Raw genomic sequence first — 57,671 nt, 5'->3', positions numbered from 1 at the left:
TTACTATGTTTAAACTAGATAGAGCAAAACCAAAAATTCTGACCAACCAAAAATTTGGACAAGCTGAAAAATATTTGGGAAATGAAAAATTGATTATTGTAAATAACTCTGACTTTTTAAGAATAGAGTACACAAATATTTTTGGACAGCAAATCGACACGACTTTCACAAACGCAAAGGAACTGACTGAAATAAAAATCTGTGTAAATAAATACAAAGATTATGAGAAGAAACCTTTAATTAAAGAATCAATTAATAACAATGACAGTTGGGTTTTAATTTCATCTTGGGGACATCAGACCTTTGAATCTGACAAATTGATTTTAAAGCCTAAAAATGGATTTTTAAAATTTAAATATTACAAAAACGGAAAAGTTATAAAACGCGGAAAAATAAAAATAACGGAATCCATAATTGACGTAATATCTCTGTTTGAACGCAAACTGACTTTAATGCAAAATGCTGACAATTCATGTAATTTCGGAGTGAGTTATAATCTTGAAAACGGAACTGAAAAAATAAGATTTCAAGACGACAGTTGTTCTGGATTTTCGAATGAACAATTACTAACTGAATTAAAAATAATAAAATAAAAAACGTGTGGTAACAACGTGTATAGCTCATTGCGGCTGAATTCCTGATCGGAATTCATTGCAATTTGCTATCTTTCTGTTACGGCGGAAAATCATAGCTGATTTTCCGCAACGAAACCATAGCCCAAACCGTTGCTGGACGATACCTACGGTCGTTCAGGCCATTTCGCTAGCGCTCAATTCTCTCCTGAACTTACCGTCCAGCAACACGCACAGCATACGCTGTAATTTGCTTTTATCTAACTATATTTATAACCCAAACAAATAAACACTAACCAGCGTTACTGGTACCGTCAACAACTACGGTTATAGCAAATTGGTGCATTCCTCTCACGCCGCTTTCGCGAAAGCGCACTCGTCGGATGCAAGAATGGCTACCGTACACTCTAGAATGCTGCGCATTCTGCGTGAACTCGCCATAACCTGTGCGTGTTGTGCATAATATAGAAGAACATCCCGAATATGATAGAAATCCTGAATAATCACTGTAACAAAGAAAACGGATTATTATTATTTAACCCACCTACTGGTTCTGGAAAAACTCACACAGTTTTAACTTGGATTTTTGAAAATTATAAAAGCTATTGCAAAGAAAATAGAAAGATATTTTTTGTGACAAATCTTAAAAAGAATCTTCCTTTTGATGAATTGAGAGATGATTTTTTTATACCTAAAAAGAAACTTCAAGATTTTGAGAAAGATATTACTTTTTTAGACTCAAACTCTGACTGTCTAGTTAAGCGTTTTCAAGATGTAGAAAACTCTATAAACGACTATTTCAAAAACCACAAAGTTTTTTATTCTATTAAAAGTAATGTTAGCGAAATAAAAAACAACGAAAAGAACAATTCGTTAAAAGTATATGTTTCAAAACTTAAAGATGAACTTCGAACCGATTTTGAACCAAAGTTTAGGAGAATCATTGAAAAGTATTTAAAAGACAATTTTAATAATAGACAAGAACGAATTAAAGCAATACAAACCAATGATGACCTAAAATGGATTGGCGAACTTTATCCTGCTGTTTTTACATCAAAAAGAAAAGTATTCTTCTTAAGTATTGATAAATTCTATCATAAAAATAGTACGTTAGTAGAACCATCTTATTCTTTCTTAGAAAATGACTTGACAAAAGATGCAATTATTTTCATAGATGAATTTGATGCTACAAAAGACAACATTCTCAAAAATATTATTGAGAAAGGAAAAAAACAACGAATTGATTTCATTCATCTTTTTACAGAAATTTATTGGGCATTATCAAAAAATGTTTTCCCTCAAAAATTCATAACACACTCAGAAAAAAGACAAGAATTAATTGATAATAATTATGGTTTACCACTTCACGACATTCAAGAAGTCTTATTAAAAAAATCAGAAGAAATTGTAACCAAATATCAACTTAACTACAGCTTTAAAACCCAAAATAACGAAAATGAAAATATAAATCAAAGAAATTTATTGTTTCACGATTTTCAATATCATTCTGTTTATCGAAACGATAAAAGATTTATTCGTTTGAATAAAAACAAATCATCTAAAACAAATGAAATAATTTTTGAAGACACAAAACCCAAAGGCGAAAGTATGGTTCATTTATTGAACCAAATAAAAGGCTTTGTAAATTATTTTAGTGGAGTGTTAAAAAGTATTGCAGAAAATTATCAGCAACTTGAAACACAAGAAAGAGAAAGCAACCCAAGAAGGGCTGAATTTACGTTTGATTTAGCATTAAGTACTGTTATTGAAGAGTTTGGTTTAGATACTAAATACAAAAACTTTTTAATCGATAATATTTTAAGTGCTAGAGAAAAACCAACAAAAAACAAAAACGGAAAAGCCGAACTTAATTATGATTTGAGTGTTTATGAAAATGGTTTTAGGTATTATGATTTTGTAGATGATGATTCTCATCAATCAAAAACTAAAACATTCATTTACAGTTTCCAAAATACACCTGAAAAGTTTTTATTAAAACTTGCTGAAAAATCAAAAGTTATAGGGATTTCTGCAACTGCACTAGTAAAAACGGTTACAGGTAATTACGACATTACCTATTTTAAAAGACAACTTGGTTCAAAATTTATAGAATTAAATAATGAAGAAAATAAAATTCTAACTGATTTATTTAATGAGCAGAATAAATACTATTCTAAAACAAAGATTCAAACAGAGTGGTTAGGGTATCTAAAACCCAATGATGTTGAATTTGAAAAATATCAAGCGGATTTTTCCAAATTATTCAATAGTAAAGAATTAGCTAATGATATCTTAGGAAAGATTAAAATAAAAAATATAAAAATTAATGGCTATCTACTTAATCGATACTTTAAGATTTCATTTTCTTTTAAGCAATTTTTAATTCAAGATGATATTAAAGGGTTTCTTTGCTTATTAAACAAAGAACCAAAATGGAACGATAAAGCTCTTGACTTATCTATGTTGGAAGAAATATTTAAAATCCTAATTGAAGAAAACAACCTTGTTAACGAATTCATAATCAATGATAAATTTAAGGTTAGAAATGCCTATACAGTCATAAACAGTAACGACTTTGATAACAAAAAACAAAACTTTATAAAACGTCTTGAGGAAGGAAAAAAAGTCTTTATCATCTCTATGTATCAGACAATGGGAGCAGGACAAAATTTACAGTTTATAGCACCAAATCCCCAAAATCTAATAAATGTTAGAAGCAAAAAACTATTTAACTGGAACACTAAAGGAAAGACTGATATTAATGCTATTTATTTAGACAAGCCAACACATATTATACAGCAAATTAATAAAGATTTAAATGAGGAAGGTTTTATTAAATACCTTTTTCAATTAGAATTTTTAACACAAGTTGGAATCATTTCCATACACCAATTAAACACAGAAGTTACTAGAGCATTTAAACACTTATTAGCATCTTTTAATACTAAAGAAGACTTAGGTAAACCAAAAGTCAACCTTTATCAAGATGATAATATTAAACAGCATTACGCTAAATACATCATTCAAGCAATTGGAAGAATTTGTAGGACAAATTTAAAAGCACCAAATATCTACATTTATGCAGATAAAGAATTAGACAAACTGATTTGCAATTTTGACACAGAAAACAACTTAGTACTAAATGAATTTAAAACTTTGGTTAATTCAAGTAAACAACAAATCAAAATGCATCAGCAGACAGATTTTACGTTTAAAAATTTAGCAACTGCGACTAACAAAAAAGTTCATTCCTTGATTCAAAAATTTATATCAAACGAAGATTGGGGGTGGAATGAAAAGCGAGTAAAAGAATGGGAAAAGTTAAGAGAAATGTGCTTGCGTTTTCCAACGATATCAGAGCAAGATATAATTACATTGAATTTAAATCGCATTTTAGATTTATATGTTGAATTGCCAAATCCATCTAACAAATATCACTATGAACTAAAAAAATCTGATTTCTTCAATGATTTCAAGAATGTTATTGTTGATTTTAAATCTAATAATGGAAGTGAAATTTCTTCTGAAACTGCAAGGCTAAATGAACTTTTGGAAATAGATGGGGTAAAAGACCTTTTTAATGAAAAGAAATGGGCAAAATCGTTCAAAACCAATAAGTATATTATACCACCTGTTATGTTCAATAACATTTACAAAGGAACTTTAGGTGAAGAAATTGGCAAATTTATTTTTGAAAAACATTTTGGAATTCAACTTGAAGAACTGTCAACAGAGAATTATGAAATTTTTGATTTCAAAATAAAAGATTCAAATATTTATGTAGATTTTAAACACTGGAAGGAAACTACCGAAATTGGATTTGAAAATCAAGAATCAAAAATCAGAAAGAAATTGGAAAAAGCACAAGCTGATAAAGTGTTTATAATAAATATTCTTTCTACCAACAATTGGCAAATAGTTAAATCTACTGACGGAAAAATAGTTGAAGTTCCGTTTTTATGGAATTCAGAAACAAAAGAGTTAAATCATTCAATTTTAAAAGAGATTAACACTTATGCAAGCCTGTAAGACAAATCAATTAAACATACGATTTAACTTTCAGCAATTAGTGAAAGAATATACAATTGTTAAGTTTTCTACTTCTGAAAATTTCATAAAATATGGGCGTTGATACTTGACAAAATTGAACTTGAGTTAAACGCTAATAGTGTAATTTTTGAAAGAGGTAAATCTTTTTATGCGTTGTTTGATAAAAATTATATTTCTAATGTTGATTTATCAAAACAACTTGAAAAAATTGAAGATGGCGACAAACTATCTTTTAAGATTTTAAATAAAACTGAACTTGAGTTGTTAGAAACTCATACACTCTCTCAATTATTAATTAACTCAATAGCAACGCCAAACCATAAAAGACTAACATTTAACAATCTGACTGGAAAACTTTATTTATTCACTCCAAATCATTTAAAAATTAGTAAATCAAAAGATAAAGAGCAGATTTTTAAAATTGTAGGCTTAGAGTTTTATATTGCCCCTAATTGTTGTTTACAATTAAACGTAAAAACATTTTCAAGTGTTTTACTTAGTAAACAAATGGATTTTTCAAAAAAGAAACTCAAAGAATATCCAAAGTATACTTTTGTTCATTCAACTAACACACTCAAACGTGTTTTACCTAGCGAAAGTATTAAAGGAGAAAATCTATACATTTTAAAACAGACTTCAAAAAAGGGTTCATTAGAAAAAAATAATATTCCATTTTTAGATTTTAGTAATCTAAATGAATTTAAAAATAGTAAAATAGGAATGCTATCAGATGTTTTTGATAGCATTAAAGATAAACTATCCAACTATTTAAGTATTGAATTTAAAAGTACTGTAACTAATAATGTAATTCGACATTCAAATACTTTTGATTATTCTAAAATAAACGAAAGCATTTTTTTAATTGATGGTATCAAAGATGAAAACTCTAACGAACATCTTGAAAGTATTAAAGAAGAAATTGAAACTCATATTCCAAATTCAAAAATTGAATTATCTAAAAAAGAGAACAAAATGGGTTATAATGTTAAGCTAATCCATAATAAGAATTTTTATCAAAAATACGAACAGAAAGACCCATATAAAACTTCTTATAATATCCAACATATAACTTTTGAAGATTTCAAACTAAACTCAAAAGCAAGTATCAAAGCAATTCTTAAAGAATTAGTAATTAAAAATGATATTGAGAACAAAAAAATATCAATAATTGATTGGTCTAGATATAACTACAAGAACAAATGGATTTTTGGCATTAAAAGTAATAACGATTTCTACTTCTTGACCATTGAACCTAATGGACTTTTGAGCTATGAAAAATTCGAATCAGATTTATTTAATCAAAATGAATATTATGAATTATGTTCAATTTATGATAATGACAATAATATTGAATTTATTGTAAAAGACGATATTGGAAACATTAATATTACAAAGCGAACCAACAACTTTACACTTCCAGAATATGAAAAAATAAATGATACTTTAATAAAAGAAAACTCTAAAATAAGTATCAAAAAAGATTTAGCATTATCTATAGTGAATGAAGTGTTTGAAAATGAAAAAGTTATAGAATTCGAAAACGAAATTAAACAAATTGAGAACTGGAATAAGGAAAACCTACTGAATTGTTTCAAAAACAGAAATGATAAAAAATCTTTGTCAAAAAAGTTAAGAAGGAAACAGGAGAAGTATTAAAGTCTTATTTTAGAGATAAGTCAAGGTATGAAATTTTAGATAGTCAGTTAGATATTCATTCTTTTAAGGAAAACGAAAGAAATTTTTATTTTGTTGGTATAAAAGGAAAGGGAATTCAACAATCTATATCAAGAGCTTCAGTCATTAGAGAAATTGAAACTTACGGAAATTCTGAATATGTTTTTGACAAAATACTTCCTCTTATGAATGTAGACTTTGTTAAGAATGGAGATTTGACAGTATTACCATTTCCAATAAAGTATCTAAGAGAATGGAAAAATACTAGGCACAACAATGTATAAAAATAATAGCGGTTTAATCGCTAAAACGAAATAAAGTAAATTAAAAAAGGTCTGCGTTTAACCGAAAAGTTAGCGGTTCAAAATCCGCTACTATTCTTATACTAGACCGTTGCTGGACGATACCTACGGTCGTTCAGACCATTTCGCTAGCGCTCAATTCTCTCCTGAACTTATAAGTTAGATCCACGCGTGTCTTCCTCTCGCAAATTGCGTTTGCTCGTCGGAGACAAGTCGCTGTAATTTGCTTTTATCTAACTATATTTATAACCTAAACAACTAAACACTAACCAGCGTTACTGGTACCGTCAACAACTACGGTTATAGCAAATTTGTGCATTCCTCTCATGCCGCTTTCGCGAAAGCGCAATCGTCGGATGCAAGAATGGCTACCGTACACTCTAGAATGCTGCGCATTCTGTGTGAACTCGCCATAACCTGTGCGTGTTGTACTTAATTAAAGTATGAGAGCAAAAGAGATTCTAATCAATATTATAGCAATATGTACTATTGTCATTTTGCCACATGCTGAGCTTATTCCATTATTCGGATATAGCATTCCCATTTTATTTTTTGTCTGGATGGTTTTGAAATATTCTAAAGAGACTTTTTCTGACATTGGCTTCAGCTTTAAGCGATTTAAAAATAAACTCAATTTTAATCGGAACCCTTGTTGCAGTTGTCTCATTAAGCTTTATGCAATTGGTCTTTTTTCCAATTCTAGAGTATTTTATAACCTTTGAAGATCCAGATATTGGGCTTTATGACTTCATAAGAGAAAATAAATGGCAATACTTTTTCACATTAATAATGGGATGGTTAATAGGTGGATTATATGAGGAAATTGTTTTTCATGGATTCATCTTTACACGTTTAGAAAAAATTTTTCAGAGCGCATATTCCACGCATATAAGTTTCGCTCTGACTGCCTGCATATTTGGCGCTTATCATTTCCAACTAGGTACTTTGGGGCTTATTAATGCATTAATAATAGGATCTGTATACCTTATACTATTCCTATTATTCAAAAGAAATTTATGGTACTCAATTATTTGCCATGGTGTTTATAATTCAATTGTAATGACAATGATTTATCATGAATATTTATAGACAAAACAACTAAGTACAACAATATATATAAGCCATTAAAACGGCTCATATACTAACCGTTGTGTATAATTAAAAAATCACGTGTCATAAGATTATCCAGATTAAATTATTATATCTTTGATACTATCAAATGATAGTATCACAAATGAAACCACCTTACGAAATAACATCTTCCATTTTAAAATTAATAACTTCTATTTCAGAGAAAATAGGAGAAGTAAATGCTAATTTATTAAACAGACCTTCACCTAAATTGAGAAAACAGAATAGAATCAAAACTATTCATTCTTCGTTAAAAATAGAAGGAAACACACTTACAGAGGAACAAATTACTGCACTTCTTGAAAACAAACGAGTTATTGGACCTAAAAAAGATGTTATTGAAGTTTTAAATGCAATCAAAATCTATGAAAATTTAGAAGATTACGATCCTTCTAATGAAAAATCTTTTTTAAAAGCACACCAAAACCTAATGCAAGGTTTAATCGAAAATTCTGGAAAATATAGAAATCAAAGTGTCGGAATTGTAAAAGGCTCTAAAATTGAGCATTTAGCACCATCATTTGAAAATGTGCCATACTTAATGAAAGACCTTTTTGAATATTTGAAAAAATCTGATGAAATTGAGTTAATTAAAAGTTGTGTCTTCCATTACGAAATGGAGTTTATACATCCTTTTTTGGATGGAAATGGTAGAATGGGAAGATTATGGCAAACTTTAATTTTAATGGAAAAATATCCAATATTTGAATTTTTACCTTTTGAAACTTTAATCAGTAATGACCAGGAAAAATATTATCAAGCTTTGGCTGAAAGTGATAAATCTGGAAAATCAACTAAGTTTATTGAATATATGCTTAATGTAATTGACATTTCAATAAGTCAGCTATTAGATTTTAATAATCGGACGTTAAATGAAAAAGATAGATTGGAATATTATGTTTCATTAAATAATATAGAATTTACAAGAAAAGACTATATGGATATTTTTAAACACATTTCTTCAGCAACTGCGAGTAGAGATTTAAAAAAAGGAGTTGAATTAAGTTTATTTGAAAAAATAGGAGAAAAAAACAAGACAATCTACCGTTTAAAATAACTAGGTACTACAACGTATATAGTTTATTGCTAGTTCTCGCCTCCTTCTGAAAATCCTCACGGATTTTCTATTCGGTATTTACTTGCTAGATTTAGTGCTTAAACCACGCAACTACTCATAGCATAGACCGTTGCTGGACGATACCTACGGTCGTTCAGGCCATTTCGCTAGCGCTCAATTCTCTCCTGAACTTGTAGGTTAGATCCACGCGTGTCTTCCTCTCGCAAACTGCGTTTGCTCGTCGGAGACAAGTCGCTGTAATTTGCTTTTATCTAACTATATTTATAACCTAAACAATTAAACACTAACCAGCGTTACTGGTACCGTCAACAACTACGGTTATAGCAAATTTGTGCATTCCTCTCATGCCGCTTTCGCGAAAGCGCACTCGTCGGATGCAAGAGTGGCTACCGTACACTCTAGAATGCTGCGCATTCTGCGTGAACTCGCCATAACCTGTGCGTGTTGTGTGTCATTTGAAAAATGATTGAGAAAGCTAAAAACATATTGAATAAAAAACACCTTTTGATTACTGGAAAATCGGAAACTGAAAGGCGGAAATTTATTAATGACTTGATTATAGGAGTGAATTTTGAGGTGTTTCGCTTTCCTTCAAATATGAAATTATTTGATGAATATTATGATTTCATAAAAAAGGAAAAACTATATGAACCTTGGTATGATGCAAAAAGCTATAATGGAAATCAAATTTTAGATTTTCATTGGGATTGGATATCTGAAAATAATTCGCTGATTATTATAGAGGAGTTTGGACAGATGGAAGAAGGATGGCGGATTGAATTATTAAGAATCTATTTAAATGAGATTGAAAATCGAAAAAAAGGCGAAAAGAAAATCCATTTAATTATATCGCAAGAAACTGAAAATGGTCTGACGGAAAAGCTTGCTAAAGTTATTGATATTAGAGAAAATGAAAGACGGACTGAAAAACAAGTTGTCCAGCAAAATTTAGAAATTATAAATATTTAAGAATAAAAAACGAACACACAACAACAGCTATAGTTCATTACGGCTGAAATTCCTAATCGGAATTTCAAGCCTTTTTGCTAAATTTATGGTTACGGCGGAATGATACTCGCGTACCATTCCGTAACGAAACCATAGCCAAAACCGCTTTAATAAAATACTCAAACCGATAAATGAATTTTATTTTAAAAATATGGATTTGGATAACGTTCATTAGGAATAAAGAAACACTACCAACAGAATCTAGAATTGATAGCCCAAAAATGGAATATGAAACGATGTCTGATGCGTTTATTTGGGAAGATGAAGGATTATGGGAAAGTCGAAATCATCATTTACAAGACGCATTTAAATATGTTTTAAATCATAGAATGAATTTAATTGTAGGACCTGATAATAATGTCGGATTTATGCGCTCTAAAAAATTTGATAAATCGATTTTTAGAATGGCGAAAAAGTTCTTTCCAACCTGGATTGGATTTAATAACTCAAGATGTTCATATAATTCTGAGCTTGCGGACAGAATATTGAGAATTAAAAAAGTTGAGAAATGGAGATTTGACAAACTACTCAATGAATGAAAATTAAAGTGCTAAAACTAACACCGTATAACCGCAATTACGGCGGATTCGACTACGTACAAATCCACTCGGAATTGCTAACGTCTGTGCCTAACCGAAAATTAACGCATATAAACCCGTAACTGACGGTTATATTAGACCGTTAGCAACAACCTAAAATGACATTACGCAAAGGAAAAATAATCGGAATATTAATTGGAATAGCAATATTGATACTATTCGTTATTAAAATTCTTCCTGGTTTAATGTTTGCCTCTGCAATTCCTGAACCTCATAGTGTTGATTTAAATAAAGGAACGGCTTCAAAATTTATAGCCGATTTAGAAAATTATGAGAAGATTTTTGAACTAGATGACTGCCAAAGGTATACTAAACGGATTAATGGAATTTCAGTCCGAATGAATGAAAAAGAAACCGATGACGAATATGGAACTTACTACAAACTCATTCTGCAAGACCAAAGCATTGACGAAGAAGTTTTTGAAAATTTCAGAAAATATCTAGAAGAGTCTGAATTGAGAAGTTACCAAAAGATTGATGATTATTCTCTTTTTGTAGTTGATGGGTTTTTAGATAGCATTTGGGGATATTTATATCTTCATTCTGATAGAAAACTAGGAACTGAATATTTTAATGTTGACCATTATACAATTAAAGTAATCGAAGATTTAGGAGATAATTGGTATAGAATTGCGGGAAGTTAAAAGGCAGTTGCTAACAATGTGTATAATTCATTGCTAGTTCTAGCCTACTTACGAAAATCCTCGCGGATTTTCAGTTTAGTGTGTACTGGCAAAGTTAAGTGCTTAAACCACGCAACTACTCATAACCCAACCGATGTAGCACATTAAAAAAACAATGAGACAAAAATTTCTGATAATATTTATTCTCTTCTTGACTTTGGGTTCTTGCGACTGTCAATACCATTTATCGGGAGTTGTTTTGGACAAATTGACAAAGAAACCTATTGAAAATGTTGCTATAGGGAAAATGGACACAAGCGACCTGAACAACTCATTCAATAGAAAAACAATGACAGGTGAAAATGGAGACTACGAAATTTATGGGTTTGCAGGAAGGTGTAATGAAATAACAATGTTCTTTTCTAAAGACGGTTACGAAACACAAAAAATCATTTTCCCAAATAACTCAACTGATACGATTTTACTGCAACCTACGACCAAACTAGAAACTGCATTATTTGACTACAAGAAAGGCTTTGAAATATTGGAACTTGAAAAATCGAATGACTATCCTTCCTCTGACAAGGACACAACAGCTTGCAATAATTGGACTTTAAATAAATTCGAGATAGAAAGTATAATTCAGCAATCAAAACCAATTAGTGGACCGGAATGGCACCATTTATTTGGACATTATCCGTGCAGAATTCACGGGAAATTACTGCAAGGTTCAATTAAATTTGAGTATTCAATTAATAGTGGAGCTTGGTTTACAGTAAGTTCACCAGACACGACTTTGATGTTTGGAAGTTTTAAAGAAGAGAATAATAAATATTTCCTTGACTCTACATGGACAGAGGATGAAATGGAAGAATAAAAAAGCTATGCATAACAATAAACCTAGCTGAGAACCAAGTGTTTTTTTCAATTGGCTTCTAGCATAATTTGGATCATGACATAATTCCTATTTCATTATTCAATAGGCTCATTTTCTCAATCCTCACTCCTACTTTATAAGTATGGAATTCAATATATTTGAGAAAACTAATTACTAACCAAACCAATAGCTACCGTACACTACTGAACACTACGCATTCTGCGTAAACTCGCCATAACCTGTGCGTGTTGTGTGTCATTTGAAAAATGAAAACTAAAACTGCGATATTAATTTCATTCTTTATCATTTTAATTAATTTGATAAATGGACACTTCTTTGCTCCAAATGGAATTACATATACACCCATTGCATTATCCGCTATGACACTCGTTATGACTTTGGGAGCAAAGACTTTGAAACCAATAAGTTTAAGTGGAATTATAACAGGATTTATAATTCTGCATGACGTTGGAATTAAACTTTATTCAGGTGGAACGCATGACAGAGAAGGACTCGGATGGATTCACACATTATTATTTATAGGATTGGTTCTTTCCTATTCGATACTTCTGTTCGGAATCTTTAAAAGAAAAGAAGCTGAATTGAAAGAAAAAATAATTGCAGCTTTGATTTTACCCGTAGCAATTTCAATCCACTTATACTTCTTCACTGACCTAGGACTAGGACGACATTATTGGTATGAATGGAATAATTAAAATAAAAAACGACACGCCAACAATGAACTAAGCTAAGAACCAAGCGTTTTTTCGACTAGTTTCTAGTATAATTTGGATCATGACATAATCCTAATTTCAATATAAAAAATACCTGTTTTCTCAATCCTCACTACTACGTTATTAGTATGGAATTCAATATATTTGAGAAAACTAATTACTAACCAAACCAACAGCTACCGTACACTCTAGAATGCTGCGCATTCTGCGTGAACTTGATATAAACTGTGTGTGTTAGCCACAAGCTATGAAAAGCCAACCGCACAAACAGCACATTTGGTTTTTGCCGACACAAAAGCCAACGCTCAAAAAACCAAAAGTGTTGTTTTCTGCCTTTGCGCTAAATTGAAAATGAGAAAAACCGTAATGGAATAACAATTATTCTTTTTATTTTGACAACCTGAAAGAAATGAAAATATAAATGATAAAACCAGAAAATATAGATGAGATTTATTGACTTGTTCGCAGGTCTTGGAGGCTTTCACAAAGCGCTTCACGAACTTGGACACGAATGTGTATTTGCCAGCGAACTTGATTATAATCTTAGACAAGTTTATCAAGACAACTGGAATATCGAAGTTCACGGCGATATAAAAAAAATAGTGGAGGAAGAAATTGATACTATACCACCGCACGACATACTTTGTGCTGGATTCCCTTGTCAACCATTTTCGAAAGCTGGAAAACAACTTGGTCGCTCTGATGACCGTGGAACTTTGTTCGACGAAATCGCAAGAATTTTAGAGCATAGAGAGCCGACTTATTTCATTCTTGAAAATGTTCCTTTTATAGCAAAGCACGATAATGAGGAAACTTGGGAATATATGAAATCAAAATTGGAGGAATTAGGATATGAAGTAAGCCACGAAATATACTCACCTCAGGACTTTGGAATTCCGCAACATAGACAACGTATCTTCATAGTTGGGTCTTTAAACGGACTTGAGCACTTTAGTTTTGAATCAATTGATGCCCAAAAGGCTGATGAAATTAATATATCGAATTTCATAGATAATAATTCAAATAAAGCTAAACGACTTCCGAAAGTCAAAATCGAATGTCTTGATATATGGCAAGAATTTCTATCCGATATTCCGACTGAAATAAAAATTCCAGGATTCCCTATTTGGAGTATGGAATTTGGCGCAACTTATCCTTTCGAAGACACCTATCCTCATCGAATGACAAAAAAAGAACTTGCACAATACAAAGGAAACTTTGGTGTCTCATTGGATAATATGCCTGTTAAAGAACAAATGCAAAATCTACCAAGTTATGCAAGAGTGACCAAAAAATTCCCTGAATGGAAAAAGAAATACATAAGAAAGAACAGAGATTTCTACAAAGAGAATAAAAAGTTTATCGATAAGTCTATTCGCAAAATTTCAAGTCTACCTTCACAAAGTTGGCAAAAACTGGAATGGAATGTGGGAGATAGTGAACGAAATATCTACAATTATTTTCTTCAATTTAGAGCGTCTGGAATAAGAATAAAACATCCTAATTTTTTTCCATCATTGGTTTGTACAAATACACAAAAACCGATAATAGGGTGGGAAAAAAGATATATTTCACAAAATGAGGCTCTAAGATTACAATCTTTGGAAGGTATCAGATTACCTGAAAACGATAATGCAGCTTTCAAAGCTTTAGGAAATGCTGTCAATTCATTAATTGTTAGACTTATTGCTACTGAACTGATTCAAGAGGTTTTAGATGAAAGAGATGAAAACAATATCATTGAAAGACAAAGACCTCAATGCGTAACCACTACTTCCCAAATCCAAATATGAGCAACAAAGTAAACATACGACCAAACGTATCCATGCTATCAGTTCTCAGATACCTTGAATACGAAACTTGGTTTGCCTTAGCTGAATTCGTGGACAATTCGATTGCAAGTTGCCTCAAAAACGAAATTGAATTAAAAAAACTTCACGGAGATGGATACCAACTCGAAGTTTATATTGAAATCGACGACCCAAACAATAAAATCACAATAAGAGATAACGCAGCTGGAATTGAAGAGGAAAACTATTCAAGAGCCTTTCGAGCTGCTGAAATTCCTGCTGACACTTCTGGTTTGTCTGAATTTGGTATGGGAATGAAGTCCGCTTCGTGCTGGTTTTCTGACTACTGGACAGTAAGAACAACTGCGATTGGAGAGAAAACTGAGAAAACTATCAGTTTTGATATGGACAAAATTTTTGAGGATAAAATAGAGGAACTTGAATTTTCTTCCAAGCCAGTTAACTCAAATCATCATTATACAGTTATTGAATTAACTAATGTCAATAAAATTCCGAGAAGAAAAGGCATAGGAAAAGTCAAATCACATTTGACAAGCATTTACAGAGAATTTATTCGCAACGGAACTCTGAAGTTATTTATTAACAATGAAGAACAAAAATTTCGTGAGCCAAAGATTCTAAAAGTACCGATTTATACAGAACCAGAGAGCAAGCCAATACTTTGGAAAAGAGAAATCGATTTCCCCATAGAAGATGGCTTAAGTGTTAGAGGTTTTGTAGCCATTCGAGATAAAGGGTCAACCAAAGAAGCTGGCTTTGCATTATTCCGAAGAGGAAGAGTTATTGAGGGAAGTTTTGATAATGGCTTTAGACCGCAATTTATTTTTGGCGCACCAAACAGTTATCGTTATCAAAGAGTATTTGGCGAATTGCATTTAGAAGGCTTCGATGTATCCTTTACCAAAAAAGGTATTCAATGGGACGAAAATCTTGATATTTTTCTTCAACTTTTAAAAGACGAACTCAGTACCGACGAATTTCCATTGCTCAAACAAGCCGAAGAGTATCGTGTTCGAGCAAAAGATAAAGACTATGAAAAGTCTGGAACAAAAGCTCTTGATAACACCGTAAAAGATTTTGAAGAGAAAGCACCAAAAGCAATTCAAGAAACATTTGATAGTGAGAAGGAAGATGAAGACGCAGATGAAGAATTAATTGAAACCGAAAAGGCAATTCAAAAGGAGTTTGAGGTAAACTTCAACAATGCGAACTGGAAAATTTATATTGAACTCTCTTATGACCCATCATTAAATGAAATGATACAAGTTGGTCGTCATTTGATTCCAGAAAATAAGATAGTTGCAGATTCAAGAAATATTGGAATAAGATTGTCTTTAACACATACCTTTATGGTACAGTTTGCTGGAACTGATAATCAAAAAATTGAACCTATTTTGAGAATGGCAGCTGCATTAGGTTTGGCAGAATTGATTGCGAAAGAGAGCAGAGCAACGACACCAGGAGAAATCCGCAGAAATTTCAACGAATTAATTACGAAATTATCAAGTTAACGAAGTATGGCTGAGACTATAGAAATAACTGGCAATCAAGAAAGCAATAATAATGCGAAATGGAATCCTTTTGTAGGCACAGAAGTGCACAAATTAATAGAGTTAAAAGGGTTTACAGACGCAAAGAATCAAATTGATGAAGCAGGAAACCAAATCATCGATGAAACACATAAAATTCTTGAAATGTGTGGAAATCCTGATGAAAGTAATGTCATTGAAACAGGTTTAGTTCTTGGGTATGTGCAAAGCGGTAAAACCTTGTCTTTTACAACGCTTACTGCGATGGCAAGAGACAACAATTATCAGATAGTCATTATTATTGCTGGTACTTCAACACCTTTGTCTGAGCAATCATATAAAAGAATGCTTAAAGACCTACGAATTGAAGAGCGAAGAGACAGAAAATGGAAAATTATAAAAAATCCAGAAAATCCTAACCACATAAATTCTATACAGCAAAGTCTTGAAAAATGGCAAGACCCTACCCTACCTCGTGAAAGATGTTCTACGGTATTGATTACTGTTATGAAACAGACACATCGCCTTCAAAATTTAATCAATGTGATGCGTAATCTTAACTTGACGGACGTACCAACATTAATTATCGATGATGAAAGCGACCAAGCGAGTTTAAACACAAGAGCAAGAGCAAATGCAAGAGCTGGCGAAAATGTTAATGAAGGCGATGCTTCAACAATTTATAGGCGAATAAACAGTCTTAGAGAAGTTTTCCCTCATCATACTTTACTACAATATACAGCAACGCCTCAAGCCAATTTGTTCATTAATATATGGGATAGACTTTCGCCCAATTTCATTAAACTATTAACACCAGGTTCTGGATATACTGGTGGTAGAACTTTTTTTATTGACAATACTGAGTTAGTACAGGAAATTCCAACAAATGAAATTCCAACTAATCAAAACCAAGTAAGTCAAATCCCAAACAGCTTACTCAGCGCTTTAAGAATTTTCTTTTTAGGTGTAGTTGTCGGAAGAATAAAAGACGACCAATTCAACCGAACAATGCTTGTACACCCATCAAGACTAACTGCTGACCATACGGATTATTATAATTGGATAAATGATGTTATTGGTAGTTGGACACGATTACTGGAAAGCAATGATGATGAAGAAAAAGAACATTTGCACACAAGTTTTAGAGGTGCTTATGACAATCTAAATTTGACAGTTCAAGATTTGCCAAGGTTTGAAGATTTACTTGAAGATAATCAATTACTTCACGCAATAAAATATACGCGGTCTATGTTGGTTAATGCTTCACGAGGGAAAACACCACAAATTCCTTGGCGTGAAGAGTATTCGTGGATTCTTGTTGGTGGTCAGGCAATGGATAGAGGTTTTACTGTGGAAGGTCTCACAGTTACCTATATGCCACGTAGCTTGGCAACTGGCCAAATTGATACAACATTACAACGAGCTCGCTTTTTTGGTTACAAGGGTGATTATATTGGATTTTGCAGAGTTTGGCTTGACTCACAGAACATTTCTGCCTTTCAAGAAATAATCGAACACGAGGAAGACGTTAGGCGAAGATTAACCGAATACGCAGAAAACAATAGGCATCTTAACGATTGGGAACGCCAAGTAGTAAAGCACAGAATGCTTCGATTGACCAGACCCAATATTATCTTTGATGATTTAGACCGTGACTATCTTGGTGCGGAGTGGTTTTACATCAAAGCACCACACGATACCGATAGATATATTGAAGAGAACAAAACTGTTATCTCTGAATTCAAAAGCAGAAACATCCACGAATTTCAAATTAATGATGGACACGAAAATAGAACACCAAACCAGAAACATCTGTATGCAGAATTGCCTATCGAATTAACTTTGGAACACCTATTAAATAAACTAAAATTCACAAAAGAAACAGACAGTCAGACATTTTCAAGTTTGCAAGGACTGTTAACCGCTTATTGCAATGAAAATTCTAATGAGAACTGTCTGGTTTATGTTATGAGTGCAGAAAAAGTTGGAGACGAAATTTTTCAACCTATCAGAAAACGTAGATTGAAAGCAAATGATGAAGTACAGCAATATTTCCAAGGTCCAAATCCCGCAAGACAAGGATTTGCTCGTGGAGAAATATATGCTGGCGATAGAAGCATCAGAGATACCGAACGTCTCACAATACAAATTCATAGATTGGAATTGACCGATGAAAACGATAATCCGATTACAGATTCAGATGGTCAAATTGTGTATCAAGATGTGCCAAGTATTACAATTTGGATTCCAGAGAGTATTGGAAAAGACATTATTAGACAACCAGCCAATTCTCTTTAGTAACGATGATTAAAGAATTTACTACGCTTGAAATACCTTCAAAAAATGGTTCTATCTTTAATGCTAAGAGATTAGAGAGATACCCTTTTGCCAAAATTGGAATCAATCAATCTGGATTTCCTTCTATTCTTATCGATTCCACAAGTGATAAAACATTTCTGAACCAAAAGAATATTCGTCTTGAATATCTTGAGCTTTTACACAATCTGGAATGCAAAGTAACAGAAGAGGACAAAACTCAATACCAGAACTACACAATCATTTTATTTAAAAGTAAGGAGTTTACATTACAAAAGTATTTTTTGGGTATCGTGGATAATTTACTTAGTGAACTTTCTAAAAACCCAAGCCAAAAAGAGATTTACAATATTTTCAATGACTTTATTGAAATTTTTAAAGCTATATCAAGTCCACCGAAAACGACTGTTCAAGGTTTGTGGTGTGAATTATTGCTTATTGAAACAAGCTTGAAACCTCAAATACTTTTGGAATATTGGCACAATAAGCCCGAAGAGAAGTTTGACTTCAATGCTGACCAAGAAAAAATTGAAGTAAAAAGTTCAAGTACGCTGGAACGTAAACACATATTTACATCTGAACAACTCAATGCAGAAGATAGAACGACGATTATTATCTCTTCTATATTCGCAAGACAATCGTCAAATGGAAAAAGCATAGCAGACTTAATTGAATCAATCAAAGATAGAGTTGGAAGTGAGACGCTCATTCAAAAACTGTTGAGAATCGTAGGTGGAACTTTGGGAAATGTACTCGAACAAGGTTTAGCAGTAAGTTTCGATTACGAATTAGGAAAAGATTCAATCAATTTCTATGATAGCTCAACAGTTTCGAAGATTGAAAGAATAAACATTCCAAGTAAAGTAAGTGAAGTGAAATTTAAATCTGATTTATCTGAAATTGAGACGGTAAATCCCAAATCAATTTCGAATGGGATACTATTTTCTGGATTATAATGCCAACGCTTGAAAAACGGAATGAAAAAAGCCAGTGCACAACAATCTAGAAAATAATAGCGGTTTAATCGCTAAAACGAAAGTAAATAAATATAATAAAGGTCTGTGTTCAACCGAAAAGTTAGTGTCTTTTTAGACGCTACTTTTCATAAACAAACACGTTGCTGGACGATACTTACGGTCGTTCAGGCCATTTCGCTAGCGCTCAATGCTCTCCTATTCCTAGCGTTGCTCGAATTCCAATTAGTGGTTACTTTTCCACGTTTTCGCGAAAGCGAAAAGAATAGGAAGAAACTAATAGGTTTTGGTATTTGAATGCATGACCTATACTCGCTTTACTTGCTTACACAATAAGCAGACAACGGTTTTAGGATTGTATTTTTAAGCGGTTTGATCAAGAGCAATGTGCAAGGGAATACGCAGTGTAATTACGGTACCGGTTTCTACCAGTGTATCTATCGTAAAGGTGGCTCCTATCTTACTGGCGCGATGCTTCATATTGGATATTCCATTACCGCTGGATACTGCTTCTACTTGAAATCCTGGTCCGTGATCCTTGATAGTAAAGATTAATTGATCTTGTTCAATCACCGAGTGTATCTCAATAGCAGTGTGCGCGTATTTTACGGCATTGTTTAGGGCTTCTTGTATTATTCTGAATACGTGCATGCCCATCTCTGAGGTAAAGGTGACATTGGCGTCATTGACTAATTGTGTGGTAATGACTGGCTCGTGCTCCTCTAAGGAATTGAAATTTACGACAACGGCATGAATGCGTTCATTTATTTTATCCAGACTAATGTCGTTTAAATTCATGGCCCAAATGGTGTCTCTAAGCTCGGCAATGGTGGATCGGGTAAAGGTTCCTAAACCGCTTAATTTATCTTGTATGATAGGTTGGGTGTTTTTAAGGGCATAGGCTAGATTGTCTATGGTACTGATGATATAGGTGAGTTGGGAACCTATGTTATCATGCAGATCTCTGGAAATACGTAAACGTTGTGTTTGTAGTTTGTTTTGGGTTTCTATTTTGGCAAGAGCTAGTTCTAGTTCTTTTTCTTTTTTTAATTGGTGGTTTTTAAGTTGTTGTTGTCTGTAAATCACAAATCCTATTAATCCCAGTATAAACAGGGCTGCAATACTGAGGTAAAGCATTTGATTTTGCTTTTGGATTTTCAATTGATTTTCGGCAATTACGGCGCGTTGCAAGGTGATTTCTTGCTCTTTTTCGGCGGTTTTGTATTTTTCAAAATAGTCTTGGGCTTGGTCTGACCTGCGTTCGTAATCGAAACTGTCTCTAGCTTGCAAAACTTGTGCATAGGAACGAGCGCTTGCTCTATAGTCTTTTAAGCCGGCCTCAATACGTGCTTTGATTTTGTAGGCTTCGGCTGTGTTTTTATAATCGGCTGAGTCTTGTAGAGCGATAGATTCATTGATGGTCGTAAGGCCTTTCTTGTATTGCTTGTCCAGAAAATACAACTCGGCCAAGACTTGTAAATTGTTTGAGGACAATCTTTTAAATCCAGAAGCTTTGTACATTTCATTGGCCTTAATGGAGTAATGCAAGGCGCTATCTAGTACATTTTTTCTTCTGTAATCAATGGCTAGGTTTTGATAGGCGATGGCTAGTCCTCGTTTGTCACCAGATTTGAGCTTGGCATCAATGGCTTTATAGGTGTAATAGCGCACGCTATCGGGCTGATTTAATTTTGAAAACGCCGTGGCAATATTAGAATAACTCGCTCCTATTCCATAGGAATCCTGACGTTGTATCCTAGATTTTAATGATCTTTTATGGTATTCTAGCGCCTCGTCATAGCGGCCTAGGTCGTATAAAATTAAACCTATGTTGTTTTGAGCACTGGCCAATCCATAGGTGTTTCCTAATTGTTTGAACAAGGTAGAACTTTGAATAAAGTCTTGCATAGCAGCCTCGAGCTCGGTACGGTTCCATTTGACTAATCCTATATTGTTGTAAGCTCCTGCCAGTGAAACCGTATCTTTATTAATACTGGCGATTTTGAGCACTTGGTTATAGAGTTGCAACGCACTGTCTGTTTTACTGATCACGTCGTAGTAAATTCCCTTGCGCATTAAGGATTGAGCATGCAAGTAATCATGCGGTGGTTGTGCCGTTCTATTGATAGTGGTATCGGCTAGTGCCTTGGCAATTTGCGGTTCTCTATAAACGTACACAAAAAACTGTTTGTGCAAATGAATAATGGCTAAACTATCGTTGGGCTTTGCTGCTGCTAGTTGCAACAAGCTGTCTAGTTTAGTTGGGTTAGATTGTTGTGCGGTGGTTACTCCGGTACTGGTAAGCAACAGGATTATAAAAAGATAGAGCAGTCTTTTCATGTGCTATATGATATTGTGTTTACGAGCTTTACTTACTGCTTCTAACTTACTGTGTACTTGTAGTTTTTTGTAGATATTTTCAATATGCTTGCGCACTGTACTGGGTGAAAGTATCAGGTTTTTTGCAATTACAGTATAGGATAAACCGCTAGCTAATTGTTCTAGTACTTGTTGTTCTCTTTCGCTTAAAGCGAAATCCTCCTTGTGCTCACTTAGATTATTAAGTTGTTCTGGTGAACGTAATAGTTTTAAGGTTTTTAAGGCTATCGCTGGATTCATTGCTGCGCCACCGTTTAAGGTTTGAAGGATTCCTGCATGTAATTTATCGGGATCAACATCCTTGAGCAGGTAACCGTCGGCGCCAGCTCTTATCGCATTGAATATATTGCTGTCGTTGTCAAAGACCGTAAGCATTACTATTTTTATGTGAGGATAACGCTGTTTTACGAGTTGTGTAGCTTCAATGCCATCCATTACGGGCATTTCTATATCCATAAGGATAAGGTCTATCCGACTATTTTGTTCGAGTTTTTCTAATAAATCCTTACCGTTTGTCGCGGTTAACCGCACCTGTATGTCCTCAAAAAAGCTGAGCTTTTCCTTTACAGCGTGAATTAAAAAGCTGTTATCATCTACTATGGCGGTTCTTATTTTCACTACAGTTTAAATATACTAATTTTTACCAGCGGTTATACGCATCCTTACACAAGGCAATTAAAAAATTATTTTGCAACCTGGCTTGATCCAGCAACTTAGACTTTGCTTTCAATTGTTTGTAAAGGGATTTACGCCATGCGTTTTCCAATAAAAACAAAGCGATTACTAGGATACTCACGCAACAAACAAGACAGATTAAACTCATAGGAATGTACCTGGCTTTACCGGCTATCAAAACTATTTTTACAATCATAGCATCAAATAAATGTTGAATATCCTAGGTAGTTCACTCCAATTGCAATGATTAACAGGAACCAAACCAACTTGTCTAAATACTTATTTTGCTTCCTCCTATCTTTTGACTTCGCTTTGTATAAATACGATGTGATTAAAAGTAGGAATCCCAAAATTAGAAAAGGAATACTGGTTATTAACGCTAGATAAAACAACCATACATAACCCATAACTGCACTCCAAATTACCATACCTAAACTAATCGTTCTTAAAAGCAATACTTTATCCTTGGGCTGGCTGGTCGTTGTATAAATAAATACAGGAATAGACAACGAGCTTATCAGGCCCAGAACGATTAAAACAGATATCAAACTATTCGTTTTTAATTACTTCTAAAGAACGCTTTACATTAAAAGTTTCATCACAAATATGGAACTGCACACTTTCGTCTTTAAATATTTCAATTTGTGAAATAATACTCATTGCATTCAAGGCATAATCCATGGAAGTATCAGAATAATAAGTGGGATCAGTAACCATTTTAAGATTAATGATGCTGTCTTTTATAACTTGAAAACTCACAGTGCCATTCTTGCCATACTCCAGGCTATCTAACAACACCGACAAGCTTAGAGCTTGATTCTCTAATTCATTGGGCTTGTAGTATACTTCTACTCCACCGGTTTGCACCTTGGGACCATAACCGTTCAAGTCACATGAAGTAGTGAGTACAACTAGAAAAATAACGAGTATATAATTTCTCATGACATCAAATTCAATGAATCAAAATTGACTTAATACCTGTGATTATTCAATAAGGCAATTGACTTATTCAAGTTTAAGGATGTGACACACGAGCTTGTAAAAATTCATACAGTACTCTGGATTGAGGCTCGGCCTTTTTCTTACCCAACCTACCTAAAACGTAAAAGGCAATCCATAATAACACTATTACAACCATGCCTATCACAGGAAGTCTCTTAGAGGCACCGACAACGACATTGGTATAACACCATATAGCAGCAGCCAGAAAACAACCAGCTAGTACAAAATGTAGGAACATAAAAAATGTCCAGGCAGTAGGATTGGGACCAAAGGTTCCCTTTAGCAAGGTTTGATTATCGTCAGTTTCTTCTGATTCAATATGAAGATGCGGTGACCAAAAGTGTCTTTCTTCTTTATTGATCTTGATAAAGATATGACCGTCTAAAATGGAAGTATAGATGGTAGATGCTGTTCCTGGTGTAGTTTGTAATCGCTTTATAACTTCAGTTACAGGCATGGGAACAACAAGTTTAAACCTGGGACGTAAAACAACCTCATTTTGTAATTTCATTGTATTGATACTGAATAGCCTAACTAAGTTACGCAATTTTACATCATCAAAACCCAAAATGGAATTTATCCGCCTAAAGGCATACTTTTTGTATCTTTGTAACCATGAAATTGATCTATCAAATAAAAGCTGTTTTTTTAGCTTTACTTGTCCTTGCTTCTACGCAAGGATTAGTGATTGATCAACATTTTTGTGGTAGTTTTCTAGTCGATACTGCCGTTAATCATCAGGCTGACTCATGTGGAATGGATTCCATGGAAAAGTCAGGTTGTTGTTCTAACGAACAAATCGTAGTTGAAGGTCAGGATGAATTACAGCTGCAAGTGGCAGCATCCTTGGACTTTCAATTTATTCTGCCTAGTCTAGAACATTCCTATGACTTCATCTATCAAGCACCCTTAGTTGAACAAAAGACAGCGCTAGGTTTTCTAGAGGAATCACCGCCATGGAAACGGCACGACCTCATCATACTTCACGATCAATTTTTAATTTAAAGTATCGGTTTTTAAAACTAAAATTTTAAAAATCAACACATTACTTTAAATTAATCATATAATGAAAAACATCATTTTAGGAGGTTTTATCTTGTTGTCTAGTTATCTAGCTACAGCACAAGGACCACCTATAACTGCCGATAAACCTATCATGTTAGGCGGCAAAAGCTTTACAACAAAAACACTAATTGAATACCGACAAACTGAGCGTGGATCTGTTCTATACGCTCCAGTCATGTTGCATTATTTACCTACAGCAAACTCACTGGTAGCGCTGCATGTACCCTTTACCATTTATGATCTACAAGATCAATCGGGCAATGGTCTAGCAGATTTAAAGATCATGGGGAAATATCAATTCTATCGTAAGGATGGAACTGGTAAAACCTGGCGTATGGTTGCCAAAACATTGCAAACGCTTCCTACAGGTAAGGAAATTGATGTAATGGATATAAGCACAGGTAAATATGCTGGATATTACGGTATCGTTTCTGGAATCGAGACCTTAAAATACGGTATCAGTACTGAGATTGGTTACAACTGGATGCCAGATGGTACTCTAGATGAAATGCGAGCAAAACTAGGTTTTGGTTTGCCCTTATTAAAGCCACAGTATCCCAATAAACAACTCAATCTATATTTTGAATACAGCAGCCATTGGTTGCACGAGCGCAATTGGTACCAGCTACTCTATGCGCAAGGTATTCAATACGCTCGCAAGAACATCACTTTTGACCTAGCAGTACAGCTGCCATTGGTTCAGGAAATTGATGATAATCGAGCCCTTAATTACTCTGTGTTTTTAGGAACACGTTACACTTTTTAAAAAAATAATATGAAAAATAGCATTTATATACTTAGCATTTTAATTGGTTTGTTCGCTTTCGCGAAAGCGGAATCACAAAACAACCAAGAACGAGATACTTTTGAAATTCAAGTCGACGGACTGGGATGTCCTTTCTGTGCCTATGGCCTAGAGAAAAAGTTCAAGGAATTCAAAGGGATAAAAGATGTCGCCATCGATATTGAAACAGGAGATTTTAGTTTCACCTATCCAGCAGAAAAATCACTAAGCATGCAAGCCGTGATCAAACAAGTTGAAAAAGCAGGTTATACACCCAATCTTGCCACTATTACAAGAGCAAATGGCGATGTAGAAACCAATGCAAGCAACCATAATGAAGTCGCCAGCACATCATTACAAGAAAGCACATTGTGGGTAAACGGAAAATGCGGTATGTGTAAGGCCAGAATTGAAAAAGCAGTGTCTAACCTACCTGGTGTTGCAAGCGCTACTTGGGACGTGGACAGTAAACAACTTACTTATTCTCACGATGGTAGTACTACCGTCAATCAGGTGGAACAAAAGGTAGCCCAAGTAGGTCATGATACGAAAAACACCAAAGCCAGTGATCAAGTATATGATCAACTACCTGGATGTTGTCATTATAAAAGAGTTCAATAATGAAATTGATATACGTTTTACTTTCGGTAGTATTACTAGGCTGTTCACAACAACCTGTAGAGACGGAATGGACTTATGAAAAAAGCATAAGTCTAGATGGAATTAACCCTATTGGACTAGTTAGCGACGATGATCAATACATATTGAGTGATGGCGACCACAATCGAGTGGTTAAGGTTGACTACACAGGTGAAATTACCCAAACAATAGGTGAGTTTGAACGTCCCATGCACTTGGACTATATCAAAGACAAATCAACTCAACGATTGTTTATACCAGAGTACGGGAAAGATTCTATTGCTGTGATAGAAGGAACAAATAAAAGTTACCTATCAATTACCGATTCCCTAGATGCACCGGCATCAATAAGTATGTTTAAGGATGAAATTGCCATTGCCGATTTTTACAACCATCGCGTTTTGTACTTTTCAAACGGTACGTGGCAATCATTAGGTAGTGAAGGGAAAAAGCTAGGACAATTCTACTATCCTACAGATGTTCAAATAATGAAAAACCACCTGTACATCGCCGATGCTTATAACGATCGCGCCCAAGTGTGGACTAAAAATGGGGAACCGGTGATGGAAATAGGTATGAACGACAATCTAAAAGCAGCAACGGGTATTCACGTTACCGCAACCGAGTTATTTTTAACAGACTTTGAAAACGATAGAATCCTTATTTATGATAGAATGGGTGATCTAAAACAGATTATTGAAAAAGGTATTGACAAACCTACTGATGTAATTCAAAACGATGACGAACTTATCATTGCCAATTATCGCAAGGGAGAACTCGTTTTTTACAAAAAAACAGCTATCAAAAGAAAACAATAATGAAACAAATCATTCATATTGAAGGTATGACCTGCAATGGTTGTCGCAGCGATGTTGAACAACAATTGCAGGGAATTCCTGCTGTAAAAACAGCAAGCGTATCACTATCAGAAAAAGAAGGTACTCTTGAGGTAGAAAACTACATCGAGATTGAGGAGTTGCAACAACACCTTACTGAAAAATATACGATAAGCAAAAAGTCAGATCGTATCGCTCAAGAATTGCCTAGCGACGAACCCAGCAAACTACAGCAATTAAAACCCTTGTTTCTCATTCTTTTTTATATCACCACCGCAAGCCTGCTGTTGCATAAAGAAACTTGTGATATAAAAGCAATCATGCTAGATTTCATGGGGCTTTTCCTTATAGTTTTCAGCTTTTTTAAATTGCTAGATTTAAAAGGATTTCCAGTTAGTTTTAGCATGTACGATCCACTTGCACGAGTAATTCCTGCTTACGGTTGGATTTATCCTTTTATTGAAACTGCACTCGGTCTCATGTTCTTATTAAGGTTTAATACAAACATCGCTATTTTAATAACTCTGGTTATTTTGTCCATAACCACAGGTGGAGTGGTTCAAACATTGCTCAACAAAAGAAAAATTCAATGTGCTTGTTTGGGAACTGCCTTAAAACTACCTATGACTGAAGCTACTTTTATTGAAAACGCCATAATGATCGTCATGGGAACTGCAATGCTTTTATTATAGCCTTAACGACTATACTAGGTTTCATGTGTACCTTTATCCCACTATAAGACATGAAACAAATCCTTTTTATCCTATTACTTTTTAGCGTATTAATAAGTATAGCTCAAGTAAATCAAGCACAGGTTCAACCTTTAGATACGGTCGCTCTTAAGGTGACTAGAATTGATAAAAATCCAGATCAAGTAACTGCTAGTTTTTCTAGAGTTCGCTTTCGCGAAAGCGCCCTAAATCAACAGCAATTATCATTGCAAGAATATCTTAATCAATTAAATGGGGTTTTTAGTCTAAACGCCAATAATTATGCACAAGATTTAAGGATAAGCATACGAGGCTTTGGCGCGAGAAGTGCGTTTGGAATACGCGGTATAAAATTGGTAGTTGATGGCATCCCTGAAACTACTCCTGATGGTCAAGGGCAAATTGATAATTTACCTCTAGGAATTATAGATAATATAGCTGTTTTAAGAGGATCATCTAGTGCCTTGTACGGTAATGCTAGCGGTGGAGTTATAAGCGTAAATACGATAGACGACTTTAAAAAAGATTTTGTAGAAATAGGACTTACGGCAGGATCCTATAACATGCTACAATCTCAAGTTACTGCTGGTTTTAAAACAGAAACTTCACGTTATGTAATACACGCTAATCAAATCACAACCGATGGATATCGGGATCAAAGTGGTTTTGAGAATTACTTGTTCAACTATAGATCGTTTCATGATCTTTCAAAAAATACCCAGCTTAATTTTCAATTGAACTATGCAAATAGTCCCGAAGCAGAAGATCCAGGTAGTCTTAATGCAGAAGCTATCTCAACAGACCGCAGGCAGGCACGTGACCCTAACCTATTATTTGAAACTCAGGAAGCAGTCCAGCAAGTTAAACTAGGGACAAGTTTGAAGCATCAAACAGGTAATTGGACTTTCAACGGTTATGGGTTTTACAGCTATAGAGACTTTGAAGCTAGATTGCCTTTTGAATTTGGTGGAGCGATTGATTTAAACAGAAACTATTTTGGAGTTGGAGTTAATACGACTAGAGTTTCCAAAAAAGAACATCTTTCATTCAAACAGCAATTAGGAATAGACTACGGTTATCAAAATGATGCCCGACGCCGTTTTGAAAATCTGGAAGGTGAACGCGGCACCGAAACACTTAATCAAAACGAAAAATTTAGCGGTTTAGGATTTTTCTATTTGCAAGATTATGAATGGAAAAAATGGACGGTAAATGCTGGCGTGCGCTACGACATAAATGAATTAAGTGTGAGCGATGAATTTGAATCTGATGGAATCAATAATGATGACATTACAATCAATCAATTCAGTTTAAATGCAGGTGCAGCTTATAAATTAAATGACAAGAATCAATTCTATGCTACTGTATCCAACAGTTATGAAACACCAGTATTAAGTGAGTTGAGTGCAAACCCAGAGGATGATGGTGGCTTTAATCAAAATCTAGAGGCTCAACAGGCATTAAATTTTGAAATAGGCTATCGTGGTAAATTCGAAAAATTAAATTTGACTTCTACTCTATTCTACACCTTTACAACCGATGATATTGTTCCTTTTGAATTGCAGGACTTTCCAGATAGAACATTCTTTAGAAATGCCGGTAGCAGTAAAAGGTTAGGAACTGAAATTGCTACTCAATACCGTTTTAACCCTACTTGGAGTGCTGGACTTACTTACAATTTCTCCTACTTCACCTATCAAGACTATGAGCTACCTAATGGTGATTTTTCAGGAAATAATTTACCTGCCATTCCCAGACATCTGGCTCAACTCATGATTACTTATACCAAAAACAGTTTCAATCTTACTATGAGCGCTCAATATCGTGATCAAATGTTTACTGACGATGCCAACAGCACTGTAGAACCAGAAGTAATCATAGGTCAACTACGTGGATCTTACACGTTTCAATTATCCGGAGTAAGTCTTACTCCATTTGCAGGAATAAATAATTTATTTGACCAAAAGTACAACGATAACATTCGTATCAACGCCTTTGGAGGCAGGTACTTTGAACCAGCTCCAGGCATTAATATTTATGCAGGATTGAGAGTTAGGTTTTAATTTTGTGAAGAATCTAGTATTCGTTACTAGCAGCATTTAGTAATCAGACCTGAAGATTTCCTTATTTATTACTTTAATCTTATGTATACTATCCAAAGTCTAGCCTTGTCGAAATACTGTATTAAAAAAAGCCCATGAAACATAAGTATCATGGGCTTTGTTCTTAAAAATTTACTATTCTATAAAAACTTCAGAATAAATAAGTCTATTACTTCTATAACGATGAGTATGATGATGATCCACTCTAACCTACTGCTTTCATTATGGAACATAATCTCTTTAAAAAGATCCAGGTTTTCCTTGACAATATCCAACTGTTGCTTGATGATTCTATAGCGTTCTTGTACGTCAAATGCTTTTTTAAGAGCATTATTGATGTCGTTTAAATTTTCATCGTCCCAAACCTCATCTGGTGAGTCAAAAATATAAAGGTGCTCACTGATATCATTTTTAATATTAAGCACTCCACCTATATACTTCTTGAGCTTCTTCCCTTTTATTTGAAGTCTTCCATCACGTTCTAGCAAGGACGTGTGTTTTTTAGTCTCCATTAAAAGATCCTCAGCCTTACTGGCGTAGGTTGAAAGCGCTACAGATTGTGACAAATGCAACATGACCATTCTTATCTTTTGAGGATCATCGTCAATTAAATCCAACTGATTGTAGTGCAATTGTAATCGCTCCTTAAAAAGCTCAAGTTGAAAAGAATCACTGTTTTCTTCCTGGTATCCATACCAATTACTAGCCTGTTTCTTGACTAATTGTAATTGTTCTGTTATACTATAAAAATCACTGGTTGAACATACTACTCCATAACTTAATAATTGTAAATATTCACCAGATTCTGTTTTTATAAACAGCTCATCCTTTACAGAATTGAGCTGTCTACCACTTAAACTAAGACTTAATTCCTTTAAGTCTATTTGATCTGCTACATGACAGGCAGTAATTTTCATTCTAAATTAGAAGTCAACTTCTGGTTGAAAATCAGCATCTTCATTTTCTGGAAGCATGCTGTCCTCACTGTCATCAAGTTCATTAGTAATGTCTTCCTCTTCAACATCACTCTCATAGGCTTCCATCGCTGTTTGAAGCCTTTTACTGATTTTAACTAGATAAATGGTATCGTGCGTGCGCACCTCAACACAATCTACCCATTCATAATCCTTATTTCTAAAACTTATAATATCCCTATCATCATACCCATCTGGATATCTATCTACAAGTAATTGTAATACTTGATCATTGAGTTTTTTATAATCTATAATAACTCGTTTGAAAGAAATAGCGTCTTGTTTCATGACTACATGTTAAGTAAATAAGCAAAAATCAAAGGAGCTACGATAGTAGCATCACTTTCTATTATAAATTTAGGAGTATCAATATCTAGCTTACCCCAAGTAATTTTTTCATTAGGCACGGCACCGGAATAAGATCCATAACTAGTAGTACTATCACTTATTTGACAGAAATAACTCCAGAATGGCGTATTGGTTCTTTCCATATCTTGATAAAGCATGGGAACCACACAAATAGGGAAATCACCAGCTATTCCACCACCTATTTGAAAGAATCCTATACCATTATCACTAGTATTCTCGGTGTACCAGTCTGCTAGCATTGTCATATACTCAATACCTGATTTAACTGTGCTTGCTTTTAATTCACCTTTCATCACATAACTAGCAAAAATGTTACCCATGGTGCTATCTTCCCATCCAGGTACCACGATAGGTAAATTAGCTTGTGCCGCAGCATACATCCAGCTATTTTTCAAATCGATTTCATAATACTCTTCTAGAACACCAGATAACAACATTTTGTACATGAATTCATGTGGGAAATAACGTTCGCCTGCATCCTCTGCTTCTTTCCACAATTTGTAGATATGCTTTTGTAACCGTCTGAATGCCTCTTCTTCAGGAATGCAGGTATCGGTAACGCGATTAAGGCCTTTTTCTAGTAAATCCCATTCATCTTGCGGTGTTAGGTCTCTATAATTAGGAACTCTTTTATAATGACTGTGCGCTACAAGATTCATGATATCTTCTTCTAGGTTTGCACCTGTACAAGAAATTATATGAACTTTATCTTGCCTGATCATTTCAGCAAAAATTTTACCTAATTCGGCAGTACTCATAGCTCCTGCTAGTGATACCAACATTTTGTTGCCTGCTGCCAGTTGATCTTCATAACCTTTTGCAGCATCAACTAGTGCAGCTGCGTTAAAATGCAAGTAATAGTTTTCTATGAATTGAGAAATAGCTCCTTTAGTATTCATCGTCGTCAATTTTTTCAGATTTTACATTGTTTTTTTCCGCTTTCGCGAAAGCGTAATCACCATCATGGTCTTGCTCATCGCTAGCAAATTTGTAGCTCAACATTTTGTAATAAAGTTTTGCCGCAGCAAATGCCGATGCTTTGTAATCGCCAGTTGCACACAGTTCTACTATATCAAATCCTACCACATTACGCTCCTCAAAAACACGTCGTAAAAACTCTAGAGTCTCGTACCACTGAAGTCCTCCAGGTTCTGGAGTTCCAGTCGCTGGTAAAATAGATGGATCAAATGCGTCTAAATCAAACGTGATATACACATCATCTGTAAGTGCATCTATAGCGCTATCCATCCAATAATCATCGGTAATCATTTCATGTGCAAAATATACTTGGTCTTTATTCATTACAGTAGTTTCTGCAACATCCATACTGCGTATTCCTACTTGAACCAAGTTCATATTTTCATTTGCTTCATACATAGCGCAAGCATGATTGTATGGCGACCCCATATATTCTTTTCTCAAATCGGCATGAGCGTCCAATTGTAATACACTTAAATCTTGATACTGCTCATTCATAGCACGCATGGCGCCTATAGAAATGCTGTGTTCACCACCAAATAAGGTAACAAATTTGTTACGGTTTACGTGACCTTTGACTGCATTGTAAACTGCATTTACCATAGCATCTGGACTTGAATTTTCATCAATAGTTGGTGCTAGATAAATACCTTGTTTGTAAACTTCAGTATTTGTTTCAATATCGTACAACTCCATATTTTCTGAGGCTTCTAGAAAAGCATCAGGACCTTTATCGGCTCCTTTTCCCCAGGTACTTGTACCATCGTAAGGAACTGGAATTAATACTGTTTTTGCGTTATTCAGGTTTCCAAATTCATCTGGAATTCCTGCATAAGTCGATGAAAGTTTCATTTTTATGAAAGGATTAAATAGAGTAATTGATTGTTTCAGGCAACTCGACATCCTCTTCACTTGTTACTGTAAGTGGTGACTCACTGTAACCTAAAAGAGACAAAAGCTGCTCTGATTTTTGTTGTTCAGAAAAAAGTGAAGTAGTTAAATTGCCTTCTTCATCTCTATCTATAAGAATATGTTTAGGTTGTGGTATCAAGCAGTGTTGTAAACCACCAAAACCACCAATGGTTTCTTGATAAGCACCTGTATTAAAAAATCCTAGGAACAACGGTCTATCCTTATTGTATTTAGGCAAATAAATAGCATTCATGTGTTGTTCACTGTTGTAATAGTCATCACTATCACAAGTAAGACCACCTAGTAATACGCGCTCATACTCATTATTCCACCCGTTAAGAGGTAACATAATGAATCGCTTATTTATGGCCCAAGTATCTGGTAATGTTGTGATAAAAGAACTGTTAATCATGTTCCATTTTTCACGATCATTTTGTTGTTTTTGATACAGTACTTGGAAAATAGCACCACCACTTTCTCCCACGGTATAGCTTCCAAACTCAGTAAAAATATTAGGCTCATCTACTCCTGCCTGAACACAATACTGTTTAATTTGACCTACAATCTCATGAATCATATAGGCATAGTCGTATTCAAAGGCAAGTGAGTTTTTAATAGGAAATCCACCACCTATATTCAGACTGTCTAATTCTGGACATATTTTTTTGAGCTGTACATAAACATTCAAACATTTATTGAGCTCGTTCCAGTAGTAAGCAGTATCTCTAATTCCTGTATTAATGAAAAAGTGTAACATTTTGAGTGATACTTTTTCATCGTTTTGTATTTGTTTTTTATAGAAAGGAACAATATCCTTATACCCAATCCCTAGTCTTGAAGTATAGAACTCAAACTTAGGTTCTTCTTCACTAGCAATGCGTATTCCTACATTAAACGGACGGTTAATTGCACCACGCAGTAACCCTAATTCTTCATAATTATCAATGACACTTATTGAGTTATCATGTCCTTGATTAACTAATTGTGCAATGTTGTCAATGTACTGGTCACGTTTAAAACCATTACTCACTATGTAAGTATCTGGTTTTATTTTTCCGCTTTTTTTAAGCTGTTGAACTATGTCCAAATCAAAAGCACTTGAAGTTTCAATATGAATATTATTCTTCAAAGCTTCATCTAGCACATGTTTAAAGTGCGAGCTTTTTGTACAATAACAATAATGGTACTCTCCTTTATAATCATGTGCTTTTATTGCATCCTGAAACCATCCTTGCGCCGCTTTTATGTTTTGCGAAATTTTAGGTAAGTAGGTAAATTTTAAAGGTGATCCATAATCAGCTACTAATTGTTTAAGGTCAATGCCGTGAAATTGTAGCCAATTGTTTTTTAATTCAAATTCCTCTTGAGGAAAATAGAAGGTTTGATCAATAAGATCAATATACTTGTTCTTCATTATATAAAGCTATATGTTGATTCTTAGTTAGCTTAAAGCTACTAATTATTAAAGTTTAAAAAATGAAGAGAAGGTTGATTAACAATTAAATAAGAGTTAATTCTACCTGTTAGATAAGATTGAATTTCAGAAGTCAGCCATAAAATTCGGTTCTCTATACCTAGAGCAGCTGTGAGGATAGACTTCTTTATGTCCTCCAGCCCGAATCTGAAAACAATTTTCATTTTAAAAGGCGATGCGCAGTTTAAAAAAAATGATTGCTGCTCATCATGGGGTCAAATGTATTCAAAAGTTTAAATAAAAAACTTTTTTTAATTTTTTATATATTGAATATCAATACATTATGCTTAAAATAAAAAATCCGCAGAGATTATTTCTGCGGATTTTGATCTAAATTATGCTAGAATTATTCTTTATCCAACATTAAGTAATCTAATTTAATCTCGTTAAACTTATTATTGAACTGCTTAATATCTGATTGGAGTACCTTGTCAAACTCCTGAAGCTGTAATTCAATCGCACTAGTTAACTCATTTTTTACTTGAATCGCTTGATCAGTAGGTGCAAAATCACTCATTCCTGTTAGGCTATTTAAATGAGCCAACTTATTCGTCAAACGAATCGGAAAGTTTAATGGATCCTGACCACTGCGGTTTTGGGTTTGATACAGCGCTTTTTCTACCTCATTGAATTTCTTTTGCATTTGAGTGGCCATTTCCACCATTTCTTTCACTTCTTCTCTCTCATTCTCCTTATAAAGGTTTTTAAATGAAGTAAGTTTCTTATTAAACTCTCGTATATTTTTAATACTCTTATGCGCTTTGTCAACCGTTGCGTTTACCTCGGTTATGAAATCAAACTGTTTTTGCATGTCTGCCACAGTTGCCTCACTATTTGGTGGTGCTATAATGGTAATAGGTTGACTTAACTTCTCATCATTAATCTCTAATTCTACCTTATAATTACCAGGAACAGCTTTTGGCCCAGAAAGGTTTGCCCACCATAGAATCATACCTTTTAGCTGTTCAGCACCGTCGTATTGAGTATTCCAATTAAATAGATTTGCACCGGTTTTTGCCTTGAGCGGACTTTTTTTATCATAAGTAGCATACTTTTTAATCAACTTATTTTTATCGTCATAAAAACTAAGTGCCACACTGTCCTTCTCATTTAATTTCGGTAAATAAAAGTGAATTTGAACACCTGCTGGATGGTTTGTCCCTGCAGTTAAAGATCCTGGCCTACCATTTCCTGCCATCCTGTAGGCAGTTTTTGGTTTGAAAAGAATGTTTTCATTCTGCTTTCGCGAAAGCGTGTGCTGCACTCCTTGTCTAACTAAATCTAAGTCATCGTGAATCCACAAACTTCTTCCTTGAGTTGCGATGATTAGGTTACTATTCTTCACAGCAAGATCTGTTACTGGAACTATAGGGAGATTAAGTTGAAAACTCTCCCAATTTTTACCATCGTTGAAGGAGATGTACAATCCAGTCTCGGTTCCTGCGTATAACATACCTTGAGTTTTGTCATCTTCACGGATAACACGGGTAAAATGCTCGTCTGGTATACCGGTGGTTATTTTTTTCCAGGTTTTCCCGTAATCGTCTGTCTTAAATAGGTACGGTTCAAAGTCTCCAAGTTTGTATCGTGTTGCTGCCACGTAGCATGTGGCTGCGTCGTAACGACTAGGTTCAATACTATTTATTTGAGCCCATTCTGGAAGTCCTTTAGGAGTTATATTTTGCCAGTTTTTCCCGCCGTCGCGAGTAAGGTGTACTAGTCCATCATCACTTCCTACCCATAACTCACCAGCTTTCACAGGAGATTCGGCAGCGGCAAAAATGGTACAATAGTATTCTACACCTGTATTATCTTTTGTAATAGGTCCACCACTAGGACCTAATTTTGTAGGGTCATTACGTGTAAGATCTTTACTTAGTAGTTCCCAACTTTGACCTTCGTCAGTAGTTACGTGAACGTGATTTGAGAACGCGTATAATTTATTAGGTTCATGTTTTGAAAACATAATAGGGAAGTTCCATTGAAAACGGTATTTCATTCCTTCTGCACCATGACCCATTGGATTATCTGGCCAAACGTTTACCGCACGTACCGATTTAGTTTGATGATTTACCCTAGTAAGATAACCACCATAGCTACCACCATAAACGATATCGTTATTTTTAGGATCCACTGCAATGTGAGCACTTTCTCCACCAGCAGTTCCTTCCCAGTCTTTATCTGTTATACTACGACCAGTAGTTCTATGAGGGATTCTAATAGTTCCATTATCTTGTTGTGCCACATAAATTCGATAAGGAAAGCTATCATCTGTGGTTACTCTATAATATTGAGCAGTAGGTTGATTGTGATAGGTGCTCCAAGTTTGACCACCATCGTAGGTTACTTGTGCGCCACCGTCATCGGCCATGATCATTCTATTTGAATCCTCTGGTGCAATCCATAAATCGTGATGATCACCATGAGGCGCTCTGGCACTTTCAAAGGTTTTACCGCCATCAACGCTTTTATGATAGCTTACATTAACTACATAAAGTTTATCCACGTCTTCAGTATCGGCATAAATACGCGTGTAATACCAAGCTCTTTGTCTTAAACTACGGTCACTATTGGTGCGTCGCCATGTAAGGCCAGCGTCATTACTACGATAAACACCACCTTTGTCTTTATGTTCAACTATGGCATATAACCTGTCACTACTTACTGGTGATACGGTAATACCCATTATTCCTAAAGTACCTTGAGGGAAACCTTCATTGGAAGAGATTTCCTTCCATGTTTCACCGTAATCTGTACTTTTCCATAAAGCACTGCCATCACCACCACTGCTTAAACTATAAGGTGTGCGTTGAAGTCTCCAAGTACTGGCATACAAAACACGTGGATTGTTAGGGTCTATAATTAAATCAACAGCTCCTGCCATATCATTGGCATAAAGTTTTTTACTCCATGTTTTACCACCATCGGTAGATTTATAGACGCCGCGATCTGTTGTGGGTTTGTAAATATTACCTAGTACAGCTGCGTAAACAATATTGTGGTCATTGGGATCGATAGCGATACGAGGTACGTGTCTACTATTAGGTAATCCTGCAGACTTCCATGTTTTACCTGCATCTTCACTTTTATACACACCATATCCGCTAGATACATTTCCTCTCACTGTTTTTTCTCCACCACCAACATAGATTACATTATGATCACTTGGCGCAACGCTTACAGCACCAATAGATCCTCCAAAAAATCCATCAGAGATATTCTTCCAGGTTCTACCACCATCTTGTGTTTTCCACACTCCACCACCGGTGCTTCCGAAATAAAACAAATTAGGTTTACCTGGAACACCCGTAACAGCGGCACTACGGCCACCTCTAAACGGACCTAATAGTCTAAAGTTTTGAGATTCGTAAAGTTTTTGGGATTCTGGTGGTTCTGGTAGTTGTTGTGAATTTGTTTTGGCGCAAGCTAAAACAACCAATAAAATCAAGAGTAATTTTAAACATTTCATGCATTCAAATTTTCCTTAAATATAAGTCTAAGAGCACAAAATTTAAGTATCGGGAATTATTGATAACGTATAAGGAAATAACCACATTTCTAAAGGTCTTTTCTCATCGGATATTTGTACCAACAAAACAAACAAGTACAATTAAATAGATACAATATGGCAACTTTTAATGTCCCAACAAGAGATCAAGTTAACAATACAAATCAAGGAATTTTTGACAACCTTGAGAAACAATTAGGGTTTGTACCTAATCTATACGCGACCTATGCGCTTTCCAATAATGCATTGAGTAATTATTTGAATTTCTCAAGCGCCAAAACTTCTTTAAATAATAAAGAAAAAGAAATCGTAAACCTTGCGGTAAGCCAGGTAAATGAATGTCAATATTGCTTGAGCGCTCATACTGCGATAGGAAAAATGAATGGATTTACTGACGAGGAGATCCTGGAGTTCCGATCAGGAAAGTCTAGTAATAATGAGAGTTACAACGCTCTTGCAGCGCTGGCCAAAAATATTACTGAAAATAGAGGTCGCGCAGATAATGACAAAATAGAGGCTTTTTTTGACGCTGGATATTCGCAAGAAAATCTAGTAGATACTATCGTTTTAATAGGTGATAAAACCATTTCAAATTACCTACACAATACTACACAAGTGCCGGTAGATTTTCCAGAAGCACAAGCTTTGGAAGCCGCTACTGTATAAATTGTATTTTTTTCATAGTTAGTTGGTTGATTGAAAACAGGCAGGTTCATAAAGAACTGCCTGTTTTTGTTTTAAAGATTGTATTTTTAATAAACCAAAATTTCAACATGAAAAACCTAGCCTTATTTACACTTTTTATCTTGATGACGAGCTGCAATAGTACTAAAACTGCTCTTGAAAAAAGTAATTCAAAAACTGAAGATACAAGTGTAGAGAAAACTCAAATTCTTCAAAACTCTTATGCCTTTCTTATAACTGCCAAGGCAACTGATAAGGATTATGGATATTCACCTGACAAGCCTGCCATGGTAGGTGGCGTTAATTCTAACGAAGGTCCAACTAATGAACGACGCTTTCTAAATGCACTAGCTGGTCCTAATGGAGAAGAGCTTGAATATTACAGAGCTGGAAGCTGTTGCCCTATGAAATCAAAAAATGGTTTTAAAGGTGTCGCTTTATTAGATAAGTACCGCGTTTATTACAAAGGAAGTAAAGACACTCTAGATGTGTATATCAATATGTATGACAGTCGCCAGTTATATATCCCTAGTGGTTTAACAGCTAGAAAGTTCTAGTGATCCTTGCGATACTGCAAGGGTGATATTCCTACATGTTTTTTAAAAAACTTAGAGAAATGACTAGCCTCGTTGTATCCTAATTCAAAAGCTATTTCCTCAGCGCTATGTTGAGAATTTCTCAACAAGCGTTTTGCTTCTACAACAATGCGCTCGTTTATAATCTGTAAGGGCGATTTTAAATTGTTTTTTTTGAACAAATTGGATAAGGTTTTGGGTGATTTGTATAACATGGCTGCATAATCACTTACTTGATGGTTTTCCTTAAAATGTTGCTCTACTAAAATGTTATACTGTCTAAATAAATCAAGCTGTTTAATGGATAGTTCCTCAGACAAACCATTTTCTTTGAGTAATCGAGTGCTGGTAATCAACATTCTTTTAAGCAACGTTCTTAACATTTCACCTTGAATACGATCCTTAGTCTCAAACTCTTCTTGAAAAAGTAAAAGCATAGCCTCAAAACTACGAGATTGTTTATCTGACAATGAGATTACCGGCGCGGTAGACGAGCCATAGAATAACAGCCCATTACAACTTACTTCTTCATCATTATGTTGAATACAATAAAACTCGCGATTAAACACAAAGGCAATTAAACCTTGATTGTTCTTTGGAACCTCAACTATATTATTTGGCGTACAAAACAGTACTTGATTTTGTTTGAGCAATAAGTCATACCCATCAACCATCATTTCTTGCTCTCCTTTATTACACCATATAATTTTATACATACCATCTTCCTTTAGCAAGTTTAAGGAAGGACCACATTGAAAGTTGGTAATGGTAAATTTACCTTCGGCCTTGATGTTATGATAATCCAATTTCATAGGGTAAAAATAGGAAAAATCTACTTTAATTCTTTTTGATATGTTTTTTAACGGAACCTATTCCACCAGCATCAATAACTTTAAATCCCTTAGACTTAAGTTTTGCAGTAGCCATAGTACTACGACCACCCATTTTACAATATGCGATTATGGGTTTTTCCTTATCCAATTTATCCAATTGACTCTCTAAAGAAGACAATGGTATGTTTAATGATCCAGGGATATTATTACCATTAAATTCTGATGATGTGCGCACATCAAGAAGCAATGCATCCTGATTAAGGTATTCCTGTATTCTTTGTTTCTTTTTATTTTTAAATAGTCCGAACATATTTATTTACTAATTTTTAAAGTCCTAAATGTAGCTTTTATACCTTAGTCGTATGGAATACATAAACTATATAATTATAGGTTTTGGTCTTGGGATACTTATTGTTCAATTCTTTAAGCAAGAAGAAAAAGCCGCCAAAAAAGCTACAGTAAAAGCTAGAGCAGCACATAGAACTCGCTTAAAAAAACAACACGACTTAATAAAATCCCTTGCTGCTAAACATACAGAAGAACCTTCAGTTAAAAACGAAGCTATCCATATTATTACCGATTACTCCCTTAAAAGTATAGAATTTTCTCTCGATGACCTTACTAAGCTTATCACAAATCTACATGACCATTACAAGAAAACTTCCAGTAAAACGACTTTTAAAACCAGTTTTCCGACCTATTTAAACCAAAAGTTAGAACCTATACATTTCTGGAAATTACTAATACTAACAAACGAAGCACTGCACAACGCAGTTCAACACTCCGCAGCGACTTACATCACAAATATTGTTTCTATAGAAAACAAAGAACTTGTGATAATTACGCATGACACTGGCGTAGGCTTTACTAAAAAAGAACTCTTCTATTCCGATGGCTTAAAATTGCTCCATCAGTTAGTTGATGAATTGAACGGTATTACCACATTAACGAGCACACTTGGCAATGGAACTATTGTGCGTACTTCATTCCCACTTATAACTTTTTTAAGTAAGTAACTCATTAATCTCATCTGTCAACAACCATTGATCAGGAAATTCTTTTTCCACTTGATTCAAGATACCTGTAAGCTCATTGATTTGATCATTGTTTAGGACAGTGTTATTTGTTTTTACGCTTTCGCGAAAGCGTCGTACCTTTTCATACCATCCATGAACAACAAGTTGTTTTTCAGTGTAAACAGGTTTCACAGTTTTTGTATCACTCTCGTGGTACACCAGGTCAAAACTGTGATAATCGGCCGGACCAGCATAGGCACTAACTATTTCCTTTCCAACTGCTAAATGCAGCATACCATCTTGAGGTGTAAAAAGCACCTCATCCTTGTAAGTAACCGTGCAGTCCACGAATTGAATAAGCATAAGTTTACCATTCAAATTACGCATACCAGTTACATTTAGACCTTCTACGTGAATACCACTTTCATAGGTAAACTCTATACGTTCATTGTCATAAAAATTATAGGCTTGTAAGTCACGAGGCCCCATATCCTCAATGGCTAGCGAAATGCCTTTCAATTTTCCTAGCGGACTCAAAAAGCCTTTTTTATGCGTAGAAATTCCATGCCCGATAAGTTCCTTCTCCCTATATGCTAGTGCAGATTCACCTGTTGTCTCAAAAAATACAACCTCATTGTCCTCATTAGTAATCATACGAGTAAATACTCCTGATACTTGTAATCCGGTGCTCAATTCTATAGTTCCTAAACTCTTAGAATCTATTAATTTACGTAAGCCTCGATGACCACCTTTACGTACAGCCATAGTATTGGCAAACTCTTCAAGAACCTCGCTCAATCGGGCAAAATCTGGTGTAACATATAAATGCGGTTGTTTGCGAGTTATATCAAAGTCTTGATAAGCGGCATCAATAGAATAAGGTCTTTTTTCCACTTCTGGCTCCAGACAACTTTTACTCTCACCTATACTAGAAAGCAATCCTGCTCCATAAATCTTAGGATCGTCTAGAGTTCCTACTAATCCGTATTCTACTGTCCACCAGTGCAAGTTGCGAATGAGAGACATCTCGCTAGGTTCCACCTTTTTGTTTTGTAAACGTTCCACTTCTTCCTCGGCATTGGAGATTTGTTGATCCAGTTGTGCATCGGGAACAGCCGTGCGTGTTTCTTTAAGTATGGAAAGCTGCCTAACAGCCTCGTACATTTGATGATCGTGTGCACTTGAAATTGCTTTACTGCCTATTTCTCCAAATCGTCTTAAATATTCTGCATAGTCTGGGCTGGCAATTATAGGAGCATGTCCTGCAGCCTCGTGGATAATATCTGGAGCAGGCGTGTATTCAATATTCTCTAGCTTTCTTATATCGGCAGCAATTACCAATATTTTATAGGCTTGAAATTCCATGAAGGCAGCTGGTGGAATAAATCCATCAACCGCAACTGCTGCCCAGCCTATTTCCTTTAAAATACGATTCATTCCATACATAGAAGGAATCTCTTCAATAGAAATACCTGTTTTTTCCAATCCTTTTAAGTACGATCCATGAGCGACTTTACTTAAAAACTCAACATTACGTTGCATGACATGACGCCACACCGCTTGATCTTGCGCTGTGTACAATTCATAGTTTTGTGGTTTTATGAATTGTTTTAAATGAGGTGGTAAACGGTCAATTAAAGGATTAGATTCTATGTTTTGTAGCATGTCTGCATATTTACACGCAAATCTAAAGTCTAATTATCACATGGATGGTATAAACTTTTGTGAATAATTTGTTTTAGAGGTATACTTGCAATCCCATGACCCAGCGCAAATCTCAAATTCTAACTACTGCAGCTCGACTTTTTAAAGAACGTGGATATTCTGCCGTTACCATGCGAGATCTAGCTGCGGCGCTAGATATGAAGGCTGCAAGCTTGTATAATCATATATCTGGTAAACAAGAAATACTTACGATTTTAATTCTTGAGGTTGCTCACGAATTTACCAATGGAATGAAGCAAGTTGAAAGTGACGATAGCACTGCCTTTGTAAAGGCTCAAAATCTTATCGCTTTACATATAAAAATTGCTTTATCACTTACTGATTCACTAGCTGTTCTTAATAACGACTGGATGCATTTAGAAGGAGTTTCCTATGAAGAATATATACGATTGCGTAAGAATTATGAGGCTGATTTTAAACAAATCATACTAGAAGGAATCGATAAAGGTGAGTTCAAAAACATGAGTGTTGAAACTATCTTATTCAATCTTTTGAGCACACTAAGATCCATCTATTTATGGATTCCAAAGAAATCTCCCAGTGAGATTGAAACTCTTAAAGTAGAACTGCCAGATTTACTTTTACTTGGACTTAAAAAATAAGTCCTTTTAAACTTTCTACAATTTTAAGGGTCTCATGATCGTTAAACATTAAAACCATTTATTATGAGAAAATTATTGATTTTACCTTTCATGACAGTATTACTTTCAATAGGCACCTCATGTTCTAGTGATGAAGAAAACACAAACCAATCTGATACAGAACTAGCAAAGGAAAGCGCAGCTATTGAAGTAGCAGAATCGTTTGATTTTGACCTAGTTCTAGATGTCGAGGACCTTAATTTCTCAAGAGATTTTACAGAAGAGGATAGCATTTCTAAAAATGGTTGTGTGGTTGTTACCACTCAAACTACAAACGGTGGTTTTCCTAAAACGTATACACTAGATTTTGGGACTGGCTGCACATCTCCTAGAGGTATTACCCGAACCGGGATAATCGAAATTACTTTAACTGACATGTTACGTAATCCAGGAGCAGTAGCAACTGTAGAAAGACGCAATTACACTATAAATGGAAGAGGTTTATCTGGTCTAGTGACTTATACAAATACTTCAACATCAACCAGTATTCAATGGAATAGAAATGTTTCAAATGGAAGTTTTACTAGTCTAAACGGATCGGTATTTAACTTTAATAGCGACGTTGACACTCGACTTATTCAAGGAGCTGGAACATTAATAAGAACTGATGATGTAGTGGAATTATTTATGGGTAATAGAACGGTAAGTAGACCAAATGGTTCTAGTCTAACAATTACCATCTCACAACCTTTACTAAAACCTTATACCTGTGCAAATATCACTGAAGGTGTTCTTGATTTTAATGGCACAGTTCTACAAGGAAGCTTGGATTATGGCTCTGGTGCTTGTGACAATCAAGCAGTGTATACAACAGTAAATGGTAATACTATCAATATTACTTTATAAGATTTTTAAACAAAAAAGAAGAAAAGCCTTTTCATTTTACGAAAAGGCTTTTTTTATTGAATCCATTGATACAATTCCTTTGGTGATAAATACTCAAAAGAACGTTTGATAACATTGAATTGTTCATCAAATAGTACAATTACAGGCGCTACAAAAGGTTTGTCTTTTCGACTTCCTAATAATTCGGCGAGCTCATGAGTCGGGTTTCTAGTTTTTTTAAGGTTTTTATTGATAAATTGATCATTGCCTATTTGGATAGTATCAGCTGTTTCAGCGTTTAATTTAATGGTATAATAATCCTTTTTTAATTTCTCTATTACCTGCTGATCTTTAAATGCAGATTGCTCCATTTTTTTACAATACACACACCAATCCGTATAAAAATATAGGATTGTTTTTTTACGCTTTCGCGAAAGCGAGTCCTCAACATTCTCAATTGTGGTCCATTCTATTGAATTGCCTTGTGCGTTTATTGGTAATACCACAAAGGCCACTATAACAAAAACGAGTGTAGTATACAGTTTCATAATCAATGCATTTTACCAATTTTGATTCCTAAAAATACAGTTCTAGGAGCCATAGGTCCATAAACATAATCCGAATCTCTGGTAGCGCCCGTATCAAAATCGTCTTGAAAACTATCAAACATATTGCGCACACCACCAGAAATGGTAATCATAAAATCATCACTGTAATCAAAATGAGTTTCAACTTTGAGATTCATGTCAAAAAAAGGATTAGATCGATTTATTTGAAGAAATCCGCTGTCACTTATTACTCTAGGAACATTCATGCGACCTGTATAGGTACTGGTAAGATCGACATTAAACTTTTCTGACGGTAACCAGGTAGCATTTAAAAACCCATACCAATTAGGATTACGTACAAACTCATCTATAAAGATATCAGACTCTCCTAAAGTACCATCGCTTTCAAAGAGTAATTGTTCATCATCATACCTAGATTCTTGATAAGTAGCGCCTATTTGAAACCTCCAATCGGATGATGGCGAAACACCAATTTCAATATTACTACCAAAGACAGTTGCACCAGAACCATTGCGCACCTCTTCTAATATAGAACCATTATTCAAGGTAGCACCTGTGCTCACTTGAGTAAATGGATCCTGAATAGTTGTGTAAAATCCTTCTACTAGAAAATCTAATTGAAGTAAGTTTTTTGAGAGAGAGTAATTAAAAGAACTGGTAAACGCATTAGAGTATTCTGTTTTTAAATCTTCAGATAAGATAACAAAGAGCTGTTCTCCTCCTACACTAGATATATGTAAATCTTCATTAAAAGCTTGTGGAGCTCTAAAACCTCGAGCATAACCTGCTCGTAATTTAATTTGTTTTGTCAGGTCATAACTCATAGTTAATCTGGGAGAAATAGCTGTTTGATCAATTGACACCTCTCGCAAAACTGTCCCTACTGAATATTTCCCATCCACGTTTACATGGTCTAATCTTGCTCCTAATAAAGCAGTAACTTTTTCGGTAGGTTTCCACTCGTATTGTGAATAAAACCCAATAGTATTTACCTGTTGATCAATAGAACGATTATAACCAGGAATTTCATCTTCTGTATTGGTTGTTACGTATTCCAATCCTGAAGTAATTACATCTCTTGTGAACGATTTAGTATGTTGAACTCCTGTTACCCAAGCCAAGTCCTTAGTAGTACCAAATGCATTATTGGCAATTAAACTATCCTGCCTAGTTCTTGATCCTCCTAAACCACCGTAATAGCTGTCTCGATTTGTATAAGATGTACTTGTATAAGCTTGTAGCTTGTGAGAGTAATCGGTGCTTTCCCATTCATAATCGGCACCACCTATGAATGTATCGTGTTGAAGCTCTTCCGTGATATCGGTAAATTGAGGTGCAAGATCCAGTCGGTCACCACCACGTCTATATTCCTTTATTGCATTTAAATTCAATGAGATTCTACTACGCTCATGAGGTTTTAAGAAAGCTTTTGCCCCAACCGTAGTGTTATCAATTTCTACTATTTCAGTAAAGCCATCATCATTAGCATCATAGGCATCACGATTGCGGTATGAGCCGTAAAAGGTAACTCCTGTCTGTAAATCATCAGCTACAATAGATGAATTGAAATTTAAATTTCTATCTAATGCGTCTCCTTTTATGCTTGATATGGTACTACCTATTTCCCAAGTATTTAAAACAGGATCTTTAGTGATTACGTTTACCGTACCTGCAATAGCATTTGACCCATATAGAGCACTACCACCACTGCGCACCACTTCAATACGCTCAATGGTATTAACGGGTATTTGCGCTAGACCATAAACGCCCAATAGCGAAGTGAATACTGGTCTACTATTCAAAAGAACCTGAGTATAGGCTCCTTGTAATCCATTTAATCTTACTTGAGTAAATCCACAATTTTGACAATTATTTTCTACTCTTACTCCAGGAGCGTAACCTAATCCATCGGCCAGTGTCGTAGATTGGGTTGCATTGAGCAATCTTGTACGTATAGAAGATATTACCACCGGTGCTTTTTTACGTTCTACTCGATTACGAGTAGCACTAACTACAACTTGGTCTAATCCTAAAGCATCTTTTACCAATGTGAATTCAAACGAGTTTTCTTCTTGAGATACATCAATGGTTTGGGTTGAATTGCGGTATCCGGATGCTGAAATATAAAGAGTATACTCACCTTTCTCATCTAAGGTTATAGAAAATTCACCATCAATATTAGTGAATGCTCGTGTGTGTGTTTCTTTAACTACAACAGTAGCCAGAACTACAGGATCTTTATCACTTAAAACTTTACCTTTTATTGTTAAAGAAGGTGATTGAGCGAGTGAAATAATAGGCATTACAAAAGCCATTACTATACACAATTCTAATTTACGAAGCATCAAAATTTATTTTTAGACAAAACTAAATAATTAATTAGCTGCAAAAAAATAATATTAAATAATTTAAAAAACCTCTAACTTTTTTTATGAGTTAGAGGTTTTAAATACAGTAAGTATTTATGTTATACTATGTGTTTTTTAATGTGAGCTGTGACCAAATAATCAGACCAAATAACCGCTTGTTCAATTTTATCAAATGCTTGAAAAGGAACTTTTGAAAATTTTTTTCAATCTTAATATTTTGAATAGTAATAGGTGAGTATGCAACCACACCAATACCCAAAAGATTGGGAATCTCGGGAAAATGGTGATAGACGAGTGGATTTACGCTATACGAGTTAATCCTATTACTCAAATAAACCATCGGATTTGATCCGTAGGTTTTTTCTATAAACATCTTCAAATAACGAAGATGACCTTCGCCAACTACAATCCCTTCCGCTATTTGGGTGATTAAAAAATTTTTAAAAACAAATACTTCTGCATAACCGAAATCTTTATACGTAATTCTATCCATAGCAGAAATTTTGACCAAAGTTAAATTTTATAACCATGCAAAATTCCAAACATTATGATAATAGTAGTTAATTTTCTGTTTATCAGTAATTTCGGTATTTAAAACAAATTAACAAGAATATTCACCATTAATGAGGAAGCCTAGCTCGTAAAAGGCCATAAACGTAAGTGCCTATTAATGCACCACTAATTACGATTAAAATAGAAGGAAAACCAGCACCTATCAAAACATACATAGGTCCAGGGCATGCACCTGCAAGCGCCCAACCTAATCCAAAAAAAATTCCGCCAACTAAATACCTAGGAAAGCTAGGTTGTTTTTGATTTAATTGCATATCTCTTCCACCTAAGGCTTTGATATTTTTACGCTTAATTAATTGTATTCCTACTACTCCTAGAATAAGAGCACTTCCAATAATTCCGTACATATGAAAACTATCGAAACGAAACATTTCATAAATCCTAAACCAAGAAGCGGCCTCAGACTTATACATAACTAAACCAAAAAATACTCCTATGGCTAAATAAGCTGTATACTTTTTCATATTAGAATATTAGAGGGAAGAAAACGTGAATCATTATTAATCCACCTATAAAAAAACCTATAACAGCTATGAGAGATGGTAACTGTAAGTTGCTCAATCCAGATATAGCATGTCCCGATGTACAGCCACCTGCGTATCGCGCTCCAAATCCAACAAGAAAACCACCAACTAGCAATATTGCGATTGTTGTGAAGTCGTTTAAGCTTTCAATTGCAAACAACTCTTCTGGCAAATAACTTTCACCAGCACTTAGAAAATGATACTCACTTTTAAGCTCTTCTACAGTATTTTTTGAGATAGAAACACTGTTATCACCATTATTTGTCATAAAGGTGGATCCTAGGAATCCTCCAATTATCGCACCTAGCACAATCATTAAGTTCCATCGCTCTTCTTTCCAATCAAAATCAAAAAAATCTGATGTCTTACCAGCTCCGAAAGCAGCACATTTCGTTCTTAAATTTGCCGAGATTCCAAATTGCTTACCTAAAAACAATAATAAAAACATTACAAGCGCAATCAATGGCCCTGCAACATACCACGGCCACGGTTCATAAATCCAATGCATCAATAATAAATTTTTATGCAAATATCACGCTTTCGCGAAAGCGTAACAGTAACAAAAGTTACAGTATTACATAAATCTCTATTTTTTATCTAGATTCTTTTGGTGTTTTGTTTCACGTCTTGCTCTTTCAGCCTTTAAAGCCTCCTTGATTTTTGGATCAAAGTGAACACCATCAGCATGCATATCGGCTGGAGTTCTGTTAACCATAGGAACTCTATTTTTTTCTTTATCTGCCATAATTTCAATTTTCAATAAAGATACTTATTTTGTTTAATCTTTATTTTAATTTATTAAACATTTAATAGTTAATAGTTTCGTTTTAAAAAGGCATTAGCACGAGTTTAGGAATGATTTTAGAATTGTCCAGCTACAAGATTCTATTTTTATTTTATGAAAAAACCTATTCCACAACAACAAGCTCCAGAACTATCATTTCCTTTACTAGGAGATAAAGTATGGGATCTTAAAAAAGCAGATAGTGAAAATTTTACACTTGTAATATTTTATAGAGGACTGCATTGTCCATTATGTAAAAAATACTTGGAACAACTCAATGAACTCTTATCTGATTTTAAGGATAAAGGTGTTCAGGCAGTGGCTGTAAGTATGGATGATGAAAAAAGAGCTAGACTTTCTAAACAAAAATGGGACATCGACAAAGTATCTCTAGGATATAATTTATCGGAAGAGTCGGCTAGAAATTGGGGACTTTATTTGAGCAAAGGAATTAAAGAAGGTGAACCTGATCTTTTTAGTGAACCTGGATTCTTCCTTGTTGATAGTCATAACGATATCTACTATGCTGCGATTAATAGTAATCCATGGGGTAGACCTCATTTACCATCTATGTTAAAAGCTATAGACTTTATACTAGATAAAGAGTATCCTGCACGAGGCGAAATGATGTAAATTTGTGAAATGCAATATACAGAATCTACCTACTTCTTTGACTATGAAAATCTTGTAATACAGGACATTATCAAAGAATTTAGTCATCTGGAATCTAAACAGGAATTAATAGAAAAATTATATATTAAAGTAAGAGATGGATGGCGCTATCTTCCCTTTAATATAGGTTTGACTGCTGGGCATTTTAAAGCTAGCAATATTGCTCAAAAAAAAGATGGTCATTGCATTGACAAAGCCATTTTATATATAGCATGTCTACGTGCCTTTAATATACCTGCAAGATTGCATCTTGCTAAAGTTTCTAATCACATAGCTACTGAACGTCTAGAAAAGGTAATTGGAACTAATGAGCTAGCTCCTCATGGTCTGGTAGATGTGTATTTTAATAATCAATGGGTAAAATGCTCACCAGCCTTCAACAAGGAGTTGTGCGACATTTATCAAGTAAACGTTCTAGAATTTGATGGTACCCAAGATTCTGTTTTACAGGAATACAATAATGAAAATGCAAAATTCATGTCGTACCGTGAAGATTACGGCCACTTTGAAGACGTTCCTCTAGAATTTATTAAAAACACTTTTAAATCTAATTATCCTGATTTTTATGAAAAATATAAAGATCAAGATCATATAGTCATCTAAATTAAGTCATTGTTTTAAAGCGACCTTAGAACATAATATATGTTCTAAGGTCGTTTGCATTATCAATACTATTAATTAACTAAGATTTATCTCATCATAAACTAAGAAGAATAATTAGTTTGAACTTTTAAGATATGTTACTTAATACCTTTGTTATAGAGTAAACAAAAATGAAGTTCATATTAAAAATATTAAAAAAGGTGCTTTTAGGTCTAGGTATTGTTATCGGAGTGATTTTCCTCATAAGTGTAATATTCTTATACACTAGTCCACAATTTGGAGGCAAGGCTAGTGATGAAAAAAAACAGTCTTACACAAAATCCGACAACTATACTGACGGTAAGTTTAAGAATGCAGGAAACATCTCAACAGAAATGAGCTTTAAAGACATGATGAAGGCTACTGCTGGTATGTTTAAAAAAATCCCCAATGCCAGACCTAACCACTCACTACAAGTTCAAAAAATTGACTCTGTATCCATTGAAAATTATAAGGGTGAAGCAAGGATCATATGGTTCGGTCATTCTACTTTTTTAGTTCAGATCAATGAAAAAAACATTCTGATAGACCCTATGTTGAGTGATGTTCCTGCACCTCATCCATGGTTAGGTTCAAAACGTTTTAATGAGAAACCTCCGATTACTATAGAACAACTTCCAAAAATAGATGTGGTCCTATTATCCCATGATCATTATGACCATTTGGATTATGAATCCATTATAAAATTAAAAGACAAGGTAGAAGTCTTTTATACTCCTCTAGGATTAGGAAATCATTTATTAGCTTGGGGAATTGATAATGAAAAAATCACTGAATTAGATTGGTGGGAAAACACGCAATTTTATGGTTTAACCTTTACTAGCACACCTGCTCAACATTTCTCTGGTCGAGGTTTGAGCGACCGAGATCAAACATTATGGTGCTCGTGGATCATTAAATCTTCAACTGAACAGCTATTTTTTAGCGGTGATAGTGGTTATGGTGCTCATTTTAAAGAAATAGGTGAAAAATACGGCCCGTTTGATTTTGCGATGATTGAATGTGGTCAATACAATGAATTGTGGTCAGAAATACACATGTTTCCTGAGGAAACTGCCCAAGCGGCAATTGATCTCAAAACAAAATCTATGATGCCTATTCACTGGGGTGCATTCAAACTAGCGCAGCATTCTTGGACTGATCCAATTGAGCGTGTGGAGAAGAAAGCTACCGAACTTAGTGTTCCTATGGTAATCCCACAAATAGGAGAACCTGTGTTTATCTCAAAACCGGTAGCTGCTAGTAATGATTGGTGGAAATAATAATAATTTGAAAACCGTAAGGACACTTAAAACGATAAAAGCAAATTTTCAATTTAGTGATGAACCAATCTTTTAATTCTTACAATTAGAAGATTCTAGTACTATATAAAAAGAAAAAACGCAGGTTTTGAACCTGCGTTTCTCTATTTATAATCATTGCTTTTAAGCATTACTTAGTGAGTAAATCCACTACACTACGAGCTACTAATCCTGCTGATGCTGGATTTTGTCCTGTAACAACACGTTGATCTACACTTACTTTTTCTTGCCACATATCGGCTTTATCAATTTTGGCTCCTTTTTCCTTTAATTCATCCTCTAGTAAAAATGGAACAACCTCAGTAAGTTCAACATTTGCTTCTTCTTCGTTTGTAAATACGCTTAATGTTTTACCATCTACTAAATAGCTACCATCTGATAATTTGATATTGATCAATCCCGAAGGACCGTGACATACAGCACTTACAATTCCATCATTCTCATAAATCTCACTAGCTATATTTGCTAACTCCTGATTATTAGGGAAATCCCACATCGTTCCATGACCACCAGCGTAGTAAATTACTTGGTATTGACTCGCTTCAACTTGAGATGGCTTTAAGGTTGATTTCAATTTTGCTTGAAAATCCTCATCTTCCCAATATTTCTTATTAATCTCATCATCAAGATCAAAACCATCAACTGGTGGCAAACCACCTTCTGGACTTACAAATGTGATGTCATAACCTGCTTCTTTAAACACTTCATAAGCATGAGTAACTTCACTTAAATAATATCCTGTAGTTTTCCCTGTGTCTCCTAGCTCTTTATGACTAGACAAAATCATTAAAATTTTTGGTGTATCCATTGTTTTTTCTTTTTTATTGATAACTGTTAAAAGTGAAAAAATCACTAAAGCACTTACCGCTGTTATAGTTTTCATATTGTAACTTTTATTTAAACTTTAATGGGTTAAAGAGGTACAAAGTTCCAATAGTTTACCCAAGTTTGCGAGGACTGAACTCACCATTTTAAAGTGCTTTTCCTCACAGTTAATTTGTGACCTATGTCACATGTTAATTTTTATTATTGGATAAAGCTAGTTATACCAAAAGATTAATGATGTTAAGAAAATCTTGTAATGATTGCGCTTTCGCGAAAGCGTACTTAATAAAACCCTAATCAAACTAAAAGGAATATTAAGATTAATCGTTTTGTTCGAGGGATTTCCTGATATGTTCACCATCCCAGTGCTTGTCGTAGGTTACTATACCACGTTTAAAATCACGTTCTAGAAGTTTTTCTTGCTGTTCCAGTTCTTGCCTAGCCTTAAAAATGTAGTTTTCATCTCGCTTAGGTTCCTTGGCTAATCGTTTCAAACTTTCAACGTCGTAGGTAATAAAATTTTGCACTTGTCGATTTAAGGTATATTTCCTAAAACCTAATTTGTGTAAGGCATCACTGGCAAGAGAAAGGGAAGTATCCAAGGTTTCTCGGTATATATTTTCAATACCTAGATTAAGTAATTCATAGGCCTCATAACGATTTTTGGCTCTTACGAGCAGTTCAACATGAGGATATTTTTCTTTAACTAATAATGCAACTTCCTTATTCACCGCAGGATTATCAATTGCGCAGATTAACATTTTTGCTTGAGCTATCCCAGCAGATTCAAGAAGATCTTGCCTAGTAGCGTCGCCATAATATACCTCAAAACCCATTTTCCTCAAAAAATCAACACGGTTAGAATCTATGTCTAGTATGGTAGCCTCAACTCCATGAGATCTCATAAATCGCCCAACGGTACTTCCAAAATGTCCAAAGCCTACCAAAATTACCTTTTGAGATTTAGCGATATGATCCATAGGTCGTTTAATGGATTCTTTGGTACCAACTTTAGGTAAAATCACTCGTTCATTAATTAAACTGAGTATAGGTGTGAGCGACATAGAAAGTGCTGTAATCACTAGCATAACATCCATTTGCTCTGGTGCAAGAATTTCTAATTGAAAAGCAAATGAAAGTAAAACGAATGCAAATTCACCTACCTGTGCAAGGCTCAAAGTTAAGAGTAGTTTTTGATCAAGTTTAAGTTTAAAAACTCGGCCCGTGATGTATAAAACAGCGGCTTTTAAAGTTATAATAAGTACTAGTAAACCACCTATTGTAAAAGGACTTTCTGCTATTACAATAAAGTTTATGGAAGCACCTACTGCCATAAAAAACAAACCCAATAGTAAATTTTTAAAAGGCTCTAGTGTACTTTCTAACTCATGTTTAAATTCACTTGTTGAGAGCACTACTCCACCTAAAAATGCTCCTAATGCAGGACTTAAACCTACAAACTCCATTAAATACGAAATAGAAAATACGATTAAGAAAGCTGCTGCGATAAGTAATTCACGCACTCCGGTTTTTGAAACCTTTCGAAGTATTGGTACGATTAAATATCTTCCTACTAGCACAATTACCACTACAGAGGCAAGAATAGCTAATGTTTGCAACCCTATAGGTAAATTTTCAATTAAAGTTGCTTCATGCCCATTTGAGCTTACATTTGATGGATCTTGAGAAGACAATAAGGGCAAGGCTCCTAACATCACTATCACGATGATATCCTGAAAAAGCAATATTGAAAAGGAACTTATCCCAAAGGTGGTTTCCATTAAGCCTTTTTCCTTAATGGTTTGCAAGGCTATTGCAGTGGAAGACAAAGACACTGCCATGGCTATTACGAGTGCTACTTGCCATTCATATCCTAATATTGTAAAAAGTAAGTAAGTCAATACTAGCGTCGCTGTAACTTGTATTCCTCCCATACCTAGTATAGACTTACGCATGTTCCAGAAGCTCTTGGGTTCAATCTCTAGACCTATAAGAAACAGCATTACCACAACTCCAAACTCTGCAAAATGAAGAATATCATCTCCTTCTTCACCTATTAAACCTAAGACATAAGGTCCGATAATGACTCCTGCGATTAAATAACCTATAACAGAACTTAATCCTAGTCTTTTAGCGATAGAAACACAAATTAAGGCTCCTGCTAGAAATACAATTGCTTCAAAAAGTAATGTTCCTGTCATGAATTTGGGTTTTTAATCAATTCAAGATCGTTTAAAAAGAAGCAATTAGATAATCCAGTAGCATCAAAATCACCTTTGAGTAAATCAATGAGATTTTCATATTGATTTGCATAATCTAGTAATTGCTCTTCGGATAATTTATGAGTTCCCATTACCGCAAATGGTGGTAAATAATGCATTCCGCACAAATTTGCAGTTTGTTCAAAGGGTCTTAAAAACTCATTGATAGTATAACTGTTATACCCTTGTGAACAATATACCTCTCGAGAGCCGCCAGTGGTTATAACATTAAATACAGTTTTACCTTGTAACATGTTACCTTCAGGACCGTAAGCCCAATTAAACTCTAACACCATGTCCATCCATTGTTTTAAAATTGCTGGACTACTGTACCAGTACAATGGATGGTGCCAGATTATGATATCGTGTTCTTCTAATAATTTCTGTTCCTTTCTTACATTGATATGAAAATCTGGATAGGTTTCATACAGGTCGTGCAATGTAATATGACTTTTAGAGAATAATCGATCGATTAAAGTAGCATTGGCTCTTGAATCTTCAAATCTAGGATGAGCAAATAAGACTAATGTTTTTTTCATTTTTAAATTTAATCAAACCACAGATGTAAATGGCGATGTGTAACTTATACCTTCAATCTGCTTAATGATTCTCTACTTACACCTAGGTATGAAGCAAGAAGTTTTTTTGGAACTCGTTGAATCAAATGCGGCATTTCGTCAATTAATCGTTCATAACGCTGTTCAACCGTTTGGGTAAGATGAGAAAGTACTCTTTGTTGCAAATGAACAAAACCGTAATTTAATTTTACCCTGAAAAAGTTAGCCATAGCAGGTACTTCCTTACATATCAATTCTCGACTCTCAAAACTTAGACTTAAAAACTGTGTGTCCTCTAAACAATCTAAAAATAGAGTTGCAGGCATTTGATATTGATAAGCATGATAATCACTTATCCAGTAGTTTTCTGAAGCAAACTGTAGGATGTGTTCCTTACCGCTTTCATCTAGGGAATAAGTCCTTAAAAGACCCTTTAAAATCCAAAATTCATGATCTACAACTTGACCTGTTTGTATCACGAATTGATGTTTTTTCAAACTTCTATACTCAAAATGAGATGCTACAAACTGCCATTCACTATCAGTTAAACTTACTATTTCTTCAATATGTTTTCGCAAAGGTGATAGATCGTGAGTCATACTACGAAAATAATTAAAAGGAGCACTCCAAGTAACCTTTTAATTTGTTAATGATTTAAGTACTCTTAGTAATAATAAGTTATTTAAATATATCTGGTCTATGATTCCACATTGCAATGTATTGTCCTGTGCTCATTTTTCTTGCGATAAATTTTGCTTGTGTAGCAATTTCTCCTTGAAAAAGTTCGTCTACCGACTCAATCCACAGTTGTAGCCAAATACCAAAATGTATGGGCTCGATTTTATAAGATTCCGCTTTATCAACTTTAATGTGATGGGATACTGGATTACCCTTGTAGCCTGCCTTTTTGAATAAATTCGATTCCCAAAAATCAGTCAACTTACTAATATGCAATTGCCATTCATGATCTTTTATGTGTTTTGAAAAAATAGGTGCAAGGACCTCATTTTTTCTCACCTTGGAATAGAACAAATGAACGAGATTTGCCACGTCCTGCCTGTTCTCTATAGCATTAAGACCACTCATGAATCAATACATCGAGTTACTGAACAGGAACACCTCGAGTTGTAAATGACAATCCTTGAGACCCATAAGTAGATATCATCACAGCCTCAAACAGCGGTGGATTATCTGTATTTTTCATTGCCCATTCAAATAGGAAATTAGCACCAGATCCTCCTTCATAATCCTTTTCACGTATGATAATTTCTAGAGTTTCCATAGGATTAACCACTATAGGATTATTAACATACGATCTTACTATTTCACCTGTGGTGTTATAATAATCTGCTTGCGTAATATAAAGAGGTTCTGTAGGTGATATATTTCTTATACTCGCTGTTGCAGTAAGGTCAAAGGCACGTTCATCATGCACGTGATAGATGTGCGAGTATACTGGCAGGTATGTTTTTGCTTTCGCGAAAGCGGAAAAATCCTCAACATCTGCTTTCTTCGTTTCCCAACTAGGCTGCTTGCTTGGATACTTGGCTGTTTCTTTTTCAAAACAACCTAACATCATAAAAACACCGATAAGTAAGATGATCTTTTTCATAACAGTAAAGTTAAGTGTCCCATGGTTAAGAAGCATCATAATACTTCTTTTTCAACCAAAAAGAAACTCTTACTAATAAAATTAATGCTGGAACTTCTACCAGTGGACCAATTACTCCTGCAAATGCTTGTCCAGAGTTAAGTCCAAATACCGCTATAGCGACTGCGATTGCCAGTTCAAAATTATTTCCTGCTGCGGTAAATGCCACCGATGCCGTTTTATCATATTCTGCACCCATCGCACGGGTAAAGAAAAATCCAATGATGAACATTAAGGTAAAGTAAATCATTAAAGGGACTGCTATTATAATCACATCCATAGGGATTTCAACAATAAGCTCACCTTTTAATGAGAACATGATTATTATAGTAAACAACAGCGCTATCAAGGTTAATGGAGATATAGTTGGAATAAATGTTTGAGTATACCATTGTTCTCCTTTTACTCGAATTAAAATAAATCGACTTAGAATACCCATTAAAAAAGGTATTCCTAGATAAATAGCAACGCTTTCTGCAATAGTACTTATGGAAATATCAACTATCGCTCCTTCAAATCCAAAGTATGGTGGAAAAATGGTGATAAACAACCAAGCATAAAAACTATAACCGAAAACCTGAAAGATGCTATTGAGAGCAACTAAACCAGCACCGTATTCACTACTTCCTTCAGCAAGATCGTTCCATACAAGAACCATGGCTATACAGCGAGCTAGTCCTATCAAAATGAGTCCAACCATGTACTCTGGATAATCTTGCAGAAATAGAATTGCTAGTATGAACATAAGAACCGGACCTATCACCCAATTAAGAATCAATGAGGTGGATAGTATTTTTACGTTCTTAAAAACTTTGGGAAGTAATGAGTAATTCACCTTGGCTAGCGGTGGATACATCATCAATATCAAGCCAATAGCAATAGGAATATTGGTACTTCCACTACTAAATGAATTTACAATATCCGGAAAAGAAGGTATAAAATAACCTAACCCTACTCCT

At 34.6% G+C, this 57,671-nt stretch carries 55 protein-coding genes (1 of these 55 only partly in view); 28 read left to right on the top strand and 27 right to left on the bottom strand.

Features of this window, described 5'->3' with window-relative positions; all coding sequences use genetic code 11:
- Window positions 1–5 precede the first annotated feature (5 nt).
- From BST93_RS05705 to BST93_RS05685, 5 genes are all read left to right on the top strand, one after another.
- Window positions 6–593: a hypothetical protein gene (locus BST93_RS05705; protein ID WP_146104985.1), complete on the top strand. Its 588-nt coding sequence runs from the start codon at window positions 6–8 to the stop codon at window positions 591–593.
- A gap of 462 nt (window positions 594–1,055) precedes the next feature.
- On the top strand, window positions 1,056–4,601 hold the full coding sequence (locus BST93_RS05700) for a hypothetical protein (protein ID WP_105018413.1): 3,546 nt from the start codon (window positions 1,056–1,058) through the stop codon (window positions 4,599–4,601).
- A 99-nt stretch (window positions 4,602–4,700) separates the two neighbouring features.
- Entirely contained in the window at window positions 4,701–6,278 is a 1,578-nt protein-coding gene (locus BST93_RS05695; protein ID WP_105018412.1) for a hypothetical protein, read from the top strand.
- A gap of 995 nt (window positions 6,279–7,273) precedes the next feature.
- On the top strand, window positions 7,274–7,687 hold the full coding sequence (locus BST93_RS05690; RefSeq protein WP_146104984.1) for a CPBP family intramembrane glutamic endopeptidase: 414 nt from the start codon (window positions 7,274–7,276) through the stop codon (window positions 7,685–7,687).
- Between the two features lie 145 nt (window positions 7,688–7,832).
- The gene (locus BST93_RS05685) at window positions 7,833–8,786 is read left to right on the top strand and encodes a Fic family protein (protein WP_105018410.1); all 954 of its coding nucleotides are present in this window, start codon (window positions 7,833–7,835) and stop codon (window positions 8,784–8,786) included.
- Window positions 8,787–9,149: 363 nt separating this feature from the next.
- Here BST93_RS05685 and BST93_RS14165 read toward each other — a convergent pair whose 3' ends face one another.
- Window positions 9,150–9,308, bottom strand: coding sequence for a hypothetical protein (locus BST93_RS14165; protein WP_181072552.1), 159 nt, complete (start codon window positions 9,306–9,308; stop codon window positions 9,150–9,152).
- A 3-nt stretch (window positions 9,309–9,311) separates the two neighbouring features.
- Between BST93_RS14165 and BST93_RS05680 the strand changes: the two genes are divergently transcribed.
- The 9 genes from BST93_RS05680 to BST93_RS05640 all read left to right on the top strand — a co-directional run bounded on the left by BST93_RS05680 (window position 9,312) and on the right by BST93_RS05640 (window position 19,260).
- Window positions 9,312–9,776, top strand: coding sequence for a hypothetical protein (locus tag BST93_RS05680; RefSeq protein WP_146104983.1), 465 nt, complete (start codon window positions 9,312–9,314; stop codon window positions 9,774–9,776).
- A 170-nt stretch (window positions 9,777–9,946) separates the two neighbouring features.
- Window positions 9,947–10,354: a hypothetical protein gene (locus BST93_RS05675; protein WP_105018408.1), complete on the top strand. Its 408-nt coding sequence runs from the start codon at window positions 9,947–9,949 to the stop codon at window positions 10,352–10,354.
- A gap of 158 nt (window positions 10,355–10,512) precedes the next feature.
- Complete coding sequence (locus tag BST93_RS05670; protein WP_105018407.1) at window positions 10,513–11,058, top strand: hypothetical protein; 546 nt, start codon at window positions 10,513–10,515, stop codon at window positions 11,056–11,058.
- 154 nt (window positions 11,059–11,212) lie between these two features.
- On the top strand, window positions 11,213–11,914 hold the full coding sequence (locus BST93_RS05665) for a peptidase associated/transthyretin-like domain-containing protein (protein WP_146104982.1): 702 nt from the start codon (window positions 11,213–11,215) through the stop codon (window positions 11,912–11,914).
- Window positions 11,915–12,180: 266 nt separating this feature from the next.
- Window positions 12,181–12,630, top strand: a complete 450-nt coding sequence (locus BST93_RS05660; protein WP_105018405.1) for a hypothetical protein — start codon at window positions 12,181–12,183, stop codon at window positions 12,628–12,630.
- 461 nt (window positions 12,631–13,091) lie between these two features.
- On the top strand, window positions 13,092–14,441 hold the full coding sequence (locus BST93_RS05655; RefSeq protein WP_105018404.1) for a DNA cytosine methyltransferase: 1,350 nt from the start codon (window positions 13,092–13,094) through the stop codon (window positions 14,439–14,441).
- On the top strand, window positions 14,438–15,970 hold the full coding sequence (locus BST93_RS05650; protein ID WP_105018403.1) for an ATP-binding protein: 1,533 nt from the start codon (window positions 14,438–14,440) through the stop codon (window positions 15,968–15,970). The genes BST93_RS05655 and BST93_RS05650 overlap by 4 nt, the downstream gene beginning before the upstream one ends.
- Before the next feature lie 6 nt (window positions 15,971–15,976).
- The gene (locus BST93_RS05645) at window positions 15,977–18,286 is read left to right on the top strand and encodes a Z1 domain-containing protein (protein ID WP_105018402.1); all 2,310 of its coding nucleotides are present in this window, start codon (window positions 15,977–15,979) and stop codon (window positions 18,284–18,286) included.
- Window positions 18,287–18,291: 5 nt separating this feature from the next.
- Window positions 18,292–19,260, top strand: coding sequence for a PD-(D/E)XK motif protein (locus BST93_RS05640; RefSeq protein ID WP_105018401.1), 969 nt, complete (start codon window positions 18,292–18,294; stop codon window positions 19,258–19,260).
- 381 nt (window positions 19,261–19,641) lie between these two features.
- On the opposite strand, the gene BST93_RS05635 is transcribed toward BST93_RS05640, so the two are convergent.
- The 4 genes from BST93_RS05635 to BST93_RS05615 all read right to left on the bottom strand — a co-directional run bounded on the left by BST93_RS05635 (window position 19,642) and on the right by BST93_RS05615 (window position 23,845).
- Window positions 19,642–21,618: a tetratricopeptide repeat-containing sensor histidine kinase gene (locus tag BST93_RS05635; protein ID WP_105018400.1), complete on the bottom strand. Its 1,977-nt coding sequence runs from the start codon at window positions 21,616–21,618 to the stop codon at window positions 19,642–19,644.
- 3 nt (window positions 21,619–21,621) lie between these two features.
- Window positions 21,622–22,275, bottom strand: a complete 654-nt coding sequence (locus BST93_RS05630) for a response regulator (protein ID WP_105018399.1) — start codon at window positions 22,273–22,275, stop codon at window positions 21,622–21,624.
- Window positions 22,276–22,881: 606 nt separating this feature from the next.
- On the bottom strand, window positions 22,882–23,274 hold the full coding sequence (locus BST93_RS05620; protein ID WP_105018397.1) for a hypothetical protein: 393 nt from the start codon (window positions 23,272–23,274) through the stop codon (window positions 22,882–22,884).
- Window positions 23,275–23,347: 73 nt separating this feature from the next.
- Window positions 23,348–23,845, bottom strand: coding sequence for a GTP-binding protein (locus BST93_RS05615; protein ID WP_146104981.1), 498 nt, complete (start codon window positions 23,843–23,845; stop codon window positions 23,348–23,350).
- A gap of 104 nt (window positions 23,846–23,949) precedes the next feature.
- On the opposite strand from BST93_RS05615, the gene BST93_RS05610 reads away from it, so the two are divergent.
- From BST93_RS05610 to BST93_RS05585, 6 genes are all read left to right on the top strand, one after another.
- Window positions 23,950–24,339 (top strand): HYC_CC_PP family protein, encoded by a 390-nt coding sequence (locus BST93_RS05610; RefSeq protein ID WP_042279816.1) that lies wholly within the window; start codon window positions 23,950–23,952, stop codon window positions 24,337–24,339.
- Window positions 24,340–24,400: 61 nt separating this feature from the next.
- Window positions 24,401–25,165: a hypothetical protein gene (locus tag BST93_RS05605; RefSeq protein ID WP_105018395.1), complete on the top strand. Its 765-nt coding sequence runs from the start codon at window positions 24,401–24,403 to the stop codon at window positions 25,163–25,165.
- A 9-nt stretch (window positions 25,166–25,174) separates the two neighbouring features.
- Window positions 25,175–25,804: a heavy-metal-associated domain-containing protein gene (locus tag BST93_RS05600; protein WP_105018394.1), complete on the top strand. Its 630-nt coding sequence runs from the start codon at window positions 25,175–25,177 to the stop codon at window positions 25,802–25,804.
- Window positions 25,804–26,640, top strand: coding sequence for an NHL repeat-containing protein (locus BST93_RS05595; protein ID WP_219843736.1), 837 nt, complete (start codon window positions 25,804–25,806; stop codon window positions 26,638–26,640). The genes BST93_RS05600 and BST93_RS05595 overlap by 1 nt, the downstream gene beginning before the upstream one ends.
- Window positions 26,640–27,350: a heavy metal translocating P-type ATPase gene (locus BST93_RS05590; RefSeq protein WP_105018392.1), complete on the top strand. Its 711-nt coding sequence runs from the start codon at window positions 26,640–26,642 to the stop codon at window positions 27,348–27,350. The genes BST93_RS05595 and BST93_RS05590 overlap by 1 nt, the downstream gene beginning before the upstream one ends.
- 50 nt (window positions 27,351–27,400) lie before the next feature.
- Entirely contained in the window at window positions 27,401–29,431 is a 2,031-nt protein-coding gene (locus BST93_RS05585) for a TonB-dependent receptor family protein (RefSeq protein WP_105018391.1), read from the top strand.
- Window positions 29,432–29,610: 179 nt separating this feature from the next.
- On the opposite strand, the gene BST93_RS05580 is transcribed toward BST93_RS05585, so the two are convergent.
- The 6 genes from BST93_RS05580 to BST93_RS05550 all read right to left on the bottom strand — a co-directional run bounded on the left by BST93_RS05580 (window position 29,611) and on the right by BST93_RS05550 (window position 37,646).
- The gene (locus tag BST93_RS05580; RefSeq protein ID WP_105018390.1) at window positions 29,611–30,387 is read right to left on the bottom strand and encodes an RMD1 family protein; all 777 of its coding nucleotides are present in this window, start codon (window positions 30,385–30,387) and stop codon (window positions 29,611–29,613) included.
- Window positions 30,388–30,393: 6 nt separating this feature from the next.
- Window positions 30,394–30,732 carry a hypothetical protein gene (locus BST93_RS05575; RefSeq protein ID WP_042279823.1) on the bottom strand — a complete coding sequence of 113 codons (339 nt, stop codon included), beginning with the start codon at window positions 30,730–30,732 and terminating at the stop codon, window positions 30,394–30,396.
- Window positions 30,733–30,734: 2 nt separating this feature from the next.
- Window positions 30,735–31,712: a deoxyhypusine synthase family protein gene (locus tag BST93_RS05570; protein ID WP_042279825.1), complete on the bottom strand. Its 978-nt coding sequence runs from the start codon at window positions 31,710–31,712 to the stop codon at window positions 30,735–30,737.
- Entirely contained in the window at window positions 31,702–32,643 is a 942-nt protein-coding gene (gene speB, locus BST93_RS05565; RefSeq protein WP_105018389.1) for an agmatinase, read from the bottom strand. Before speB ends, BST93_RS05570 begins: the two co-directional genes overlap by 11 nt.
- Window positions 32,644–32,656: 13 nt before the next feature.
- A complete protein-coding gene (locus BST93_RS05560; protein ID WP_060523099.1) occupies window positions 32,657–34,117 on the bottom strand; it encodes an arginine decarboxylase in 1,461 nt (486 codons plus the stop codon).
- A gap of 406 nt (window positions 34,118–34,523) precedes the next feature.
- The gene (locus tag BST93_RS05550; protein ID WP_105018387.1) at window positions 34,524–37,646 is read right to left on the bottom strand and encodes a VPS10 domain-containing protein; all 3,123 of its coding nucleotides are present in this window, start codon (window positions 37,644–37,646) and stop codon (window positions 34,524–34,526) included.
- Window positions 37,647–37,802: 156 nt separating this feature from the next.
- Between BST93_RS05550 and BST93_RS05545 the strand changes: the two genes are divergently transcribed.
- Window positions 37,803–38,351 (top strand): carboxymuconolactone decarboxylase family protein, encoded by a 549-nt coding sequence (locus BST93_RS05545; RefSeq protein ID WP_085774190.1) that lies wholly within the window; start codon window positions 37,803–37,805, stop codon window positions 38,349–38,351.
- Window positions 38,352–38,458: 107 nt separating this feature from the next.
- Complete coding sequence (locus tag BST93_RS05540) at window positions 38,459–38,926, top strand: 2-dehydro-3-deoxyphosphooctonate aldolase (RefSeq protein WP_105018386.1); 468 nt, start codon at window positions 38,459–38,461, stop codon at window positions 38,924–38,926.
- Here the strand turns inward: BST93_RS05540 and BST93_RS05535 are convergent.
- A complete protein-coding gene (locus tag BST93_RS05535) occupies window positions 38,923–39,756 on the bottom strand; it encodes a helix-turn-helix domain-containing protein (protein ID WP_105018385.1) in 834 nt (277 codons plus the stop codon). The two genes, BST93_RS05540 and BST93_RS05535, sit on opposite strands and share 4 nt — an antisense overlap.
- A 25-nt stretch (window positions 39,757–39,781) precedes the next feature.
- A complete protein-coding gene (locus tag BST93_RS05530; RefSeq protein WP_105018384.1) occupies window positions 39,782–40,087 on the bottom strand; it encodes a rhodanese-like domain-containing protein in 306 nt (101 codons plus the stop codon).
- A gap of 52 nt (window positions 40,088–40,139) precedes the next feature.
- On the opposite strand from BST93_RS05530, the gene BST93_RS05525 reads away from it, so the two are divergent.
- Window positions 40,140–40,793 (top strand): sensor histidine kinase, encoded by a 654-nt coding sequence (locus BST93_RS05525; RefSeq protein ID WP_105018383.1) that lies wholly within the window; start codon window positions 40,140–40,142, stop codon window positions 40,791–40,793.
- Here BST93_RS05525 and BST93_RS05520 read toward each other — a convergent pair.
- On the bottom strand, window positions 40,782–42,458 hold the full coding sequence (locus BST93_RS05520) for an aromatic amino acid hydroxylase (RefSeq protein ID WP_105018382.1): 1,677 nt from the start codon (window positions 42,456–42,458) through the stop codon (window positions 40,782–40,784). The two genes, BST93_RS05525 and BST93_RS05520, sit on opposite strands and share 12 nt — an antisense overlap.
- Before the next feature lie 95 nt (window positions 42,459–42,553).
- Here BST93_RS05520 and BST93_RS05515 point away from each other — a divergent pair, with 95 nt between their 5' ends.
- Both BST93_RS05515 and BST93_RS05510 read left to right on the top strand, forming a co-directional pair.
- The gene (locus tag BST93_RS05515; RefSeq protein ID WP_042279839.1) at window positions 42,554–43,120 is read left to right on the top strand and encodes a TetR/AcrR family transcriptional regulator; all 567 of its coding nucleotides are present in this window, start codon (window positions 42,554–42,556) and stop codon (window positions 43,118–43,120) included.
- Window positions 43,121–43,183: 63 nt separating this feature from the next.
- On the top strand, window positions 43,184–44,005 hold the full coding sequence (locus tag BST93_RS05510; RefSeq protein ID WP_146104980.1) for a hypothetical protein: 822 nt from the start codon (window positions 43,184–43,186) through the stop codon (window positions 44,003–44,005).
- Between the two features lie 53 nt (window positions 44,006–44,058).
- On the opposite strand, the gene BST93_RS05505 is transcribed toward BST93_RS05510, so the two are convergent.
- The 6 genes from BST93_RS05505 to BST93_RS14160 form a co-directional block, all read right to left on the bottom strand.
- Entirely contained in the window at window positions 44,059–44,532 is a 474-nt protein-coding gene (locus tag BST93_RS05505) for a thioredoxin family protein (RefSeq protein WP_105018380.1), read from the bottom strand.
- A 2-nt stretch (window positions 44,533–44,534) separates the two neighbouring features.
- Window positions 44,535–46,898 (bottom strand): TonB-dependent receptor, encoded by a 2,364-nt coding sequence (locus tag BST93_RS05500; protein ID WP_258150484.1) that lies wholly within the window; start codon window positions 46,896–46,898, stop codon window positions 44,535–44,537.
- 127 nt (window positions 46,899–47,025) lie between these two features.
- Window positions 47,026–47,415, bottom strand: a complete 390-nt coding sequence (locus tag BST93_RS05495) for a hypothetical protein (protein WP_146104979.1) — start codon at window positions 47,413–47,415, stop codon at window positions 47,026–47,028.
- A 127-nt stretch (window positions 47,416–47,542) separates the two neighbouring features.
- Entirely contained in the window at window positions 47,543–47,959 is a 417-nt protein-coding gene (locus tag BST93_RS05490) for a DUF6691 family protein (RefSeq protein WP_105018378.1), read from the bottom strand.
- Window position 47,960: 1 nt separating this feature from the next.
- Complete coding sequence (locus BST93_RS05485; RefSeq protein ID WP_105018377.1) at window positions 47,961–48,527, bottom strand: YeeE/YedE family protein; 567 nt, start codon at window positions 48,525–48,527, stop codon at window positions 47,961–47,963.
- Between the two features lie 78 nt (window positions 48,528–48,605).
- On the bottom strand, window positions 48,606–48,764 hold the full coding sequence (locus BST93_RS14160) for a hypothetical protein (protein WP_181072550.1): 159 nt from the start codon (window positions 48,762–48,764) through the stop codon (window positions 48,606–48,608).
- Window positions 48,765–48,917: 153 nt separating this feature from the next.
- On the opposite strand from BST93_RS14160, the gene BST93_RS05480 reads away from it, so the two are divergent.
- From BST93_RS05480 to BST93_RS05470, 3 genes are all read left to right on the top strand, one after another.
- Window positions 48,918–49,436, top strand: coding sequence for a redoxin domain-containing protein (locus BST93_RS05480; protein ID WP_105018376.1), 519 nt, complete (start codon window positions 48,918–48,920; stop codon window positions 49,434–49,436).
- A gap of 9 nt (window positions 49,437–49,445) precedes the next feature.
- Window positions 49,446–50,078: a transglutaminase-like domain-containing protein gene (locus BST93_RS05475; protein ID WP_105018375.1), complete on the top strand. Its 633-nt coding sequence runs from the start codon at window positions 49,446–49,448 to the stop codon at window positions 50,076–50,078.
- 170 nt (window positions 50,079–50,248) lie between these two features.
- A complete protein-coding gene (locus tag BST93_RS05470) occupies window positions 50,249–51,379 on the top strand; it encodes an MBL fold metallo-hydrolase (RefSeq protein WP_105018374.1) in 1,131 nt (376 codons plus the stop codon).
- Between the two features lie 169 nt (window positions 51,380–51,548).
- Here the strand turns inward: BST93_RS05470 and BST93_RS05465 are convergent, their stop codons facing one another.
- The 7 genes from BST93_RS05465 to arsB form a co-directional block, all read right to left on the bottom strand.
- The gene (locus BST93_RS05465) at window positions 51,549–52,301 is read right to left on the bottom strand and encodes a type 1 glutamine amidotransferase domain-containing protein (protein WP_105018373.1); all 753 of its coding nucleotides are present in this window, start codon (window positions 52,299–52,301) and stop codon (window positions 51,549–51,551) included.
- Between the two features lie 262 nt (window positions 52,302–52,563).
- Window positions 52,564–54,444 carry a monovalent cation:proton antiporter-2 (CPA2) family protein gene (locus tag BST93_RS05460; protein ID WP_042279858.1) on the bottom strand — a complete coding sequence of 627 codons (1,881 nt, stop codon included), beginning with the start codon at window positions 54,442–54,444 and terminating at the stop codon, window positions 52,564–52,566.
- On the bottom strand, window positions 54,441–55,043 hold the full coding sequence (gene kefF / locus BST93_RS05455) for a glutathione-regulated potassium-efflux system oxidoreductase KefF (RefSeq protein ID WP_042279860.1): 603 nt from the start codon (window positions 55,041–55,043) through the stop codon (window positions 54,441–54,443). The genes BST93_RS05460 and kefF overlap by 4 nt, the downstream gene beginning before the upstream one ends.
- Window positions 55,044–55,087: 44 nt before the next feature.
- Window positions 55,088–55,660, bottom strand: a complete 573-nt coding sequence (locus BST93_RS05450; protein WP_105018372.1) for a Crp/Fnr family transcriptional regulator — start codon at window positions 55,658–55,660, stop codon at window positions 55,088–55,090.
- 79 nt (window positions 55,661–55,739) lie between these two features.
- Window positions 55,740–56,147, bottom strand: coding sequence for a group III truncated hemoglobin (locus BST93_RS05445; protein ID WP_105018371.1), 408 nt, complete (start codon window positions 56,145–56,147; stop codon window positions 55,740–55,742).
- 16 nt (window positions 56,148–56,163) lie between these two features.
- On the bottom strand, window positions 56,164–56,673 hold the full coding sequence (locus BST93_RS05440) for a DUF3124 domain-containing protein (protein ID WP_181072548.1): 510 nt from the start codon (window positions 56,671–56,673) through the stop codon (window positions 56,164–56,166).
- Between the two features lie 25 nt (window positions 56,674–56,698).
- Window positions 56,699–57,671, bottom strand: the 3' portion of a protein-coding gene (gene arsB / locus BST93_RS05435; protein WP_105018369.1) for an ACR3 family arsenite efflux transporter. Its footprint extends 68 nt past the window's final position; 973 of the gene's 1,041 nt are visible here — the last part of the coding sequence; the start codon falls outside the window, past its right edge; its stop codon occupies window positions 56,699–56,701.

The organism is Nonlabens tegetincola, from assembly GCF_002954355.1.
Lineage (GTDB): Bacteria > Bacteroidota > Bacteroidia > Flavobacteriales > Flavobacteriaceae > Nonlabens > Nonlabens tegetincola.
Note: the sequence above shows the minus strand (reverse complement) of the source record. Positions and strands in the feature narration are given on the sequence as shown.

Excerpts from the sequence above, each read along its gene's own strand:
- BST93_RS05705 (WP_146104985.1), top strand. The coding sequence starts at position 6 with ATGTTTAAACTAGATAGAGCAAAACCAAAAATTCTGACCAACCAAAAA.
- BST93_RS05700 (WP_105018413.1), top strand. The coding sequence starts at position 1,056 with ATGATAGAAATCCTGAATAATCACTGTAACAAAGAAAACGGATTATTA.
- BST93_RS05690 (WP_146104984.1), top strand. The coding sequence starts at position 7,274 with ATGCAATTGGTCTTTTTTCCAATTCTAGAGTATTTTATAACCTTTGAA.
- BST93_RS05685 (WP_105018410.1), top strand. The coding sequence starts at position 7,833 with ATGAAACCACCTTACGAAATAACATCTTCCATTTTAAAATTAATAACT.
- BST93_RS05675 (WP_105018408.1), top strand. The coding sequence starts at position 9,947 with ATGAATTTTATTTTAAAAATATGGATTTGGATAACGTTCATTAGGAAT.
- BST93_RS05670 (WP_105018407.1), top strand. The coding sequence starts at position 10,513 with ATGACATTACGCAAAGGAAAAATAATCGGAATATTAATTGGAATAGCA.
- BST93_RS05665 (WP_146104982.1), top strand. The coding sequence starts at position 11,213 with ATGAGACAAAAATTTCTGATAATATTTATTCTCTTCTTGACTTTGGGT.
- BST93_RS05660 (WP_105018405.1), top strand. The coding sequence starts at position 12,181 with ATGAAAACTAAAACTGCGATATTAATTTCATTCTTTATCATTTTAATT.
- BST93_RS05655 (WP_105018404.1), top strand. The coding sequence starts at position 13,092 with ATGAGATTTATTGACTTGTTCGCAGGTCTTGGAGGCTTTCACAAAGCG.
- BST93_RS05650 (WP_105018403.1), top strand. The coding sequence starts at position 14,438 with ATGAGCAACAAAGTAAACATACGACCAAACGTATCCATGCTATCAGTT.
- BST93_RS05645 (WP_105018402.1), top strand. The coding sequence starts at position 15,977 with ATGGCTGAGACTATAGAAATAACTGGCAATCAAGAAAGCAATAATAAT.
- BST93_RS05640 (WP_105018401.1), top strand. The coding sequence starts at position 18,292 with ATGATTAAAGAATTTACTACGCTTGAAATACCTTCAAAAAATGGTTCT.
- BST93_RS05635 (WP_105018400.1), bottom strand. The coding sequence starts at position 21,618 with ATGAAAAGACTGCTCTATCTTTTTATAATCCTGTTGCTTACCAGTACC.
- BST93_RS05620 (WP_105018397.1), bottom strand. The coding sequence starts at position 23,274 with ATGAGAAATTATATACTCGTTATTTTTCTAGTTGTACTCACTACTTCA.
- BST93_RS05615 (WP_146104981.1), bottom strand. The coding sequence starts at position 23,845 with ATGAAATTACAAAATGAGGTTGTTTTACGTCCCAGGTTTAAACTTGTT.
- BST93_RS05610 (WP_042279816.1), top strand. The coding sequence starts at position 23,950 with ATGAAATTGATCTATCAAATAAAAGCTGTTTTTTTAGCTTTACTTGTC.
- BST93_RS05605 (WP_105018395.1), top strand. The coding sequence starts at position 24,401 with ATGAAAAACATCATTTTAGGAGGTTTTATCTTGTTGTCTAGTTATCTA.
- BST93_RS05600 (WP_105018394.1), top strand. The coding sequence starts at position 25,175 with ATGAAAAATAGCATTTATATACTTAGCATTTTAATTGGTTTGTTCGCT.
- BST93_RS05595 (WP_219843736.1), top strand. The coding sequence starts at position 25,804 with ATGAAATTGATATACGTTTTACTTTCGGTAGTATTACTAGGCTGTTCA.
- BST93_RS05590 (WP_105018392.1), top strand. The coding sequence starts at position 26,640 with ATGAAACAAATCATTCATATTGAAGGTATGACCTGCAATGGTTGTCGC.
- BST93_RS05585 (WP_105018391.1), top strand. The coding sequence starts at position 27,401 with ATGAAACAAATCCTTTTTATCCTATTACTTTTTAGCGTATTAATAAGT.
- BST93_RS05580 (WP_105018390.1), bottom strand. The coding sequence starts at position 30,387 with ATGAAAATTACTGCCTGTCATGTAGCAGATCAAATAGACTTAAAGGAA.
- BST93_RS05575 (WP_042279823.1), bottom strand. The coding sequence starts at position 30,732 with ATGAAACAAGACGCTATTTCTTTCAAACGAGTTATTATAGATTATAAA.
- BST93_RS05570 (WP_042279825.1), bottom strand. The coding sequence starts at position 31,712 with ATGAATACTAAAGGAGCTATTTCTCAATTCATAGAAAACTATTACTTG.
- speB (WP_105018389.1), bottom strand. The coding sequence starts at position 32,643 with ATGAAACTTTCATCGACTTATGCAGGAATTCCAGATGAATTTGGAAAC.
- BST93_RS05560 (WP_060523099.1), bottom strand. The coding sequence starts at position 34,117 with ATGAAGAACAAGTATATTGATCTTATTGATCAAACCTTCTATTTTCCT.
- BST93_RS05550 (WP_105018387.1), bottom strand. The coding sequence starts at position 37,646 with ATGAAATGTTTAAAATTACTCTTGATTTTATTGGTTGTTTTAGCTTGC.
- BST93_RS05545 (WP_085774190.1), top strand. The coding sequence starts at position 37,803 with ATGGCAACTTTTAATGTCCCAACAAGAGATCAAGTTAACAATACAAAT.
- BST93_RS05540 (WP_105018386.1), top strand. The coding sequence starts at position 38,459 with ATGAAAAACCTAGCCTTATTTACACTTTTTATCTTGATGACGAGCTGC.
- BST93_RS05535 (WP_105018385.1), bottom strand. The coding sequence starts at position 39,756 with ATGAAATTGGATTATCATAACATCAAGGCCGAAGGTAAATTTACCATT.
- BST93_RS05530 (WP_105018384.1), bottom strand. The coding sequence starts at position 40,087 with ATGTTCGGACTATTTAAAAATAAAAAGAAACAAAGAATACAGGAATAC.
- BST93_RS05525 (WP_105018383.1), top strand. The coding sequence starts at position 40,140 with ATGGAATACATAAACTATATAATTATAGGTTTTGGTCTTGGGATACTT.
- BST93_RS05520 (WP_105018382.1), bottom strand. The coding sequence starts at position 42,458 with ATGCTACAAAACATAGAATCTAATCCTTTAATTGACCGTTTACCACCT.
- BST93_RS05515 (WP_042279839.1), top strand. The coding sequence starts at position 42,554 with ATGACCCAGCGCAAATCTCAAATTCTAACTACTGCAGCTCGACTTTTT.
- BST93_RS05510 (WP_146104980.1), top strand. The coding sequence starts at position 43,184 with ATGAGAAAATTATTGATTTTACCTTTCATGACAGTATTACTTTCAATA.
- BST93_RS05505 (WP_105018380.1), bottom strand. The coding sequence starts at position 44,532 with ATGAAACTGTATACTACACTCGTTTTTGTTATAGTGGCCTTTGTGGTA.
- BST93_RS05500 (WP_258150484.1), bottom strand. The coding sequence starts at position 46,898 with ATGCTTCGTAAATTAGAATTGTGTATAGTAATGGCTTTTGTAATGCCT.
- BST93_RS05495 (WP_146104979.1), bottom strand. The coding sequence starts at position 47,415 with ATGGATAGAATTACGTATAAAGATTTCGGTTATGCAGAAGTATTTGTT.
- BST93_RS05490 (WP_105018378.1), bottom strand. The coding sequence starts at position 47,959 with ATGAAAAAGTATACAGCTTATTTAGCCATAGGAGTATTTTTTGGTTTA.
- BST93_RS05485 (WP_105018377.1), bottom strand. The coding sequence starts at position 48,527 with ATGCATTGGATTTATGAACCGTGGCCGTGGTATGTTGCAGGGCCATTG.
- BST93_RS14160 (WP_181072550.1), bottom strand. The coding sequence starts at position 48,764 with ATGGCAGATAAAGAAAAAAATAGAGTTCCTATGGTTAACAGAACTCCA.
- BST93_RS05480 (WP_105018376.1), top strand. The coding sequence starts at position 48,918 with ATGAAAAAACCTATTCCACAACAACAAGCTCCAGAACTATCATTTCCT.
- BST93_RS05475 (WP_105018375.1), top strand. The coding sequence starts at position 49,446 with ATGCAATATACAGAATCTACCTACTTCTTTGACTATGAAAATCTTGTA.
- BST93_RS05470 (WP_105018374.1), top strand. The coding sequence starts at position 50,249 with ATGAAGTTCATATTAAAAATATTAAAAAAGGTGCTTTTAGGTCTAGGT.
- BST93_RS05465 (WP_105018373.1), bottom strand. The coding sequence starts at position 52,301 with ATGAAAACTATAACAGCGGTAAGTGCTTTAGTGATTTTTTCACTTTTA.
- BST93_RS05460 (WP_042279858.1), bottom strand. The coding sequence starts at position 54,444 with ATGACAGGAACATTACTTTTTGAAGCAATTGTATTTCTAGCAGGAGCC.
- kefF (WP_042279860.1), bottom strand. The coding sequence starts at position 55,043 with ATGAAAAAAACATTAGTCTTATTTGCTCATCCTAGATTTGAAGATTCA.
- BST93_RS05450 (WP_105018372.1), bottom strand. The coding sequence starts at position 55,660 with ATGACTCACGATCTATCACCTTTGCGAAAACATATTGAAGAAATAGTA.
- BST93_RS05445 (WP_105018371.1), bottom strand. The coding sequence starts at position 56,147 with ATGAGTGGTCTTAATGCTATAGAGAACAGGCAGGACGTGGCAAATCTC.
- BST93_RS05440 (WP_181072548.1), bottom strand. The coding sequence starts at position 56,673 with ATGAAAAAGATCATCTTACTTATCGGTGTTTTTATGATGTTAGGTTGT.